Source organism: Tenacibaculum geojense, from assembly GCF_042676005.1.
Lineage (GTDB): Bacteria > Bacteroidota > Bacteroidia > Flavobacteriales > Flavobacteriaceae > Polaribacter > Polaribacter geojense.
This window is the reverse complement of the sequence record NZ_JBHTJR010000017.1, coordinates 1-57,671: the sequence shown is the minus strand read 5'-3', so window position 1 is coordinate 57,671 and position 57,671 is coordinate 1. Positions and strand designations below refer to the sequence as shown.

At 29.4% G+C, this 57,671-nt stretch carries 51 protein-coding genes and 4 tRNA genes (1 of these 55 running past the window's edge); 23 read left to right on the top strand and 32 right to left on the bottom strand.

All coding sequences use genetic code 11. From position 1 onward, the window contains the following. Together ACFQ1U_RS02540 and ACFQ1U_RS02535 are read right to left on the bottom strand one after the other, a co-directional pair. Positions 1 to 800 carry the 5' end (the start) of a peptidase domain-containing ABC transporter gene (locus ACFQ1U_RS02540; protein ID WP_386104987.1) on the bottom strand. The gene continues 877 nt to the left of window position 1, outside the view, so only the first 800 of its 1,677 coding nucleotides appear in the window; the start codon lies at positions 798 to 800; the stop codon falls past the left edge of the window. A 5-nt stretch (positions 801 to 805) separates the two neighbouring features. After that, complete coding sequence (locus ACFQ1U_RS02535) at positions 806 to 1,477, bottom strand: TetR/AcrR family transcriptional regulator (protein ID WP_386104985.1); 672 nt, start codon at positions 1,475 to 1,477, stop codon at positions 806 to 808. A 137-nt stretch (positions 1,478 to 1,614) separates the two neighbouring features. Here ACFQ1U_RS02535 and ACFQ1U_RS02530 point away from each other — a divergent pair, with 137 nt between their 5' ends. Continuing rightward, positions 1,615 to 2,526: a hypothetical protein gene (locus ACFQ1U_RS02530; RefSeq protein WP_386104982.1), complete on the top strand. Its 912-nt coding sequence runs from the start codon at positions 1,615 to 1,617 to the stop codon at positions 2,524 to 2,526. Here the strand turns inward: ACFQ1U_RS02530 and rlmF are convergent. The 3 genes from rlmF to ACFQ1U_RS02515 are packed head-to-tail and all read right to left on the bottom strand — an operon-like array spanning position 2,523 to position 5,625. Then, positions 2,523 to 3,371: a 23S rRNA (adenine(1618)-N(6))-methyltransferase RlmF gene (gene rlmF, locus ACFQ1U_RS02525; RefSeq protein WP_386104980.1), complete on the bottom strand. Its 849-nt coding sequence runs from the start codon at positions 3,369 to 3,371 to the stop codon at positions 2,523 to 2,525. The genes ACFQ1U_RS02530 and rlmF overlap by 4 nt on opposite strands. Further along, a complete protein-coding gene (gene bshC / locus ACFQ1U_RS02520; RefSeq protein ID WP_386104979.1) occupies positions 3,371 to 4,963 on the bottom strand; it encodes a bacillithiol biosynthesis cysteine-adding enzyme BshC in 1,593 nt (530 codons plus the stop codon). Before bshC ends, rlmF begins: the two co-directional genes overlap by 1 nt. Continuing rightward, positions 4,963 to 5,625, bottom strand: a complete 663-nt coding sequence (locus tag ACFQ1U_RS02515; protein ID WP_386104977.1) for a class I SAM-dependent methyltransferase — start codon at positions 5,623 to 5,625, stop codon at positions 4,963 to 4,965. Before ACFQ1U_RS02515 ends, bshC begins: the two co-directional genes overlap by 1 nt. 56 nt (positions 5,626 to 5,681) lie before the next feature. Between ACFQ1U_RS02515 and ACFQ1U_RS02510 the strand changes: the two genes are divergently transcribed. From ACFQ1U_RS02510 to ACFQ1U_RS02490, 5 genes are read left to right on the top strand one after another with little or no spacing between them, the layout of a single operon-like run. Beyond that, positions 5,682 to 7,631, top strand: a complete 1,950-nt coding sequence (locus ACFQ1U_RS02510) for a BatA domain-containing protein (protein ID WP_386104976.1) — start codon at positions 5,682 to 5,684, stop codon at positions 7,629 to 7,631. Continuing rightward, positions 7,628 to 8,884, top strand: coding sequence for a dihydroorotase (locus ACFQ1U_RS02505; RefSeq protein ID WP_386104974.1), 1,257 nt, complete (start codon positions 7,628 to 7,630; stop codon positions 8,882 to 8,884). Before ACFQ1U_RS02510 ends, ACFQ1U_RS02505 begins: the two co-directional genes overlap by 4 nt. 5 nt (positions 8,885 to 8,889) lie before the next feature. Beyond that, the gene (locus ACFQ1U_RS02500; protein WP_386104972.1) at positions 8,890 to 9,213 is read left to right on the top strand and encodes a hypothetical protein; all 324 of its coding nucleotides are present in this window, start codon (positions 8,890 to 8,892) and stop codon (positions 9,211 to 9,213) included. 10 nt (positions 9,214 to 9,223) lie between these two features. Continuing rightward, a complete protein-coding gene (locus ACFQ1U_RS02495; RefSeq protein WP_386104970.1) occupies positions 9,224 to 9,862 on the top strand; it encodes an alpha/beta hydrolase in 639 nt (212 codons plus the stop codon). A gap of 35 nt (positions 9,863 to 9,897) precedes the next feature. Then, positions 9,898 to 10,815 (top strand): sterol desaturase family protein, encoded by a 918-nt coding sequence (locus ACFQ1U_RS02490; RefSeq protein ID WP_386104968.1) that lies wholly within the window; start codon positions 9,898 to 9,900, stop codon positions 10,813 to 10,815. 12 nt (positions 10,816 to 10,827) lie between these two features. Here the strand turns inward: ACFQ1U_RS02490 and bcp are convergent, their stop codons facing one another. After that, on the bottom strand, positions 10,828 to 11,280 hold the full coding sequence (gene bcp / locus ACFQ1U_RS02485; RefSeq protein WP_386104966.1) for a thioredoxin-dependent thiol peroxidase: 453 nt from the start codon (positions 11,278 to 11,280) through the stop codon (positions 10,828 to 10,830). 35 nt (positions 11,281 to 11,315) lie between these two features. Between bcp and ACFQ1U_RS02480 the strand changes: the two genes are divergently transcribed. Next, on the top strand, positions 11,316 to 11,978 hold the full coding sequence (locus ACFQ1U_RS02480) for an endonuclease III domain-containing protein (RefSeq protein WP_386104964.1): 663 nt from the start codon (positions 11,316 to 11,318) through the stop codon (positions 11,976 to 11,978). A gap of 20 nt (positions 11,979 to 11,998) precedes the next feature. Here ACFQ1U_RS02480 and ACFQ1U_RS02475 read toward each other — a convergent pair whose 3' ends face one another. Then, positions 11,999 to 12,622 (bottom strand): SDR family oxidoreductase, encoded by a 624-nt coding sequence (locus tag ACFQ1U_RS02475; protein WP_386104962.1) that lies wholly within the window; start codon positions 12,620 to 12,622, stop codon positions 11,999 to 12,001. A gap of 309 nt (positions 12,623 to 12,931) precedes the next feature. Next, complete coding sequence (locus ACFQ1U_RS02470; RefSeq protein ID WP_386104960.1) at positions 12,932 to 13,516, bottom strand: RNA polymerase sigma factor; 585 nt, start codon at positions 13,514 to 13,516, stop codon at positions 12,932 to 12,934. Between the two features lie 244 nt (positions 13,517 to 13,760). Between ACFQ1U_RS02470 and uvrA the strand changes: the two genes are divergently transcribed. Both uvrA and ACFQ1U_RS02460 read left to right on the top strand, forming a co-directional pair. Next, positions 13,761 to 16,550 (top strand): excinuclease ABC subunit UvrA, encoded by a 2,790-nt coding sequence (gene uvrA, locus ACFQ1U_RS02465; protein ID WP_386104958.1) that lies wholly within the window; start codon positions 13,761 to 13,763, stop codon positions 16,548 to 16,550. Between the two features lie 40 nt (positions 16,551 to 16,590). Continuing rightward, positions 16,591 to 17,148: a YqgE/AlgH family protein gene (locus ACFQ1U_RS02460; RefSeq protein ID WP_386104956.1), complete on the top strand. Its 558-nt coding sequence runs from the start codon at positions 16,591 to 16,593 to the stop codon at positions 17,146 to 17,148. Here the strand turns inward: ACFQ1U_RS02460 and ACFQ1U_RS02455 are convergent. Both ACFQ1U_RS02455 and ACFQ1U_RS02450 read right to left on the bottom strand, forming a co-directional pair. Beyond that, positions 17,145 to 17,972: an aminotransferase class IV gene (locus ACFQ1U_RS02455; protein WP_386104954.1), complete on the bottom strand. Its 828-nt coding sequence runs from the start codon at positions 17,970 to 17,972 to the stop codon at positions 17,145 to 17,147. The genes ACFQ1U_RS02460 and ACFQ1U_RS02455 overlap by 4 nt on opposite strands. A 99-nt stretch (positions 17,973 to 18,071) precedes the next feature. Then, a complete protein-coding gene (locus ACFQ1U_RS02450; protein WP_386104952.1) occupies positions 18,072 to 18,455 on the bottom strand; it encodes an START-like domain-containing protein in 384 nt (127 codons plus the stop codon). Between the two features lie 105 nt (positions 18,456 to 18,560). Here ACFQ1U_RS02450 and ACFQ1U_RS02445 point away from each other — a divergent pair. After that, a tRNA-Met gene (locus ACFQ1U_RS02445) sits at positions 18,561 to 18,634 on the top strand. Between the two features lie 31 nt (positions 18,635 to 18,665). On the opposite strand, the gene ACFQ1U_RS02440 is transcribed toward ACFQ1U_RS02445, so the two are convergent. Together ACFQ1U_RS02440 and ACFQ1U_RS02435 are read right to left on the bottom strand one after the other, a co-directional pair. Next, positions 18,666 to 19,544 (bottom strand): MBL fold metallo-hydrolase, encoded by an 879-nt coding sequence (locus ACFQ1U_RS02440; protein ID WP_386104950.1) that lies wholly within the window; start codon positions 19,542 to 19,544, stop codon positions 18,666 to 18,668. Between the two features lies 1 nt (position 19,545). Further along, positions 19,546 to 19,926, bottom strand: a complete 381-nt coding sequence (locus ACFQ1U_RS02435; RefSeq protein ID WP_386104948.1) for a GNAT family N-acetyltransferase — start codon at positions 19,924 to 19,926, stop codon at positions 19,546 to 19,548. A gap of 79 nt (positions 19,927 to 20,005) precedes the next feature. Between ACFQ1U_RS02435 and ACFQ1U_RS02430 the strand changes: the two genes are divergently transcribed. From ACFQ1U_RS02430 to ACFQ1U_RS02420, 3 genes are all read left to right on the top strand, one after another. Further along, a complete protein-coding gene (locus ACFQ1U_RS02430; RefSeq protein ID WP_386104946.1) occupies positions 20,006 to 20,452 on the top strand; it encodes a GNAT family N-acetyltransferase in 447 nt (148 codons plus the stop codon). Between the two features lie 60 nt (positions 20,453 to 20,512). Continuing rightward, positions 20,513 to 20,585 (top strand) — tRNA-Gly (locus ACFQ1U_RS02425). 41 nt (positions 20,586 to 20,626) lie between these two features. Further along, positions 20,627 to 20,699, top strand: a tRNA-Gly gene (locus ACFQ1U_RS02420). A 42-nt stretch (positions 20,700 to 20,741) separates the two neighbouring features. Here ACFQ1U_RS02420 and ACFQ1U_RS02415 read toward each other — a convergent pair. After that, entirely contained in the window at positions 20,742 to 21,386 is a 645-nt protein-coding gene (locus ACFQ1U_RS02415) for a rhomboid family intramembrane serine protease (protein ID WP_386104944.1), read from the bottom strand. A gap of 92 nt (positions 21,387 to 21,478) precedes the next feature. Between ACFQ1U_RS02415 and ACFQ1U_RS02410 the strand changes: the two genes are divergently transcribed. Then, on the top strand, positions 21,479 to 22,387 hold the full coding sequence (locus tag ACFQ1U_RS02410) for a lysophospholipid acyltransferase family protein (RefSeq protein WP_386104942.1): 909 nt from the start codon (positions 21,479 to 21,481) through the stop codon (positions 22,385 to 22,387). Between the two features lie 28 nt (positions 22,388 to 22,415). Here ACFQ1U_RS02410 and ACFQ1U_RS02405 read toward each other — a convergent pair. The 3 genes from ACFQ1U_RS02405 to ACFQ1U_RS02395 all read right to left on the bottom strand — a co-directional run bounded on the left by ACFQ1U_RS02405 (position 22,416) and on the right by ACFQ1U_RS02395 (position 23,734). Next, positions 22,416 to 22,491, bottom strand: a tRNA-His gene (locus tag ACFQ1U_RS02405). A 55-nt stretch (positions 22,492 to 22,546) separates the two neighbouring features. Then, the gene (gene bshB1 / locus ACFQ1U_RS02400; RefSeq protein ID WP_386104940.1) at positions 22,547 to 23,263 is read right to left on the bottom strand and encodes a bacillithiol biosynthesis deacetylase BshB1; all 717 of its coding nucleotides are present in this window, start codon (positions 23,261 to 23,263) and stop codon (positions 22,547 to 22,549) included. Continuing rightward, the gene (locus tag ACFQ1U_RS02395; RefSeq protein WP_386104938.1) at positions 23,264 to 23,734 is read right to left on the bottom strand and encodes a nuclear transport factor 2 family protein; all 471 of its coding nucleotides are present in this window, start codon (positions 23,732 to 23,734) and stop codon (positions 23,264 to 23,266) included. 30 nt (positions 23,735 to 23,764) lie between these two features. Here ACFQ1U_RS02395 and ACFQ1U_RS02390 point away from each other — a divergent pair, with 30 nt between their 5' ends. From ACFQ1U_RS02390 to ACFQ1U_RS02380, 3 genes are read left to right on the top strand one after another with little or no spacing between them, the layout of a single operon-like run. After that, positions 23,765 to 24,511 carry a Rossmann-like and DUF2520 domain-containing protein gene (locus ACFQ1U_RS02390; protein ID WP_386104936.1) on the top strand — a complete coding sequence of 249 codons (747 nt, stop codon included), beginning with the start codon at positions 23,765 to 23,767 and terminating at the stop codon, positions 24,509 to 24,511. Then, positions 24,504 to 25,031: a KdsC family phosphatase gene (locus tag ACFQ1U_RS02385; RefSeq protein WP_386104934.1), complete on the top strand. Its 528-nt coding sequence runs from the start codon at positions 24,504 to 24,506 to the stop codon at positions 25,029 to 25,031. The genes ACFQ1U_RS02390 and ACFQ1U_RS02385 overlap by 8 nt, the downstream gene beginning before the upstream one ends. 18 nt (positions 25,032 to 25,049) lie before the next feature. Next, positions 25,050 to 25,475, top strand: coding sequence for a DUF2147 domain-containing protein (locus tag ACFQ1U_RS02380; protein WP_386104932.1), 426 nt, complete (start codon positions 25,050 to 25,052; stop codon positions 25,473 to 25,475). Between the two features lie 95 nt (positions 25,476 to 25,570). Here the strand turns inward: ACFQ1U_RS02380 and ACFQ1U_RS02375 are convergent, their stop codons facing one another. The 4 genes from ACFQ1U_RS02375 to ACFQ1U_RS02360 form a co-directional block, all read right to left on the bottom strand. Further along, positions 25,571 to 26,482, bottom strand: coding sequence for a PorP/SprF family type IX secretion system membrane protein (locus tag ACFQ1U_RS02375; protein ID WP_386104930.1), 912 nt, complete (start codon positions 26,480 to 26,482; stop codon positions 25,571 to 25,573). A 20-nt stretch (positions 26,483 to 26,502) separates the two neighbouring features. Next, entirely contained in the window at positions 26,503 to 26,928 is a 426-nt protein-coding gene (locus tag ACFQ1U_RS02370) for a gliding motility-associated C-terminal domain-containing protein (protein WP_386104928.1), read from the bottom strand. Between the two features lie 362 nt (positions 26,929 to 27,290). Further along, on the bottom strand, positions 27,291 to 27,785 hold the full coding sequence (locus tag ACFQ1U_RS02365) for a glycosyltransferase (RefSeq protein WP_386104926.1): 495 nt from the start codon (positions 27,783 to 27,785) through the stop codon (positions 27,291 to 27,293). 45 nt (positions 27,786 to 27,830) lie between these two features. Then, positions 27,831 to 29,048, bottom strand: coding sequence for a response regulator (locus ACFQ1U_RS02360; protein WP_386104924.1), 1,218 nt, complete (start codon positions 29,046 to 29,048; stop codon positions 27,831 to 27,833). Between the two features lie 191 nt (positions 29,049 to 29,239). Here ACFQ1U_RS02360 and ACFQ1U_RS02355 point away from each other — a divergent pair, with 191 nt between their 5' ends. From ACFQ1U_RS02355 to ACFQ1U_RS02345, 3 genes are read left to right on the top strand one after another with little or no spacing between them, the layout of a single operon-like run. Next, on the top strand, positions 29,240 to 32,329 hold the full coding sequence (locus tag ACFQ1U_RS02355; protein WP_386104922.1) for a hypothetical protein: 3,090 nt from the start codon (positions 29,240 to 29,242) through the stop codon (positions 32,327 to 32,329). After that, positions 32,329 to 33,549, top strand: a complete 1,221-nt coding sequence (locus ACFQ1U_RS02350; RefSeq protein ID WP_386104920.1) for a hypothetical protein — start codon at positions 32,329 to 32,331, stop codon at positions 33,547 to 33,549. The genes ACFQ1U_RS02355 and ACFQ1U_RS02350 overlap by 1 nt, the downstream gene beginning before the upstream one ends. Continuing rightward, a complete protein-coding gene (locus tag ACFQ1U_RS02345) occupies positions 33,542 to 35,098 on the top strand; it encodes a glycosyl hydrolase family 5 (protein WP_386104918.1) in 1,557 nt (518 codons plus the stop codon). Before ACFQ1U_RS02350 ends, ACFQ1U_RS02345 begins: the two co-directional genes overlap by 8 nt. Here the strand turns inward: ACFQ1U_RS02345 and ACFQ1U_RS02340 are convergent. Together ACFQ1U_RS02340 and ACFQ1U_RS02335 are read right to left on the bottom strand one after the other, a co-directional pair. Further along, positions 35,072 to 36,286: a glycosyltransferase gene (locus tag ACFQ1U_RS02340; protein ID WP_386104916.1), complete on the bottom strand. Its 1,215-nt coding sequence runs from the start codon at positions 36,284 to 36,286 to the stop codon at positions 35,072 to 35,074. The genes ACFQ1U_RS02345 and ACFQ1U_RS02340 overlap by 27 nt on opposite strands. A gap of 111 nt (positions 36,287 to 36,397) precedes the next feature. Further along, entirely contained in the window at positions 36,398 to 37,636 is a 1,239-nt protein-coding gene (locus tag ACFQ1U_RS02335; protein WP_386104914.1) for an oligosaccharide flippase family protein, read from the bottom strand. 146 nt (positions 37,637 to 37,782) lie between these two features. Between ACFQ1U_RS02335 and ACFQ1U_RS02330 the strand changes: the two genes are divergently transcribed. From ACFQ1U_RS02330 to ACFQ1U_RS02320, 3 genes are all read left to right on the top strand, one after another. Beyond that, a complete protein-coding gene (locus ACFQ1U_RS02330; RefSeq protein ID WP_386104912.1) occupies positions 37,783 to 39,876 on the top strand; it encodes a tetratricopeptide repeat protein in 2,094 nt (697 codons plus the stop codon). A gap of 2,203 nt (positions 39,877 to 42,079) precedes the next feature. Then, positions 42,080 to 42,577: a DUF2975 domain-containing protein gene (locus ACFQ1U_RS02325; RefSeq protein WP_386104911.1), complete on the top strand. Its 498-nt coding sequence runs from the start codon at positions 42,080 to 42,082 to the stop codon at positions 42,575 to 42,577. 3 nt (positions 42,578 to 42,580) lie between these two features. Continuing rightward, positions 42,581 to 42,790, top strand: a complete 210-nt coding sequence (locus tag ACFQ1U_RS02320) for a helix-turn-helix domain-containing protein (protein WP_386104909.1) — start codon at positions 42,581 to 42,583, stop codon at positions 42,788 to 42,790. A 1,444-nt stretch (positions 42,791 to 44,234) separates the two neighbouring features. On the opposite strand, the gene ACFQ1U_RS02315 is transcribed toward ACFQ1U_RS02320, so the two are convergent. The 10 genes from ACFQ1U_RS02315 to ACFQ1U_RS02270 all read right to left on the bottom strand — a co-directional run. After that, complete coding sequence (locus ACFQ1U_RS02315) at positions 44,235 to 44,963, bottom strand: LytR/AlgR family response regulator transcription factor (RefSeq protein ID WP_386104907.1); 729 nt, start codon at positions 44,961 to 44,963, stop codon at positions 44,235 to 44,237. A gap of 11 nt (positions 44,964 to 44,974) precedes the next feature. Continuing rightward, positions 44,975 to 45,292 carry an Hpt domain-containing protein gene (locus ACFQ1U_RS02310; protein ID WP_386104905.1) on the bottom strand — a complete coding sequence of 106 codons (318 nt, stop codon included), beginning with the start codon at positions 45,290 to 45,292 and terminating at the stop codon, positions 44,975 to 44,977. A 6-nt stretch (positions 45,293 to 45,298) separates the two neighbouring features. Further along, positions 45,299 to 46,348 carry a sensor histidine kinase gene (locus ACFQ1U_RS02305; protein WP_386104903.1) on the bottom strand — a complete coding sequence of 350 codons (1,050 nt, stop codon included), beginning with the start codon at positions 46,346 to 46,348 and terminating at the stop codon, positions 45,299 to 45,301. Further along, positions 46,348 to 47,481: an FIST signal transduction protein gene (locus tag ACFQ1U_RS02300; RefSeq protein WP_386104901.1), complete on the bottom strand. Its 1,134-nt coding sequence runs from the start codon at positions 47,479 to 47,481 to the stop codon at positions 46,348 to 46,350. Before ACFQ1U_RS02300 ends, ACFQ1U_RS02305 begins: the two co-directional genes overlap by 1 nt. Continuing rightward, entirely contained in the window at positions 47,478 to 49,841 is a 2,364-nt protein-coding gene (locus ACFQ1U_RS02295; RefSeq protein ID WP_386104899.1) for a PAS domain-containing sensor histidine kinase, read from the bottom strand. Before ACFQ1U_RS02295 ends, ACFQ1U_RS02300 begins: the two co-directional genes overlap by 4 nt. After that, a complete protein-coding gene (locus tag ACFQ1U_RS02290; RefSeq protein ID WP_386104898.1) occupies positions 49,838 to 50,380 on the bottom strand; it encodes a heme NO-binding domain-containing protein in 543 nt (180 codons plus the stop codon). Before ACFQ1U_RS02290 ends, ACFQ1U_RS02295 begins: the two co-directional genes overlap by 4 nt. 10 nt (positions 50,381 to 50,390) lie before the next feature. Next, entirely contained in the window at positions 50,391 to 50,804 is a 414-nt protein-coding gene (locus ACFQ1U_RS02285) for a response regulator (RefSeq protein WP_386104896.1), read from the bottom strand. A gap of 375 nt (positions 50,805 to 51,179) precedes the next feature. After that, positions 51,180 to 53,213, bottom strand: coding sequence for an OmpA family protein (locus tag ACFQ1U_RS02280; RefSeq protein ID WP_386104894.1), 2,034 nt, complete (start codon positions 53,211 to 53,213; stop codon positions 51,180 to 51,182). Positions 53,214 to 53,223: 10 nt separating this feature from the next. Continuing rightward, positions 53,224 to 54,132: a PorP/SprF family type IX secretion system membrane protein gene (locus tag ACFQ1U_RS02275; protein WP_386104892.1), complete on the bottom strand. Its 909-nt coding sequence runs from the start codon at positions 54,130 to 54,132 to the stop codon at positions 53,224 to 53,226. Positions 54,133 to 54,177: 45 nt separating this feature from the next. Continuing rightward, on the bottom strand, positions 54,178 to 57,671 hold a 3,494-nt coding region (locus ACFQ1U_RS02270; protein ID WP_386104889.1), incomplete at its 5' end, for a T9SS type B sorting domain-containing protein.

Genomic DNA, 57,671 nt, shown 5'->3' with positions numbered 1-57,671 from the left:
AACATTCCTCCTATTAATAATAAACCTGCTGTTACAATTACTTTAAAACTTATTAAATGAATAAATTGTAGTACTAATATTTTAAAGTGTCCTTCCCTAGATTGTAAATACTTACTAACCAAAGCATCATTCTTTTTTAAAGAAAGTTTAGTATTTCCAGATACTTTAAAACTTACTATTGTCCTGGCTACTTCCTGAATCCAGTGAGCTACTTTATATTTATTTTTAGATTCTTCTAAACTAGTTTCTAAACCTTTAACTGCAGTAAACTTGAATACAAAATAAATTAATAACAGTAATAAAAAACCAAAGAATATAAAAAACGGATGATAAAATGATAATAATAATAGTGCAAAAACAATCTGTAATAATGCAGATGGTACATCTATTAAAATTTTAGACAATCCTTTTTGAATAGTAAGCGTATCAAAAAATCGATTTGCTAATTCTGGAGGATAGTAATTTTGTAATTCTTTCATTTTAATTTTCGGAAATCGATAACTAAACTCGAAAGAAGCCTTCATAAATATTCGTTGCTGAAGCGTTTCTATAATTCTTAATTGCATTAATTGTAACGCTCCAGAAAATATAACTCCTAGTGTTACAAGTAATACTAAAATAATCCATGAAGTAGAAACTTGTGCTCCCTGAATTAAACCTATAATTGCCTGAATACCTAATGGTAAGGACAATCCTACTAGTCCCGAAAAAATTGCATAATAAAATATTTGCAAAATATCTTTTCTTTCTAGCTCTAGCAATCCCATAAATCGTTGCCAAGGCGTTAACTTTTCTTTCATCTTTTTTATGCTAAAATTTTTAAGGTTAAATCAGTAAAAAAACGCGTTGGTGTTTTTTCTTTATCACAATCTGTAATTGATATAAAATGATCTTTAATAAAATGTTGATGCAATGCTCCGTCTACTATAGTACTTGCTAAACTTGCTGGATATTGATAATTAGGTTTTACTTCTATAATAATTTCTTGCAATCGCCTAATAACCCTTTTATAGGTAACAAAATATCCTTCTTTATTTTCAGTATCTACTTCTTTTGTTAAAAATGATTTCGAATTTTCATTTATAATAATTTTATTCAAAATCACCTCGTTAATATGACTAAAATTAGAATCTTCTTTTATAGTTCTTGTTACAATTCTTACAGCTTTTTCTAACTTAAGTTTAGGGTCTTGAATATTATAAGTTTCAAAAACTAATTGATATTCTAACCATGCCCAATACCATGACGTTAAATACAATAAGAGCTTATGTTTATTTTCAAAGTATCGATAAATAGAACTTTCATTAGAACCTATTCTACTTCCTAACTTTTTAAATGTAAAAGCTTCAAAACCTACTTCATTAATCATTAATATACTGTGCTCTACTATACGTTTACCTAAACCTGATGATTCTGGGTCTTTTACATATATTTTTTCTGGCACAGAGATTTTTAAATTGGCTAACAAATCTTTCATACTAAAAAAATTACATGCAAATATAATAGTATTACTATCAAAAAAGAAACATTAACTATTATTTAAGAAAAATTTAATACTAGAATTATCTGTAAGCATGTAAAATTGAATGCGACCAAAATGTGAAATTTATTATCATGAAGTTAAAATTAGCAACCTTAGTAGCTTTCTTAGTATTAGCTAACAATCAAATCAATGCGCAAGGATGTAGTGATGCAGGTTTTTGCACCTTAGATATTGTAAAACCTATCGAATTAGAAGAAGCTGAAGTTAAACAACCTCACAAACATACTTTTAAAGCAGGTTTGAATATAGGAAGTGCCGATAATGACATTACTGTATTTGGACAATATTTAGAATATAATTATAAATTTTCAGAAAAGTTTAGTGCTACAACCAAACTAACCGCAATTTCACAAAGTGGTAATAATATATCTAATTTTGGTTTATCTGATTTACTGATTAATGCGAATTATAAATTTGCTAAAAACACCACCGGTGTATTAGGATTTAAAATACCGTTTACTAATGGTAATGATACAGATGAAAATAGATCTTTACCAATGGATTATCAATCTAGTTTAGGAACTTATGATATAATTTTAGGTGTAAGTCAAAAAATAAAGAACTTTCAAGTAGTAGTTGCTTACCAACAACCTTTAAATAAAAACGAAAATACATATTTCAGTTCCTCTTCTCTAAACAATTCTCCGTTTATATTTAGTACCAATGAATTTGATAGAGCTGCTGATGTTTTATTGAGAGTTTCTTACCCTGTAAAAGCATCAAAATCTTTAGTAATAACACCTAGTATATTACCAATTTATCATGTTACAAACGATAAATACACAGATTTGATGGGAAATTCAAGAGAAATTGAAGGATCTCAAGGACTCACACTAAACGCTAACATATATTTAGATTATCAACTTAAAAATAATGATAAGATACAATTTAGCCTAGCTGCTCCTTTAGCTGTTAGAGAAGCAAGACCAGACGGTTTAACTAGAGGATTTGTTGCTAATATAGAATACAGCATACGTTTTTAAACAAAACGCCAACAAACTATCCTAGTTACTTTATTGCCTTGATGCATTGGTATAACTTTAAACTCTTTTACCCCTAGTTTTTTTGCTGATGCATTTAGGCTTTTTACATTATCTTTATTTGCTACCAAACTTGTATACCATTTACTCATAGTAGGCAATAATGAACTTTCATATAAATACGTATGTAAAAAGGCCTTTTCTCCTCCTTTATACCATAATTCGTTTGAAGTTCCAGAGAAATTACGAGTATTTCCTAATTGTAAGTTTTTATTTTTACGTTGATTAACTTGTACTGCTTCTTCTCTACTCTTATAAAATGGTGGATTGCACATTGTAAAAATAAATCTATCACTATCTTTAGCAACATCTTGTAAAATATGCTCTTTTTTAGGCTGATGCCTTAATTGTATTTTTGAAGACAATTGATTTTTATCAATAATCTTTTGTGCATTTTGTAAAGAATCTTTTGAAATATCGGTTGCAACAAAACTCCAATTATAAGTTGAAGTTCCTAGTAACGGATAAATACATGTTGCTCCAGTACCAATATCTAAAACGGTAACTTCAATCTCTTCAGTTAATTCCGATAAATAATGAATATAATCTACCCTACCTGGAATTGGCGGACACAAATTATCATCAGGAAAATCCCAAAAATTAATTTTATAATACGTTTTTAATAATGCACTATTTAACTCTTTTACCGCCTTTGGGTCAGAAAAATTTATAGTTGTTTTTGAATGTTTTGTAACTAAAAACTGCTTTAAAGTCGGATGTTTTTCAACTAAAAGGTCAAAATCATAACCGTTCTTGTGAATATTGTTTTTATGAAATGATATAGCCATTATAGTGTTAAAACAGTAAATTCTAAATCTAAAGGATTTAATTCTTCTTTTAAAATATCCAAAAACTTACTTCCGTAAGCCAAATAGTATTCAGAAAAATTACGTTGGCGTTCTTCTAATCCTTGATTTGGAAGAATTTCATTTTGTAATTCTGTAATTCTAGTAACTAATTCTTTATGTTTTCTTTTTTCAGCTCTTTGCATACGTTTTTCTAGGTTTTCTAATCCTTTAATCTGTTTTCTTTCTTGAGCATTAACTGCACCAATAAATGAAGCATCCGTTTTTGCAGCTATTATTCTTAAATCATTAAACTGTTCTTGTAAAAACTCTTTTTGTTGATTAAAGTTCACAGAAACTTGAGAATACTCTGCTACTTTTTGATTAATTAATTTATGTTGATTTAAAAACAGTTCTTGCTTAGAAATAGAGAGCTTTGCTAACTTTTCTTCTTGCTTTTCAGAAATAACTTGTACTGAATTTCTCAATAATAATATTGGAAAAACAACATCAACGGCATCAAAATAGGCTTTTAACTGTAACCAGTAAGCCATTTCTCCACCACCACCTATATAACACAAGTTTGGTAAAATTACTTCTTGATACAAAGGTCGCATAATAACATTAGGCGAAAATCTTTCTGGATTCGATGAAAGCTCTGTTAAAATTTCATTTTCTGAAAAAGTGATATCTGTTCCAAAAATTGTATAAATCTCGTCCTCAAAAACAATACGTTCTCTTATGTTGTCTTTAACATAAAATAAGTTAATTTCTCTTGGGTTAACCTGAACTTTATAATCTTTTTCTAAAATAGAATTGCTATTTGACACCTGTTTAAAAGAAGTGTTTTCTAGTAATTCTTTTTTAGCGTAAGGAATAAAAAGGTTTTTTAGTAATGAATTATCTGCATCTACAACCACCAAACCGTAATCTTTAAATAACTCGTTAGCTATAAAAAGGGTTGCTTCTGCCAACGTTTTGTGCTCTAAATATGCTTTAGAAAACAATTGTTTTAGATAAACAGCGTTTTTAGAACCACCAATATGTTTAGAAAACTCATTAAAAACAGCAGCTAACCCTTCTGTAGAAAATCGTCCTACGGCGCCTGTTTGTTTAGAATTCCACTGTACCTTTTTACCTTTAAAATTGAAAAAATTTATCTCTTCAAAATCATGATCTTCAGTGGCCATCCAATAAACAGGAACGAAATTTTTATCAGAGAACTTTTCTGATAATTGCGCTGCTAAATTTATGGTAGAAAAAATCTTGTATAAGAAGTATAATGGTCCCGTAAATAAATTTAATTGGTGCCCAGTTGTAACAGTAAAGGTATTAGTTTTAGCTAATAATTCAATATTATTAGAAGTATTTACTGATACATCAACTGTTTTATATTGCTTTTGTAGAGCAGTTACTAAAACTTTTCTTGTTTCTAATGAAAAAGAAGTTTCTTTTTGAGTTATCTGAGCTGAGAATCCATCTAAATCTGGATAATTTTGATAAAAATCTCTCAATTTTGAGTCTTTATCTAAATAATCACACATTATTTTTGAAAAAAATCCTGTTTCCTGAAAAGGTATATTGGTTGTATTCATTAGGCTTTTCTTTGAAAAAGTGTATAAATATATGGTCTCTCTCCACCGTTTGGGTTTACAAAAACATGGTTAAATTTTTCAATCAATGTAAAATTATCTCCTAATTTTTGCTGTAACATTGTAGAATTGTATCGTTGTAATGGTAAACCACAGCATTTTTCAGCGCCATTCTCTGCAAAAACTGCAATAATTACATATCCGCTAGGCTTCACTAATTGATGTAATAATTTAAAATATAATTTTTGCTGTTGGGTGCTGGTAAAAAAATGCAACACTGCACGGTCAATCCATAAATCTATACTTGAGGTTAATTGAGATAGTTGCTTAGGATGTAATAAATCATCTTGTAAAAAAGTCACCTTACTTCTTTCATTATCATTTAAATCTTCTTCAAGTTTACGTAAAGCTTCCTTTGAAAGATCATTGGCTATAATATTTAAAAAACCAGCATCTAATAAGTCTTTTACAATAGTAGAGGCTCCAACTCCCACATTAAGTATTGAAGCGTTATTATTTATTGTTGTTTTTTGGACTAACGTTAAAATTTCTTCCGATTTTTTTTCATACCACCCTAATTTTTCTGTAGGTGTTTTTGAATAGGCGGTATCCCAATGTTGCTGATAATTAATAGTTGTGTTTTTACAATCAGATTCGTTTAGCATAATTCAAAAATACTAAAATTAATTCTCTATTTTTAACCTCGCTATTTAAATTAAAAATGCAGTTTAAAAATCCTGAAATTTTATACTTCTTATTGTTATTGATTATACCTATTTTGGTACATCTTTTTCAGTTAAGAAAATTTAAAAAAGTTCCTTTTACCAACGTTGCTTTTTTACAAAAACTAGTAATAGAAAACAGAAAAAGTTCTCAATTAAAAAAGTGGCTCATTTTGGCTACTCGAATGTTATTAATTGCAGCTACAGTAATTGCTTTTGCGCAACCATACTTTAGCAACGCAACAATTGATTCAAAACAACATTTTACTATTTACCTTGATAATTCATTAAGTAATACTGCTAAAGGTGAAAAAGGAAATTTACTACAAATTGCTGCGCAAGAAATTGCAGAAAATGCTTCAGAAAAAAACAGTTATCACTTAATTACCAATGATGAAGTTTATAAAAATTTAAGTAATACTGATTTAAAAAACACAGCACTTAAAATAAAAAGCAGTGCAAAACCATCAAAAATAAAAGATATTCTTTTACAAATAGAAACCATAAACACTCCCTTAAAAAATACAAGTGTAGAAAACATTATTATATCTGATTTTCAAAATACTCAATTCGATGTTTTTAGTAAATTAACATCTAAAACTACCTTAATTCAACTATTACCAGAACTTAAAAATAATATTAGTATTGACAGTCTTTTTATAACTGACAAAAACGCCAATAATTTTAACTTAACTGTTCGTATAACTAATAATAGTGACACACAAAAAGATTTACCTACCGCTATTTATAACAACAAAAAGCTAGTCACCAAAAAAACGGTGAATATCGATAAAAAAAGTACAAATAACATTTCATTTACTGTAGAAAATACTCCCGAATTTTTAGGTGAAATTTCTACCAGTGTTAATGATACATATTCTTTTGATAACAACCTGTACTTTACGGTTCAAAACAATGAAACCATTAATGTGATGGCCATTGGGAATAACAATAGTTTTTTATCAAAAATCTACACGAATAACGAATTTAAATTTTTAAACTCTACTGTTGAAAAGATTAATTATAATGCTATTGATGAACAACAGCTTATCATTTTAAATGAGCTTGAGAGCATTTCAGAAAGCTTACAAAAAGCTATCAACCAATTCGTTAATAAAGGAGGGAACGTTGTTATAATACCTAATAATTCTTTAAATTTAAGTTCTTACAATTCATTTTTTAATAAACTTTCTATTGGAAAAATAGATAAAATTAGAAATGATAGCTTGAAAATTACTCAAATTGTTTATGATCATCCTTTGTTTAAAAATGTATTTGATAAAAGAGTTAAGAATTTTCAATATCCTACTACTAAAAACCAAATAATTACAGCGTTAAACAATGCCAGTAAAGTAATTAAATTTGAAGATAACTCAGCTTTTATTCAACAAATAAATAATAAAAACGGTAAAATATATTGGTTTGCTAGTGCTTTAAATAAAAATAACAGCAACTTTACTAATTCTCCATTAGTTGTTCCTGTTTTTTATAATATTGGTCTACAAAGCTTACAGTTTACTAAGTCATATTATACACTTCATCAAGAGAACACTATTGAAATATCAACACAACTTCAAAAAGAAGAAATTGTAGCAATTGAAAACGAAAAATCATCATTTATTCCATTACAACAGTCGCTACAAAACAAAATTAAAATTACAACAACAGACCAACCAGCAACAAACGGATTTTATAAAATTGTCGCTAGAGACAATATAATATCTCAAGTTGCCTTTAATAATCCTATTTCAGAAAGCTCTTTAAACTTTTTAGATTTTAGTAAAATATCTGAAATACCACAAAATATTAATATTAAAAACAACGTTGCAGAAACGTTACAAGAAATTAATAAAAAAAATGAAGTTCAATGGCTTTGGAAATGGTTTTTAATATTAGCCATTGTATCTTTGCTATTAGAAATTTTGATTTTAAAATACTTCAAAGTATGATCACGCTTTTAAAATCGGCAACGATTATTGACACTCACAGTAAATATCATAACCAAACTAAAGATATTTTAATTGTTGATGGTATTATTAAAGAAATTAATGATATTATTTCGCAAAAAGAAAATTATCAAATTGTTGAACTTCCTGATTTAAAAGTTTCTACAGGTTGGTTTGACTCTAGTGTTTCTTTTGGTGAACCTGGTTATGAAGAACGAGAAACTTTAAATAATGGTTTAGATACAGCCGCTAAAAGTGGATTTACTTCTGTAGCTGTAAATGCAAATACACAACCAGTAATAGATAATAAATCTGCCGTAGAATATTTAATTAATAAAGCCACCTTTAAAGCAACGGATATTTACCCTATAGGAGCTTTAACTCAACAAAGTAAAGGAGTTGAAATGGCTGAACTATATGATATGCAACAATCTGGAGCAGTTGCTTTTGGTGATTATAAAAAACCTATTGAGAATGATAATTTGATGAAAATTGCATTATTATATGCTCAAAATTTCAATGGTTTGGTTATGAGTTTTCCAAAAAACAATGCTATTGCCGGTGAAGGTGTTGCTAATGAAGGCGTAAATGCTACTATTTTAGGATTAAAAGGAATCCCTGCTTTGGCTGAAGAAATTCAAGTAGCTAGAGATTTATTTTTATTAGAATATACTGATGGGAAACTTCATATTCCTACAATTTCTACAGCAAAATCTGTAAAACTCATAAAAGAAGCTAAAAAGAAAGGTTTACAAGTAACCTGTAGCGTGGCTATTCATAATTTACTTTTAAACGATGAAGAGCTTCATGGTTTTGATGCCAAGGTAAAAGTAAATCCTCCTTTAAGAACAAAAGAAGATGTAAAAGCTATACAAAAAGCAGTTAAAGAAGGTGTTATTGATATCATTACATCGGATCATAATCCTATTGATGTAGAAGAGAAAAAAGTAGAGTTTTCAATTGCTAAAGATGGAACCATTGGATTAGAATCAGCTTTTTCTGCTCTAAACACCATTTTTGATATTGATATTATTACAAAATGTATAAGTGAAAACCCAAGGAAAATATTTGGTTTGCCTTCTTTAAAAATTAATGAAGGAGAAACTGCTTCTTTAAGTTTATTTACTACCGAAGGCGATTATATTTTTTCTGAAAAAAATATTTTCTCAAATTCTAAAAACAGCATCTTTTTAAATAGAAAACTAAAAGGGAAAGCCTACGGAATATACAATAACAAACAATTAGTTTTAAATTAAAGATTATGGAAAACACAGCAAGTGACGGAAAAATGTTAGCAATTATTAGTCATTTTTGGGTAATTGGTACGTTAATTTCTTGGGTTCTTAACTTAAGCAAAAAGAATACATTTACTGCATTTTATAATCGACAAATGATTGGTTGGCATTTATTAACTTTTTTAAATGGTTGGTTAATTTATAATTATTTGGGTGGTTTTATAAAATGGATACTCGGAGTTATTTTATTTATTTTTTGGATCATCAGTTTATTTGGAGCTATTACCGGTAAGGAAAAACTAATTCCTGTTTTTGGTACCTATTTTCAAAACTTTTTTCGCAGTTTATAAAAAATAATACATGTTAGAATACGTAAAAAGAGACCCTAAAATTACTACTGATAATCCGCCGTTGCTAATATTACTTCATGGCTATGGTAGCAACGAATTAGATTTATTTTCATTTGCAGAAGAATTACCTGACGAATTTTTAATTATTAGTGCAAGAGCTCCTCATGATATGGGCTATGGAGGCTATGCTTGGTATGCTATTAATTTTGATGCAATGAATGGTAAGTTTTCAGACTTAAACCAAGCCAAAGATTCTATTGAAAAAATAGCTTCTTTTATTACAGAAATAAAGAAAAAATACAACACCAACCCTGATAAAACCTTTTTATTAGGATTTAGTCAAGGAGCTATATTAAGCTATGCTACAAGTTTTAAGTTTCCTAATATTGTTCAACATGTAATAGCTTTGAGTGGTTACATCAATGAAGATTTATTACCAGAAAACATAAGTAATACTATTGTTACAGATTATTATATATCTCACGGAACTGTAGACCAAGTACTTCCTGTAGATTGGGCTAGAAAAGCACCAGAAATATTAGCTAAGCATCAGTTAAAAAGTATATACTCTGAATACCCTGTAGGGCATGGAGTTGCTCCACAAAATTTTTATCATTTTAAAAGCTGGATTGAAGACCGATTAGCATAAATAAGCTATTTTTGCAGCCTAAATTTCACTAATAAATGGAACTATTTAATCAAGATATTTTATATGCATGGAGTGCTCCTTTCTTTTTGCTTGTAATCTTATCTGAGATGTATTTTAGTTATCGAGCTAAAGCTAAAAATTACGAGTTTAAAGACACTGCTACAAACGTTTACTTTGCTTTAATAAATTTTAGTTTAGACTTGGTTATGAAAGCATTCTCTTTTTTAGTAATGGGAGTATGTTATCATTACCGTCTTATTGATTGGGAAGGAAATCAAGCTTGGGGTTATTGGTTATTAGCTTTTATTGGTCAAGACTTTTTGTACTATATACATCATTATGTAGACCATCACTCAAGGTTTTTTTGGGCAGTTCATGTAACGCATCATAATTCTGAATTTTACAATATTTCAACAGGTTTTAGATCTCCCGTATTACAACCTTTATTTAGATATATGTTCTTTTTACCATTAGCATTTGTTGGCGTAGAACCTTTACACATAATGTTTGCTTATGCAATGAATCAAAATTATGGTACTTTATGTCATACAAACTTTATAAAAAGTAAATTAGGTTTATGGGGATACTTTTTTGTAACGCCATCACACCATAGAGTTCATCATGCATCTAATGTGAAATATTTAGATAAAAATATGGGAATGGTATTAATTATTTGGGATAGAATATTTGGTACTTTTCAAGCAGAGGAAGATGAAAATTCATACGAAAAACTTCGCTACGGATTAACAAAACCAATTGAGGATAAAGGACCTATCAATATAATTTTCCATGAGTGGAAAGAGATTTTCCGAGATTTTTTTGTTCATAAAAAAGAACTACCCTTTACTACTCGATTAAAATATGTATTCATGCCGCCAGGATGGAGTCATGACGGAAGTTCTAAAACTAGTAAAGAACTTCAAGAAGAGTTAAAAAATCAAAAAGCAGCTTAAGAGCTGCTTTTTTTATGCAATAATTTGCTCTGCATGAGCTTTTGTTTTTACTTTAGAAATTACCTCTTCAATAACACCATTTTCATCAATAACAAATGTTGTTCTGTGAATCCCATCATATTCTTTACCCATAAATTTCTTTGGCCCCCAAACTCCAAATGCGTTAATTACTTCTTTATCTTCATCTGCCAACAACGGATAAGGTAATTCATTTTTATTAATAAAGTTTTGCTGACGTTTAGCACTATCTGCACTTACCCCTAAAACATCATAACCTTTTGCTTTAAAAGCTTCGTAATTATCTCTTAAATTACATGCCTCAGCAGTACAACCAGGCGTACTAGCTTTTGGATAAAAAAACAAGACTAATTTTTTTCCTGAATAATCTGCTAGTTTTATACTATTTCCATTTTGATCTTTAGCTTCAAAATTTGGTGCCTTATCACCCGCTTTTAATGTAGTCATATTTCTTATTTTTGTTTACGTAAAAATACTGAAAAATGACCAAAGCCGAAAAAGTAACTTTCGTAATTGATACTTTAAATAAATTATATCCAGAAATACCAATTCCTTTAGATCATAAAGACCCATACACTTTATTGATAGCAGTTTTATTGTCTGCTCAATGTACAGATGTAAGAGTTAACCAAATCACTCCATTACTTTTTGCTAAAGCAGATAACCCCTTCGACATGGTGAAAATGACTGTTGAAGAAATTAAAGAGATTATAAAACCTTGTGGTTTATCCCCTATGAAATCAAAAGGAATATATGGTTTATCTAAAATACTAATAGAAAAATATAATGGTGAAGTTCCACAGAGCTTTGAAGCTTTAGAAAAGTTACCCGCAGTTGGTCATAAAACAGCTAGCGTAGTTATGAGCCAAGCTTTTGGCGTGCCTGCTTTTCCTGTTGATACTCATATTCATCGATTAATGTTTAGATGGAATCTTTCTAACGGAAAAAGTGTGACTCAAACAGAAAAAGATGCCAAACGACTATTTCCTAAAGAACACTGGAACGATTTACATTTACAAATTATTTGGTACGGTAGAGAGTATTCACCAGCAAGAGGCTGGAATTTAGATACTGATATTATCACTAAAACGATAGGTAGAAAATCTTTAATAAATGACTATAATAAACAACAAAAAAGCTCCTAATGGAGCTTTTTTGATGTTTTCTAGGCGGGAATAGCTTCGCCTATTAATGTGTTTCCTTCTAAAATTTCAAATATTTCATTAGGTGCAGCAGTATCATGCAACGCATGGACTAAACTTAAAGCTACGTCTTCTCTTGGTATACTGCCTCTTTCGTTCAACTTATGCGCTAGTTTAATTTTTCCTGATCCTGGTTCATTAGTTAAAGAACCAGGCCTAACTATTGCATAAGGTAACTTACTATTTACCAAATAAGCATCTGCATTTTGCTTTGCCTTTAAATACTCTTGGAGTTCATTAGACATTGATGGATTGTCTGCTCCCATAGAACTTAACATAACAAACTTTTTAGCTCCATGACTTATAGCTGCATCTATTAATTTTTTAGCACCATTCTCATCTACTTTCGTTACTTTTTTTCCTTTAGATCCTGCAGCAAAAATTACTTTATCAATATCTTTTAAAGCATGAGAAACATCTTCTTCTAAATCTGCTAAAACTGTTTTTATTCCACTATTTTCAAACTGAGCTTTTTGAGATTCTTTCCGAATCATGGCTACTGGTTTAAAATATTGAGAACCGCTTAAAATATTTACTATATGTTTTCCTGTGGTACCATTGGCACCTGCTATTAATACGTTTTCCATGGTTGCAAGTTACGCCAGTTAGCTAATACCATTTAACGCATATACTATAAATATTTACTCATATAAAAGTAAAAAAGCTCCAATTATACATTGAAGCTTTTCCACTCTTAATTCAAATTCAATTCTATGAGAACGTTTGGTTTAGACCTTAATATTGTAGTGGCTCTAGAAAAGTCTAGTAAAAATTGAACTGTTTCTTTTTTTGGTTGCATCTGAAAATCAGACTCATTTCTTGTGTAAAGTTGCATCATACAAATTGGTTTAGTATCTGTTATTCAATTAAATAACGCTTGCAACTTTAATTTATTGTTAGCTTACCAAAATTATATTATTTTTTTCTATAATTTTTCTCAAATTAATTAATGCATAACGCATTCTTCCTAATGCAGTATTAATACTAACACCCGTACATTCAGATATTTCATTAAAACTCATATCCATATATATGCGCATTTTTAACACTTCTCTTTGTTCATCTGGTAACTCATTAATTAACTCGCGAACATCAGATAAAACTTGATCTTTGATTAATTGACTTTCTGCATTTAACTTATCATCACTTAACACAGAAAAGATATCAAAATCATCAGTATTGTTAAAAGTAGGCATTCGATTAGATTTTCTAAAATGATCTATAACCAAATTATGAGCTATTCGCATAACCCAAGGTAAAAATTTACCTTCTTCGTTATAATTTCCTTTTTTTAAAGTTCTAATTACTTTAATAAAAGTATCTTGAAATATATCTTCTGTAATATCTCTGTCATGAACTTTACTGAAAATAAAACTAAAAATTTTTTGTTGATGTTTTTTGATTAAGAACTCTAATGCTAATTCATTTCCATTAACATAGTCTCTTACAAGTAGACTGTCTGGGGCCACATTTTTATGCATAATAATTACTTTAAAGAAAAGCGGGGAGCCTTTCGGTTAGGGATTTTTTTCTAAATTTTTAAAGTAATTATTTTACTATAGGCAAATGTTTATCTACTGATTTTGAGATACAAATATCATTTATAAAATTAAAAAATGCAAATTTTTGATCAAAAAAAATTATATCTAACCCTATTATTTTAAATGATGTAGCTTACGTTATCAACATAAAAAGTGGTAATTTTGATTTTTATTTTTAATGTAGATGAAAGACCTAGCAAGCGTAAATCCGAAAGAAAATATAATTATAAAAGGTGCAAAACTGCACAACTTACAAAATATAGATGTTGTTATTCCTAGAAATAAACTTGTGGTAATTACAGGTTTGTCTGGCTCAGGAAAATCTTCATTAGCTTTTGATACTTTATATGCAGAAGGACAAAGACGCTATGTTGAAAGCTTATCTTCTTATGCGCGTCAATTTTTAGGAAAATTAAACAAACCTAAAGTTGATTACATTAAAGGAATTGCGCCAGCAATTGCCATAGAGCAAAAAGTAAATTCTACCAACCCAAGATCTACCGTAGGTACTTCAACAGAAATTTATGACTATATAAAACTTTTGTTTGCTAGAATTGGAAAAACCTACTCTCCTATTTCTGGAAAAGAAGTAAAAAAACACAAAGTATCAGATGTTATTAATTTTGTTAAAACTTTTGATGAGCGTACTAAACTTTTATTACTAGCTCCAATTATTATTAATGAAAATAGAACCTTAGAAACTACATTAAAAGTTTTAGCTCAACAAGGATATGCACGTTTAAAATTCAACGAAAAAGTTTATAGAATTGAAGATTTTCCTATTGATGATTTTTCAGGAAACACCTTTGATTTAGTTGTGGATCGAATAGTTGTTAAACATGAAGAAGATTTTTACAACAGACTTGGTGATGCCGTAGAAACTGCATTTTTTGAAGGTAAAGGCGTATGTTTTATAGAAAACCTACAAAACCAAACCATTAGTGAATTTAGTAATAAATTTGAATTAGATGGTATGCTTTTCCTCGAACCTAACACGCACCTTTTTAGTTTTAACAATCCATATGGAGCATGCCCAACTTGTGAAGGTTATGGAAATGTAATAGGTATTGATGAAGATTTGGTAATCCCAAACACAGGTTTATCTATATATGAAGATGCTATTTTTCCTTTCAAAACAGAATCTTATAAAAAATATAAAAACAACCTAATTTTAAACGCTGAAAGCTATAACATTCCTATTCATAAACCTTGGTTTGAATTATCTGAAGAACAAAAAGAAATGGTTTGGAATGGTACGCAAGGTTTTGATGGCATCAATCATTTATTTAAAACTTTAGAAGAAAAAAGTTATAAAATTCAAAATAGAGTAATGCTTTCTAGATACAGAGGTAAAACTAAATGTACTACCTGTAATGGAAAACGATTACGAAAAGAAGCTAATTATGTGCAAGTTTACGGTAAAAATATTACCGACTTAGTTTCCATGCCATTAAACGAGCTAACAGAATTCTTTAAAAACATTAACTTAAATAAATATGAAGAAAAAATTGGTAAACGATTACTTACAGAAATAAACAATCGTTTACAATTTTTAACAGATGTTGGCTTAACTTACTTAACACTTAATAGGCAATCAAACACCTTATCTGGAGGTGAAAGTCAACGTATAAATTTAGCAACATCACTTGGAAGTTCATTGGTTGGCTCTATGTATATTTTAGATGAACCAAGTATAGGCTTACACCCAAAAGATACCGAAAAATTAATTGGTGTTTTAAAACATTTACGTGATTTAGGAAATACTGTAATTGTGGTAGAACATGATGAAGATATCATGAAAGAAGCAGATTATATTATTGATATTGGCCCAGAAGCTGGAACTTATGGTGGAAATGTTGTGGCAGAAGGTGTTTATAATGACATCTTATCAACCCATACTTTAACAGCTAAATACCTATCTGAAAGATTACAAATAGAAGTTCCTAAAAAAAGACGCGAGTTTAAAAACTTTATTAAAGTAGTTGGTGCACGTGAAAACAACTTAAAAAATATTGATGTTACTTTTCCTCTAAACAACCTAACTGTTATTACAGGAGTTTCTGGTAGCGGTAAAAGTACCTTAGTAAAAAAAATACTATATCCTGCTATGCAAAAGCATTTAGTAGGTTATGGAGAAAAGCTTGGCCAACATACGGCAATTGAAGGTAGTTTTGAAAGTTTAAAACATGTAGAGTTTATAGATCAAAACCCTATAGGAAGATCGTCTAGGTCTAATCCTGTAACCTATATTAAAGCCTATGATGATATCAGAAAGCTATTAGCTACTCAAAAATTAGCTAAAATTAGAAATTTTCAACCCAAACACTTTTCTTTTAATGTAGACGGAGGAAGATGTGAAGTTTGTAAAGGAGAAGGAGAAGTAACTATAGAAATGCAATTTATGGCAGATGTGCATCTTGAATGTGAAACTTGCCAAGGAAAAAGATTTAAAAAAGAAGTACTGGAAGTAACATTTGAAGGAAAATCAATAGATGATATTCTAAATTTAACTATAGATGATGCAGTAGCTTTTTTTAGTAAGCATGAACAAAAGAAAATTGCAAAAAGATTAAAACCATTACAAGATGTTGGCTTAGGCTACGTGCAACTTGGTCAATCATCTTCTACCCTATCTGGTGGAGAGGCTCAAAGAATTAAACTAGCATCCTTTTTAGTTAAAGGAAACACTAAAGACAAAGCATTATTTATTTTTGACGAACCTACTACAGGGTTACATTTTCATGATATCAAAAAACTTTTAGCCTCATTTAATGCTTTAATAGATAAAGGACATTCTATAGTAGTAATTGAGCATAATATAGACCTAATAAAATGTGCAGATTACATTATTGATTTAGGAAAAGAAGGCGGAAAAAATGGAGGAAATTTAATTTTTGAAGGCCTTCCAGAAGATTTAATACAGGAAAAACACTCTTTTACAGCGAAATATTTAAAAGAAAAGATAATTGGTTAACCTTTTTTAATTATCTTTAGTATAACTAAAACTAGGTAATATGGTTACATTAAAGCCAGCAAAAGGAAGATTGCTAATTGCGGAGCCTTCTATTTTAGATGACGAAGAATTCAAAAGAGCTATCATTTTAATTACCGAACATTCGTATAAAAGCTCAGTTGGCTTCATTTTAAACAAACCTTTAGAGTATTCTTTAAAGGATTTGATTCCTGAACTTGATTGTAACTTTACTGTATATCATGGGGGGCCCGTTGAACAAGACAATCTCTATTTTATACACAAAGTACCGCAATTAATACAGGATAGTATTGAAGTTGCCAATGGCATTTATTGGGGCGGTAATTTTAATGAGCTTAAAACTCTTATCAGTCAAAAGAAAATCAAATCTTCAGACATTCGTTTTTTCTTAGGCTACACAGGTTGGGGAGCAGATCAATTAGAAGGTGAATTGAACACAAACACATGGTTTGTTACCGAAAATTGTTACAAAAATATCTTTTCAGTTAAAGAAGACTCTTTCTGGAAAAATATTTTATTACAAAGAGGTGGCAAATACAAAATTTGGGCCAATGCACCTGCAGATGTTCAGCTTAACTAGGCCGTAGCTTGCAATAGCTTTAAATTATTTTGAAGCTTTGTTGAAACGTTTACTGAAAATTCTTTTTTCCTGTAATTAGTTACGGGCTGAATTCCTATTATTGCATTTGTAATAAAAACTTCATCTGCTTTTTGTATTTCAAAAGGAGAAATTGATACTTCTTCCAAAGTATAATCAGGATGTTTTTGAATTATTTCTATTAACTTTTTCCTAATAATTCCTTTAATACAACCATCTGAAACAGGTGGAGTTTTAATTACATTGTCTTTTATTATAAAAATGTTACCGTTTAAAACTTCAACAACATTTTTATGCTCATTTAATAATACACAATTGTCAAAATCATTTTCTTTAGCAAAAACTCCAGCTAAAGTATTTAGCATTCTATTGGTTGTTTTAACGGTAGATAGTAATCCTGAGTAATTGTAAAAATCTTTATATAAATCTACTTTATAAACCTGCTTAGGAACACTTGTTATTTCAGCTGCTTCAAGTAAATAGTCTACTTCATTAGTTAATGGTGTATATAAACCACCATCTTTTCTAAAAACATTTAACCTAACTCTTATAAAATTAGCATCTATATGTTTAGCTGTTTTTAATATTTCATTTTCAAGAAACTCTAACGTAAATTCCATTGGTATTTTCATACGTAACATCCTCATAGATGCCATTAATCTGAAATAATGATCTTCCCAAAATACTACTTTATTATGTTGTATTTTGATGGTTTCAAAAATTCCATCTCCGTATTTAAACGCTCTATTTGCATGAGATAATTGTAAATCTGACTCAGAATAAAGTGTTCCGTTGTAGTTTATCATTTAAAATAAATTTGAAGACAAAATTACTAAATTTAAAAAGGAAGACATAAAAAAACCCGACTTGTTTGTCGGGCTAATTATTATTTAAAAAGAAATGGATTAAGCACCAATTAAATGTCTTAATTCATCAATTTGATTTTCCCAAAGCATTTTGGCTTCTTCAGCTGCTTCTTCATCATCTGCAAAATCTGTAATAATCAAAGAAACATCTTTAGTTAATGAATCAACTTGAATTTTAAATTCAAAATAACTTTCATCTCCATCACTTTCTAGCCATTTGTAACGAATTCTTTCATCACTCTTTTTTGAAATAATTTCGGCTTCTTCTTCACTATCATCCCAGATGAATGTAATCTTTTTACCTCTTGAATTCACTCTATCTGCAAACCACTCCTCTAACCCTGAGGGTGTTGCGAAATATTGATATAACATCGCTGGTGAAGCGTGCATCGGTATTTCTAAGTCAAATTTAACTTTACTCATTTATATTCTGGTTTAAAAGGCAATATATATAAATATTCTTTTTAAAAAAAATTTGATTTATTTGTTGGTGAAATCCAAAAATACACTATATTTGCACCCGCAATCGGCGAGGTAGCTCAGTTGGTTAGAGCGCAGGATTCATAACCCTGAGGTCGGCAGTTCAAATCTGCTCCTCGCTACAAAGGCTTAAACATTACGTTTAAGCTTTTTTTAGTTATTTAACAAGCTATTATAAATAGTGATTCTTATTTTTTCTGCGTTTATAAAATTCCAATTATACTGTTTCTCATAATCTTTAGTTAATGAAGTGTCGTTTTTAACATCTTCCAAGCCTTTTCCTACTTCTATTTCATGACTAATTTTATCTCTTAGATCAACTAAAATATCTCTGAATTCAATTAATTCTTTTTTATTAGAAACATTCATATGACCCGGAATAATAACTGTATCATCATCAGCTAATCTTATAACCTTGTTTGCCGATTCTATGTAACCATCAATACTTCCTCCACTGTCTAAATCTATATAAGGGAATTTACCTTGAAAATATGTATCCCCCATATGAATAACATTACTATTAGTAAAGAAAATATGCGCGTCTCCATCTGTATGGGCATTATGAACATGATAGGCCAGTATATCTTCTCCATCTAAATGAAACATCATATCTTTTTCAAAAGTAATAACTGGTAAAGCTCCTTTTGGTGCTGGAGGTTTAACTTTACCTCTTACAGTATTTTCACTATTCATTCTTAGCCTAACATTTTCATGAGATATAATTACAGCTCCTTGCTTATGCATATTTTCATTTCCGCCAGTATGATCTCCGTGCCAGTGCGTGTTAATTAAATAAGAAACAGGTTTTGTGGTAATCTTTTTAACTGCTGCTAATATTTGTGGAGTAACATTGGCAAATTTATCATCAATCATAAACACCTCTTCACTTCCTACAAAAATTCCAACATTCCCTCCAATACCTTTTAACACATAAATTTTGTCGTTAATTTTAACTGTTTCAATTTCGGGTGTCGTTTTTTGTGCCAGTACATTTACAAAAAACAACATCAATAACACATTCAATACTTTCATTTTATACTTTTTTATACATTTTGTAATGCTCACCCACTTTTTCTACATTAAAAGATTTTCCTATCACTTTAAAACCTAATTTTTGATAAAAACCAACAGCTTCTACTCTAGCATTACACCATAAATAGTCTACATTTTTACTTTTTAAAATAGTTACAGACTCTTTAATTAATGCCAAACCAAAACCGTTACCTCTGCTATTCTCTGCAGTTGCCATTCCACGTAATTGATAATGTTTATTTCCTTGTAATTGATTTAAATTTGAGGACATAAAAGTTCCTATACAAACTATTTCTGAATTATTAAAAACACCTAAATGAAAGGTTTCTTTATTTAAATCTCCTTGAAATTTGTAGGGTAAATCTATGTTCTTTCTAAGCACATTTTTTCTTAAAAAATAAGTCTCTTCTGGGGTAATTTTTTTAACCAAATTGAATACTTTTATCCTAAAATTTTAACTAATGAATATCATCTTTAAAGTTATTGAAAAGGAAGATATTTTACAAATACTTCCTTTGTTAAAACAATTAAATACTACAACCCCTCCAGATATACTAAAAACACGTGTTTTAGAGATGGCAACATACCCTAATTACGAATGTATTGGTGTTTTTGATGAAGATAAACTAATTGGAATTTGTGGTTTATGGTACTGCACACGTCATTATATTGGAAGAAGTGTTGAACCTGATCATGTTATTGTGAATAATGAGTATAGAGGACAGAAAATTGGTAAAAAACTATTTGATTGGATTAAAGAGTACACAAAATCAAAAGGTTATGAAGCTATGGAGTTAAATACCTATACAGGAAACAGAAAATCACATAAATTTTATTACAATGAAAATTTTGAAATCTATGGCTTTCATTTTCTTAACATTATGAGAGAAGACAAAACTTTTTATTAATTTTTAGGTAATATTTTTTGCAGGTTTTACAAACTATTATATATTTGCAACCGCTTTACTGCGGGAGTAGCTCAGTTGGTAGAGCGTCAGCCTTCCAAGCTGAATGTCGCCGGTTCGAACCCGGTCTCCCGCTCAAATTATTACATAGCAAATTATTTTGCAAAAAGCTTTACCGCGGGAGTAGCTCAGTTGGTAGAGCGTCAGCCTTCCAAGCTGAATGTCGCCGGTTCGAACCCGGTCTCCCGCTCAAAAAAAAACCGAAACTAATAAGTTTCGGTTTTTTTTTATTTTATCTCTTTAGAATCTTATCACCAAAAAGCAACAAAGCTCCTATTATTCCTCCAATTACAAGTACTAAAATAGTATCTGTTCTTACTATTACAGGACTCAATAATAATGTTAAAGCGTATCCACCAATGGCCCCTCCAATATGAGCAGCATGCCCTATATTATCCGATTGATTTTTCATACCGTATATAGAATACAATAAATATCCAACAGCAAAAACATACCCTGGCAAAGGCAATGGAATTGGAAACATTATCAGCTCCATTTCTGGATATACTAAAATAGCCGAAAATACAATACCAGTTACAGCTCCGGAAGCTCCAACCGCACTATAATAACCTTCTCTTTTGTGCACAAATAATGAATACATACTTCCCGCTAACAAACTACCAAAATATATTAGTAAAAAGTAAACACTACCAAAACTTGCAGAAACAATTCTTCCAAACAAATAAAGTGCATACATATTAAAACCTAAATGAATCCAATCTGCATGTAAAAACCCAGAGGTAAACATCCTAACTTTATCTCCATTCAATATACTTGACACCTGAAACTTATATCGATTAAAAAAGGACACATCATTAAACCCTTTTAATGAAGCTAATACATTTGCTACAATTAATATTACAACAATTTGACTCATCTTATAAAATTTTAATAACAAACTTAATGAAAAGATTTTGTTTGTAGTTCTGTAACATATTAAATACGATATTTGTCAAAAATATTTTTTTAATGAAATTTATAGCATACATATTAATTTACCCATTGGTTTACCTTTTATCCATTTTACCAATGAGAATATTATACCTTATCTCAGATTTTTTCTTTTTTATAACTTATTATATTGTAGGATACAGAAAAGATGTTATTAAATCTAACCTCAGACTTGCATACCCGAATAAGTCTGAAGAAGAAATAAATACCTTAACAAAAAAAAATCTACGACATTTTACCGACTTTATTGTTGAAACTCTAAAAACTTTTACCATTTCTGAAAAAGAAGTAGACAAAAGATATACTTATAAAAACATTGAGTTAATTAGAGAATTAGAAGCTAACAATAAGAGTATTGTTTTAACCGGTGCACATTATGCAAACTGGGAATGGATGTTCGCTATTCCAAGATTAATAAACCATAAAGCTGTTGGATCTTATAAAAAAATTAGCAACCCATACTTTGACAAGGTAGTAAAATCATCAAGAAGCAAATTCGGTTTTGAAGGTGTACCTACAACAAACACCACAAAAAAAATAGCACAACAAAAAAAAGATGGTGTTTTAGCTTTTTATGTTCTACTTTGTGACCAAACCCCTGGACTAAATAGAGCTTATTACTGGACAAAATTTTTAAATGTATTTGTACCTGTTATTACAGGTCCAGAAACTATTGCTAAAAAGCACGATTTTAATGTTGTAAACTTTACATCTACAAGAGTTAAAAGAGGATATTATGAAGTAGAATTTCAGCTTATTACCACCACTCCTCAAGAAACTGAAAAATTTGAGATTACTAACAAATTCATTGAATTAACAGAAAAACACATAGAGAAGAATCCTGAATTTTATTTATGGACCCACAAACGCTTTAAACACAAAGACAAGTTTGATATATGGAACGAAAAATATAACAAACAGAAATAAAAAAACCTTCTCAAATGAGAAGGTTTTTGGGTGGAAGACCGGGTTCGAACCGGCGACCTCCGGAACCACAATCCGGCGCTCTAACCAACTGAGCTACAACCACCATGTAACTTGCGGGTGCAAATATAGATCTATTTTACATTTTGACAAAATATTTTTTTAAAATATTTTATCTAAATTTTCAATTGCAATATAACGTTCTGAAACAAAACCTTCTGCAAAATCAACACCAACTAATCTTCCTAAATCTTTTGCTCTGTAACTTATGCTTTCTATAAAATTTTTACTCGTTATTGGAGTTTCTGGCTCATCACTAGCCGGATCGTAAAATTGAGAGCTATAAGCCATTACAGATGCTATTTTTTTGTCCATATACCCTGTAATATCTAATACAAAATCAGGTTCAATATTTTTCCATTGAATGTAATGATATACTTTTGTTGGTCTCCAATGAGATTGAGCCTCTCCATTAAGTGAGGTTTTAATTTTTTGCAAACCACTTAAAAAACATGCATCTGAAACTAATTTGCTTCCTTTGGGGTGATCAATATGTCTATCATCAACAGCGTTACAAAGAACAGTTTCTGGTTGATATTTTCTAATCATTTTAATAATCTCAAGCTGATGCTTTTTATCATTTACAAAAAAACCATCAGCAAATCGTAAGTTTTCTCTTACGCTAACTCCTAATATCTCTTTAGCATCAGCCGCTTCTTTATCTCTTAATTCAGCAGAACCTCTAGTACCTAACTCACCTCTGGTTAAATCTACAATCCCTACTTTTTTTCCTCTTGCTATTTCTTTAGCTAAAGTTCCTGCGCACCCCAACTCAACATCATCAGGATGGGCTCCAAATGCCAAAATATCTAACTTCATTTATGCTAAATCTAAATTTCCGTTCATATATTTTAAATTGTATGTAAAAGTATTCACTTTCCATCCTTCCGTTTGTTTCACCACTTCAATATCATAAGAGCCTACAAATTCTCTTACTGATCCATTTTGAGCTTTTGAGTGATAATGACTAGCCGTAGCATAACAAAAAACTTTGGCATAATTTTCATTAACCATAGTTACAATATGGTTTCCTACCAAGTGATATACTGCATCAATATTATTTAAAACAGACTGAAATAATTCACATACTGCTTCTTTAGCTAAATCTTCAGCATTTCCACCTGCAGATTCCATGTTTATAAAAACCTCATCAGCAAAAATTTCATTTTTTAACAATTCCCATTTTTTTTCATCTGTATAAATAAAAAGCTTGTTAATCAGCTCTATAATCTCTTCTCTAACTGTCATTTGTTTGTTATTTAATGCTAAGGTAATAAATCTGTTTTTCATTTAACTTAAAATATCAATATCTTAGCCTTTATGATAACTGTTTCGATACTTGGTAATGGTAATGTAGCGCACCATTTAACAACTGCTTTTTTAAATTCTGAAAAAGTAGTAGTTAAACAGGTTTATGCTAGAGATATTGATAAAATAGATTATCTAAAAGATAGGGTTTCAATTACTAATACTATAGAACTTTTAGAAGAAGCTGATGTGTATATTATTGCTGTTAGTGATAATGCTATAGAAAAAGTTTCATCTAAGATTAAAACGAAAAATGGTTTAGTAGTTCATACATCTGGTAGTTTTCCTTTACACAAATTAAACACTACAAATACAAAAGGTGTTTTTTATTTGTTACAAAGTTTTTCTAAAACAAAACCGGTTAATTTTGATGAAATTCCGTTTTGTTTAGAGGCTGAAAATGAAAAAGATTTACAACTTCTAGAAAATTTAGCTAATACAATTGGTAAAAAGGTTTACAGAATTAATTCTAAACAACGTCAGCATTTACATGTTGCAGCAGTTTTTGTAAACAACTTTGTAAACCATTTATACGCTATTGGTAATGATATTTGTGAAGCTTACAATGTTCCTTTTGAAATATTACAACCATTAATTAAAGAAACGGCATTAAAATTGAAGGAGTTATCACCAAAAGAGGCTCAAACGGGTCCTGCAAAAAGAAATGATACTAATACTATTGAAAATCATTTACATTTGTTAAACCCAAAACAACAAGAAATATATCAACTTATAACAAAATCAATCCAGGATGGATAAAAGCTATAAAGAAATTTTTCCGCAAATAGATACCTTAATTTTTGATGTTGATGGTGTGTTAACCAACGGCATGGTTACTGTATACCCAAACGGAGAAATGTTACGCCATATGAATATAAAAGATGGATATGCGCTTAAAGCCGCTGTAAAAGCTGGTTTACGTGTATGTATAATATCTGGCGGAACTAATGAAGGTGTAAGAAAAAGACTAGAAAACTTAGGTTTAACTGATATTTATTTAGGAGCTCACAATAAAATAAATCAATACAATGAGTTATTAGAAAAATATAATTTAAAACCTGAAAACATTCTGTACATGGGTGATGATATACCTGACGTTCCTGTTATGAAAAAAGTAGGTATGCCTTGTTGTCCAAATGATGCAGTAAGAGAAGTACAACAAATATCAGCGTATATTTCTGATAAAAAAGGCGGAGAAGGCTGTGCCAGAGACGTTATTGAACAAGTAATGAGAGTTCAAGCAAAATGGGATGGCAACTTCGATGCAAAATATGATTAACAAATAAACATTAAAAACATGAAAAAATTAGCATTAGCAGCTTTATTTGTGGCAACTTCATTAACAATGAATGCCCAAACAATTTTTGGTAAATGGGAAAACCGTAACGAAGATACAGGTAAAGTAGATAGCGTTATTGAAGTTTATGAAAAAGACGGAAAAGCCTACGCTAAAATTGTAGAAATTACTAATCCAGACAGAAAAGATGCTGTTTGTGACCAATGCGAGGGACCTAACAAAAACAAACCTATTTTAGGTATGGATATTTTAACAGGACTAGAAAAAGATGGTGATGAATGGTCTGGTGGTGAAATTTTAGATCCTAAAAAGGGAACTATTTACAAATGTTTTATCCAATTAAAAGGTAAAAACAAATTAAAAGTACGTGGTTATGTAGGTGTTTCTGTATTTGGACGTACTGTTTACTGGCACAGAAAATCTTAATACTTTTAAGGTTATATAAATTAAAAAAGCTCCGACAATTAAGTCGGAGCTTTAGTTTAAAAAAACCAATGAAAAACTATATATAAAAACTACTACTAGTAAAATTTAACATATCTCTTTTTGTTTGAAGGAAAAAAGTCTGCCAGTACAATTATTTCATGCGAGCCAGAACTATATTCTCCAATATTAGAGATTGCATATTCATATGCGTAACCTATTCTTATATTTTCTGTGACTTTAAAATTAACTAAAGCACTTACTGCATCATCTAACCTGTAAGATGTACCAAATTCAATCTTTTGGTTCCATAAAAGATTTAGAGAGACATCTAAAGACATAGGAGTATCTATTGCATATTTAAGTAAAAAAGAGGGCTTTAATTTAACCATACTACTTACATCAAAAATGTAACCAGAACCTATAAAGGTGTGTATTTCTTCTGCTGCGTTGGCAATTCTTCCTTCATCTTGATCAAAATATAAAGTTCTTACAAAATTAGGTACAGAAATACTTAAGTAAAATCTTTCACTATAAGCCAACAACCCTATACCAACATTAGGATATGTTTTGTTTACGTTTTCATTAAACAATTGATCACTACCTTGCTCTTGCTGTAAATCAGTTAATCCTACGTTGTGAAAAATCACACCACCTTTCACTCCCAAACCTAGTCGGAAAGTTTCAGATATATCTACAGTGTATGACATGTCTGCATTTGCATAAATTTTATTTTCTGGTCCAACTCTATCACTAACTACGTTTAAACCAAAACCTAGTTTTTCACTCACTCTTCCATGGCCAAAAGCTGTATAAGTTTCCGGAGCTCCTGTTACTCCTACCCATTGTCTTTTTCCTAAGAAACCTATACTTAAAATGTCTTCATAACCTGCATATGCAGGGTTTACAATACTCATATTGTATCTATATTGAGTATATTGAGGTACTTGTTGTGCGAAAATGTTTAGGTTGATACATGTTAAGAAGGCGCACAATATTAGCTTTCTCATTACTATATGTTATTTAGTGTTTACTTGTTTAAATACAGCCACCCTTGATATGGTGGTGTTTGGTTATCATTAAAATCAATTACATACCAATATGTTCCAGCGGGTACTAATTTTTTAGAACTACCAAAACCTATTTTTTTGTTAGATGTACCGTCCCACCAAATAGGACTTGTACTTCCTCCATTAGCATATTTATGAACAACACTTCCGTATCTGTTGTATACTGTTAATATAAACTTTGGGTATGCTGTTGCCAGTCCATCTATTTTAAATTCATCATTTACTCCGTCATCATTTGGCGAAAATGAGTTTGGAAATTCTTTAACTTCTAATTTTATTTTATTAGCTCTTTTTACATGAAATCTATTTGAAAAGTCATTTGTGTTATTTTGTGAAATCATATATAAACTAAAGAATGGAATAAGTAGTAAGATTAATTTTTTCATGGTTTTAATTTTAGGGGGAAACATTATTATTCCGATATTATTGAGACAACAATCTCTCCTAATATCTATAGTAAAATTACTTCTTAGATGTCTACTTTTTTTTACAAAATCGTTAAATGGTATGGTTAATAAGGTCAAGTGACTTATTACTACGATTTCTGATTTTCAACAACTTAAAACCCTACTTTTATTTTTAAACAATTGGTAAATATCTCTAGTTGAAAAGTAATTTATAAAATATGTAAAAAAAAGAAGCCTTACTGATAGTAAGACTTCCGATAGTTAATAAAAGCTATAAACCCTCATTAACACTCAACCTAAATTATAAATAAGATTCGTAACATGAAATGTTACAACGTAGTTTAAATTTGAATAAAATCAAATTCTGATTTTTCATTAGGTTTTTTATAAAAAAGATTGATAAAAAATTGTGGTAGGTTTGAAAACAAACGTTTAAAAACTCCTTTTTTAATATTGTTTGATTTACCTATAGTTTTATATAACTCGGCAAAATTTTCGGATTGTTCATAAGCGAGTAACTTATCAACGTTGTTAATAATAGAAAAAGCATTGGCATTCATATAAGCTAATAGTTCAACATTTTGTTCATTGTACAAAAAGCGTGCTCCAGCTTTTATGGCTGCAAGCTTGCCTTTATTTTTTTTCATATCAATTACACTAACTAATTCAGGTGCTTTTGATTTAATTGCTCTTAAAACTTTAATGGTGTTATCTTTGCTCCCGTCATTTACAAAACATAAATAACTGTCTTTTTTTAAGTTAATAAACTTTACAAACGTATCAACATCTATTCTATTTTCTTCATTATAACATGGTATAATTATTCCAAGCTTCATAGTAAAGTAGTTTAGCTACACAAAAATAAATTTTGTTAGGGGTTATTAATTATCCAATTCGATGATTGGTGGTTGTACTGGGTTAAACTGAATCTTTTTTGGCTTTAAGCGTTTTTTCACCTTTCTGTAATGAGTAGCTATATGTGCTAATTGTCCAATTATTTTAAATGAATCTTTCATTGATAGTTTAGATCCATCTGCATGAATCCATCTTTTTAATGGTTGCTCACATATTAAACTTTTAACATCTTCTTTATAATATTTTTTCATTCTCATGAAAATTTCAACATCAAATAGCCAACGTGTAATAAACTTTTCTTGAAAAGTATTATCAACAACTTCTTTAACCATTATTTTAGCTCCACATTGTGTGTCTTTAAAATTCATTCCTAATATTTTCTGAATAATAAAATTGATGGTTAAACTTATTATTTGGCGGGCAGACTCTTTAGAAATATTTGCTCCCATCCTAGAAATTCTTGAACCACTTACAATTTTATAATTAGAATTTTCTATAGTTTTAACCAAGTCATCAAAATCTTTAAAATCAGTAGATAAATCTGCATCTAAAAAACCTATATAATCTAAATCTGGATTTTTAGCTAAATGAAGCATTCCTAATCTAACCGCTTCGGCTTTACCTCCATTTTTCTCGCAATTGTAAACACTTATATAATCTTCTTTGCCTTCGCTTAATTTATTTAGTACTTGTAAAGTATTATCTGTGCTTCCATCATTAACAAAACATAAATGATAGCCTAAATTACTGTGCACAAAGCTTTCAAACTCTTCACTTAACAAACGATCTTCTTCATTATAACAAGGAATTACTACTCCTACACAATTTTTTCGAATCATTCTGTTAGCTTCATCTAATTTTTGTACTCTTAACTTATCGTTTACTGGCAAACCAACAAGTTTTTTAATTCTAGCTGCTATTTCATTTAATGTTACTGGTTTTTTTATATAATCATCTATGCCTAATTCATATCCTTCTAAAATGATTTTCTCATCATTATTACCAGACATAATCATCACTTTTACAGATGGGTCTTTAATGTTGTTTAAATACCTAACCACATCAATACCTGACATGTATGGCATGTTTACATCTACAATAACTAAATTTGGTTGAAAAGATTTAAATAATTCAATACCCTTACTACCAGAGTTGGCAGTTTTAACATTATAACCTAGTTCAGCAAGTTTTTTTTGCAAGGGCAATAAAATAAGCTGCTGATCATCAATAGTAAGAATCTTCATAAGCGTTGGGAATTAAATTCGACTTTAATGTATTATCTGCAGCAATATTAGACGATTATGGCTTTCATACTGACTATAAAAAGGTTAGTGGTTGATATATATAGATGAACTGCAATAAAAATTCGATGACCTATTTTTTTAACAAGATTTGTTTGTTGTATCTTTAAGTTGTAAAAAAACGATTATAAAACTTGGCGCAAAGATCCAACAAATACCTAATTATCGCATTAATGGTAGGTGTACTCTATCATACTACCGCTATTTTTTTCACACTAGAAAAAACATACGATGCTTTAATTCACCTATTTTTTGCTAATCATTACGCTAATAGTTGGTTTGAACCATGGAGCTACAGCTGGTACACCGGTTTTACCGTACAAAGTTATCCTCCTTTAGTACATCAAAGCATCGGTTTACTCTCTTATATTGGAGGCTTAAAATTTGGAATGTTTACCGTAGCCATTATTGGTACTATTTTATACATAACTGGTGCCTACAGGTTTGGGTTACTAATTACTGCCAGTAGAAGAGCTGCTGGATATACAGCTATTTTAGCTGCATTTTCATCTTGTTTTGCGGAAACACTGCATCTTTTTGGGCAACTCCCCAGTATTGTAGGAATATCTGTATTAATGCATGCCTTGCCTGAAATTTATATGTGGTTAAAAACGGGCAAATACAAATATTACTTTACCTGTATATCATTAATATCTGTTACTGTAACATCTCACCATGTAACACCAATTTTTGGAATGGTATTTTTTATATTTCCTTTAATTGGTATGGTAGTAATGGACCATGCTAGAGATTCTGTTAGTAGTATGAAAGAGGTTACTTTTAAAGTATTTTTAGCTTCTTTCATCAAATTATTTAAACGAATTATTGGTTTTGGATTATCTTCATTATTAATTATTATTTTTTGCATACTTCCTTATTGGATTAACACTAAAAAAAACCCTATCACACAAGTACCTATTCCACATGGTTCTCGTGATAACTTTTTAGAAGTTACCTCATCTGGACTGGCTTTTTTTGTAATTCCATGGGGAATTATCTTATTCTTTTTGCCCTACATAATATATAGATACTACAGTAAACGATATATGTTCTTTGGTATATCATTTACCATGTTAACCATTTTAGGAACTGGAGGAACAACTCCAATCCCATTAATGCTATTAGGAGAAACTGCATTTAATATTTTAACACTTGATAGGTTTACACTTTGGGCCTCTATTATGGCATTACCTATGTTTGGTGAATTAATTTTCAGGTTTTCTGAAGGTGACTTAAAAAAACTAATACAACAAAAGTACGGTGCCGTTACTCACAGAATAATCGGTGGCTTATTTGCTTCATCATTAATTTTTATGATGGTTTTTACCATGAGTTTAGGGTACTTTAGACCCGCACAACCTCAGAAAATTAAAATGTTACCAATTTTAAATTTTTTAAATCAAGATCAACATGACCATTGGCGATATTTAACCTTAGGTTTTGGTGATCAAATTGCCTGGCTTGGTGCTAATACTAAAGCTATGAGTGTTGATGGTAATTATCATTCTGCTAGAAGACTTCCTGAACTCACTACAAGAGCTGTTGAGCGATTAGAAAATTCAAAGTTTAGAGGAATTGAAGGCCTCGGATCTTTACAGCAGTTTTTAACGGTACCAGAAAAATATAATTTAAAATATATATTCTCTAATGATAAGTTTTACGACCCACTACTCTACTTTTGTGGATGGCAACGCTTACGGCAATTAGAAAACGGAATTATGGTTTGGGAACGATTAGGGGTTCCTCCGCTTTCATCTATTTTACCCAAAAAAGATGTTCCTAAGTTTTTAAAAATAATGTGGGCCATCATACCTGTAACAACAGTTATAATTGCTTTTTTTATAAACATTCAGTTAATGTGGTATAGAACATTAAAGCTAAAACCAGTCATTAAACCCGTTTATCTAAAATTTACAACCCCATATAAAAAATTCTCTGGTAATGTTTTAAGAACACTTAAGTATTGGGTGTTAATTATATTTTTAGTTATATGCTACGGAATGTATCTGTTTTATGTTAAAAACACTACACAAATAAGCGCTAAAAATGTAGTTGAAGCTTATTTTGATGCTATTGACTTTAAAGAATTTGAAAGAGCCCATTCGTATGTAGATCCTAATAGCAATGTATCTTTAGCACAATATATGTTAGAAATATCTGTTACTGATGGATTGTTGAGTTCTTATGCTAAACTTGATGGCATAGAGGTTAATTTTAAATATTTAAATGAAAATAGAGCTAAAGCTATTATTCATACGCAATGGATTACCCCAATTGAAAAAGCAGAAAAAAAGTTTGTATATGAAGTCATAAAAAGAGGAAGCAAATGGTATATTCAATTACCTAATTATGATTTAGATATTCCACCAGATCAATTATTCTCCGACAATACTACATACTTTTTAAATCATGGTAGAAGAAGAATAACCACCCAACAAACTCATCATGAAGACGTATTAAAACAACCTGTTTTAGAAATTTTATCAGCTAAACTAGTCAAAAATGGTGAAAGCTATGCTGTTATTGGTGAAGTTCAGAATATTGATAATGTTCCTGCAGATATTATTTTAAAAGCTACGTTGTATAATGATGACGATAAAATTTTAGCTAATTACAACGCCAAGTATTTAGTAAAACATAAGTTAATGCCTAAAGAAACATCTAATTTTAGAATTAATTTTGAAGGAATTGCTTGGTCAACTACCAAAGATTCCATTCCTAAAGTATTTGATCCTGATCAGTTTACACCTAAAGAATTTACAGAGCAACCCACTAAATTTAATTTACACTGTGAGGGTAACGTTGCTAATACAGATTTATATAAATTGGTAAGTATCAATAACCTTCAACACACTGAAACACACATTAGCGGGAATTTATTTAATACCGGTATTCAAGAAGTTACCATACCACTTTTAATTATTTCTTACTACAATGAAAATAAAGAACTGATTTGGGTTGATAATCATTTTATAAAAGAAGGAATCAGACAACAACGCAGACAATTTTTTAATGTAAAACTTAAAGAGTTAGATAGCTTATCTGTAATTAATAATGATAAAACCTTTACTTTTATTAATGGTTTACCTAATGAAGATATTGCTAAAAAAGTAGTTCCAAATAGAATCATTGGGCATGAAAACAACAAATTAATTCCTAAAAAAGGAAAAGGATATAGTTTTATAAAAATTGAAACCTATAATTATATCGGAAACCCTAATTAATGTACAAAAATTTACAACATATTAGTATTTTATTGCTATTGGTATTTTTAATATCAGCAACTTCTTACACACCTAAAAAAGAAAGCATAGCCGTTACATTAATTCAAAAAATTGATTCAAGCAAAGCCACACAACCCATCAATCTTACGTTTAAAAATGCTGATAATTGTTTATTATACTGTAACAATTCATTTGGATCAACCTTGATAGCTCCCGATACTAAAAGTGACACCAGTTTTTTTAAAATTCCAGATCATTTTACTAAAAAAACAGGGGTATTACGCTGGAAACTTATAAAAAATAACAATGAACTACTTTCTGGTACTATTGAAATTTTACCATCTAATACCAAAACGCATTTAGAAACCTACTTTGGGCCAAGAAGTATTTTAGCAGGCGGCAATGATTTCTCTATGTTTGTTGCAGTTCCAACAGATAGTTATGACAATCCTGTAAAAACAGGAACTGACGTATTTATTAACCACCAGTTTTTATCTTCTATAAAAACAGACAAAGTACCTACTAAAAATTTTATTTCTTGGAAAAATATATTTTCAAACAAACCTGCTGGTAGAATTTTAGTGAGCTCTATATGTAACAACACCTCATCTAAAGAATTAACAACCATAGTATATGCCAATAATCCAACAGATTTTACTATATCTGCCAAAAGAAATCATGATTTTTCGGATGGAAATCAAATAACCTATTTTCAAACTTCCGTAATTAAAGATCAATATAATAACATTGTTAGTGATGGTACTTTGGTAGAATTTAATATTATTAATAAAGAAAAAATGCTTTTAAAAACATTTGGCACAACAATTAAAGGAATTGCTCAAGCTAAAATGTTACATCCTGATCATGAAGAAATCTGGACAGTTAACGCCTTGGTTCCAGGAATGGCAGATAGTAACAGCATAAAGCTTAGGTATAAACAAGTTTTAAAAGATTTTTATGTAGAATTTACCAATGGCAATAGAGAGATAAATATTGGTGTACTTACCAGCTTTATGGAGCAACCAGTAGCTGATGGTTTTATTGTAAAGTTGTATTTATTTAAGAAAGATTCATTAATAGAAACAAAAATTAAAACTTCTTTTAAAGGAAAAGTAAGCTTCAAGCTTTCTAAAGATTTTTATGCTAGTGATATTTATAATTTTAAATTAGAGTCTGGCGGGATTATAAAAGAGTTTTCAAATATAAAATTAGATGAGTAAAAAAGTTACTAAAAATATATATAGAGGCTTATTAATTATGTCTTTTGTAGGTTTAAACCTATTAATTTTGTTTGGCGTAACCTCAGTTTTAGCGTTTTTAAACACAGGAGCAGATAGAGCTTCAATTTTAAACACTCCACCAGAAAGTGTAGATGTTTACTTACCAAAAACTACATGGACTTCCCTACAAAATCCTGGCAGACCAATAGAAAAACAAACATTAGCAAAAGTTCAGAAAGATTATTTAAATGCTTGGCATATTAAAAACACAGCATACAAATCAAATAAAACTTACGGAATTAGTGATTATTATACAGACAGCGCACGTGTTAACTTATATAATACTATAGATTATAATTTAGCAAATAATATAACTGTTGAATCTACAACAATTTCGCACCAACCCAAATTAGAATTTTACAGTGCAGATGGTCAATTAATTGTTTTTACGGATGAAAATGTTGAAGAATACCAGCGTTTATATAAAAACGACACCCTTACTTTTGAAAATACACATAAAGCAACCTACAAAGTTTTAATGCTTTTAGAAGATGGTTTTTGGAGAATTAGACATATGGTTAAACAACCTCCTACGTTATTTGAAAAGCCAATACAAGCATCACCTTTTGCTTTTGTAAGAGGAAAAACTATTTATGTTGATAACAAACCTTTTACTATTAAGGGAATAAATTATTATCCTCAAGCTTCACCTTGGGATATGTTTGGTGATAACTTTTCATCAACAATTATTAACAACGATTTTGCTTTAATTAAGAATGCAGGATTAAATACCATAAGAATTTTTATTCAGTATGAAGATTTTGGTAAAGCTGATGTAAAACCAGAAAAACTTGAAAAGCTTAAGCAAACACTTGAACTTGCAGAAAAAAACAAACTAAAAGTAATTGTTACTTTATTTGATTTTTATGGTGATTACAGTGTGCAAGACTGGACTCTAACACACAGGCATGCTGAAAAAATTGTGAGTAGTTTTAAAGACTACAGTGCTATTTTAGCTTGGGATATTAAAAACGAACCCGATTTAGACTTTAAAAACAGAGGTAAAAACAATGTGTTAAAATGGTTAGAATACACGACAAAGCAGATTAAAAAATTTGATCCAAATCATTTAATAACTATTGGTTGGTCTAACACTAAAGCTGCAGAAAATTTAACCAGCTTGGTTGATTTTGTATCGTATCACTATTACTTATCTAATTTTGAAAAAGATGTAGCTACTTTATCAGTAAACGTCCCTAACAAACCGTTAGTTTTACAAGAGTTTGGCTTATCATCATACAGTGGGTTTTGGAATTTATTTGGGGCTAATGAAGAAGACCAAGCACAATACCACAAAAAAATGCAAGCAATTTTTGCAGAGAAAAATATTGCTTACATTTCTTGGACTTTGTATGATTTTGATAAAATTCCAACAAGTGTAGTTGGTAGTTTACCATGGAGAAAAAACAAACAAAAACAATTTGGGTTTATAGATAAAAACGGAAATAAAAAACCATCTTTTCTATACATCAGTAGTCATCAACCCTGATTTTGACATTTGTTTTTTCGCTATAATATTTTCAAAATGATTTATATACATATCGGCAATTTCTTCCATTGGTAATGAGGAAGCTGCTGCATAATTTGTTTTTGCCAACTCTAACCTGTAAGCGTCATTAGTAACAATTTTTTCAATAGCATTTGCTAAAGAATCAGCATCATCAGCTTCAAAAAACTCACCAACATATCCTTCATCTCTCACCAAATCCGTTAAATCACCTAAATTAGGCATTGTTACAGCCTTCCCGTAACTTCCTGCTTGATGTAAAACTCCTGAACTTCCTGTTGTTGTTGTATAAGGAAAAACTACCACAGCACTGTTACCAAAAATTACGGGTACATCTTTTTCTTCAACATAACCAGTAAACGTTAAATTAGATACATGAGCATATTTTTTCTGAACACTATCTAAATATCCAGGAGTATTAGGACTGTCTGTTCCTGCTACAACAATGGCTAAATCTTCTTTAGTTCTTTGTCTTATTTTTTCAACTGCCTCAATCATTACTTCCACTTTTTTATAAGTACCAAATTTACCAAAAGCCATAATTTGCTTTGGTCCTTGAGGTAAGTTATAATTTGGTTCTGGTGGTGTTTCAAAAGTACCGTGTGGAACTAAAACTACATTGTTAACTTTGTATTTATTTTGAAGTGTTAACACGTATTTATGAATAGTTACCGCAACTAAATCCGAAGCTAATAATAGTTTAGTTAAACTAGTACCTATAAAATTATACACTGCTTGTAATACTTTATTTTTGGTAAAACCAGCGTTTCCTAAATCTACTTGTTCTAAAATATTATGTAATAATGAAATGGTTGGAATACCTTTCATTTTAAAAAGCATTGGTAATAATAAACCTAAAGCTGCTGGAATTTTTTTATCACCAAATTTTAAAAATTGAAGGTTAAATAATATAGCATCAGGTTTTTCTTGCTTAACAGCTTTATAAATTCCTATTATATTTTTATAGCTATTAAACTCCCAACAATCTTTAACGGTAATTTTACAACCTTCCTCCTCAAAGTCTAAATGCTTTTTTTCAATAGTTTTATCAGTAATTAAAACTATTTCGTCTATTTTTTCTTTCAGCCTAAAATGTTTTACTAAATGATATCCATATTCATTTAACGTAACTTTACTTGGTGGGAATGCAGTAACAATGGCTAACTTCATAATTTTACATTTTATTTAATACAAATATCTATGAACATGTAAGCTAACTAAGTAATTCTTCGATAGAGCTTTAAAAAATATAGACAAATGGTATTTTTATAGGGATTAATGTTATTTTTTTATGTACTGATAACTTAAAAAGAAAATCAGTTGTACTAATAGTAATAGTGACATGGCAATAATTTGCATGATAACCACTTGCAACAAACTATTATGAAAAAAGATAATCAGTACTACTTGGGCAATTCCCATAACTGCTGATAAGATTACTGGCACGTATTTATCTATTGATAAAAAATAGTAAGCAAAAACGTTAGATATTGCAAAAATCGAAGTTGCTAAAGCGTATTTCCAGAGTAATGGTACTATAGAAATATACTCTTTCCCAAACATAATGTTTACTACAAATTCAGGAAATAAGTAACTTCCTGCCACTATTGCAAATGCTAATAATGAAATGTAAATAACATATTTTAATAATACATTTCCGTGTGGTAATCCTTCTTTTTCTTTATTTACTACATTTGGTAATAATAACATTACAAACATCCAAGCTACAAAGTAAACCACCCTTCCTATTAAAGCTAAAGAAGCATATAAACCAGCCTCATAACTAGGGAAATAATGTTTTACCAATAAGATATCGCTATTATTAATTATTATTTGAGTGCATTCATAAAAGGCTGTCAATACAAAAAATTTAAAAACTACTTTTTTGTGAGAACTTGTAAATACTGATGGATTTTCTGAATTTGTTTTTAGTTTATAAGGTAATAATCCAAAGAAAAAAGAAATTAAAATACCTATAGAAACAATTACAGACGAGGGAATATTTAAAATGTATAAAAACAATAAGGTTAATGCTAATCTACTTAACATTTCTCCTTGATAAGTGATTGCTAACTTATCAAATAGTTTTTGACCTTGAAAAACACCACGGTTTATACTCATTATAAAATAAATAGGTACACCCACTCCAAAAATCATAAACATACTACTGGTAGATGTATTAAAAACAGCTTGTAGTTGATTGGCAAAAATTATAATTAAAACTCCTATTACTAAACCAATTATAAAAGTATTTTTAACTAATATCTGTAAAAAACGTTGAAAAACAGATTTCTCAAACAATACTACATATTTAGCTGCAACAAGCTGAAAAGTCATGGCTAAAAAAGACAAAACCAATAAAAAAGTAATTAATATAGCGGCGTCGGCAAATTCTTTAGGACCTAAAATTCTTCCTAATAATAAATTGTACACATAATTTCCTGCATTTACCAATAAGGCACTTAACATAAAAATTCTTTCTGGATTTAAATGTTTACTGATTGTGGTAACAACTTTCATAGAATTACTAACTTACATTTGACACAAATATCTATCTATAATCAACAGACGACTATCTTCTTTCGTTTAAATGCAAAAAAGTATAGACCAAATATTTAATATGGGTATGTAACTTGCATGTAGTAATTTTATAGAAACTTATTATTATGACAAACAAGGTATTAGCCATTACTTTTTTATTCCTTTTTACTGTTACCAACTCATTAGCTCAAATTAATATGCAAAAGGGGTTTAAAATGTTAGAAACAGGAAAAAATAAAGAAGCTTCTATTTTTTTTGAAAATGTTTTAGAACAAGAACCTAATAATAAAACGGCAAAAGTATGTTATGGAAGAGCGGTTGGACTTAGCGGAAATCCAGATAAAGCCATCAATATTTTCACCAACTTACTATCAAAATACCCTAATGATTTGGAAGTTAAACTTAACTACGCAGAATCATTACTTTGGAGTAAACAGTTTACAAAAGCAAAAAGTTATTACAAGAAATTAGTTGATGAAAATCCTACAAGCTTTTCTGCTTTATTAGGATATGCCAATACCTTATCTAATTTGAAAGAATACACAGATGCTATGAGCTATATTAATAAGGCTTTAGAAGTCTCTCCTGGTAACCCAAATGCTATGGTTTCAAAAAAATACATAAGATTAGGTCATGCTTATAAATATCAACAAGAAAAAAAATACGATGAAGCCATAAAATTATTAGATGATAATTTACAAGATTTTAAACTTGATAAACAAACCTTACTTAATAAAACAAATGTTTATTTGATAAAAAATGAACCAGCTAAAGCCAAAGAAGCTTATAAACTAATAGCAACCAATCCAAAAGATTCAATTATTGCGTTAAACGGATTAGCCTTAGTCTCTCATTTACAATTTAAAGACAAAAAAGCTTTAGAACTTGCTCAAAATGCTCATTTTAAAGTTAAAAAATTTGAAAATGATACACTTTTAACAAAACAAACTAAAGAGCGTTATATACAAGCTTTAATTTGGAATCAGAAATATAAAGTTGCTGGAAAGGAAATTGACACCTTATTAGCTAAAAAGCCAAATACAAATTGGATACTTTCATTACATGCATCTTTAGCTACTTACAAAAGTGATTTTAAAGAAAGCATTGCTGATTATAATCAAATTTTAAAAAATGATCCTAAATCTTTTGATGGTAATTTAGGAGGTGCTAATGCCCAACTAGCTAATGGAAATGAGAAAAAAGCATATGAAGCCGCTTACCAAACATTAACTATTTTTAAAGAACAAAAAGATGCATTAAATTTTATCAAAAATCTAGATTTAAACTTTACCCCTTTTGTTGAAGAAAAAATAGCCTTTACTTTTGATAACGGAAATAATAATGCTTTTTCATCTACAACTACCATCGATTTTCCTATTTCTTTTAAATTAAAAGCAACGGCATCCTACCAATTTAGAACTACAGAAAATACCATTACTAATAGTAAAGCCACTACTAATGATTTTACCGTTGGTTTATCTTATAAAATAAGACCTAAAATAAGCTTAAATGCAAATATTGGAATTAATAGCGCTAATTCTTTCTCTAATGATTTCACACAACTATTATTACAAGCTTTTGTGAAATTAAAACCACTCAAATTACAAGATTTAGAGATCGGATACAAAAGAGAAATTCAGAGTTTTAATGCAGATTTATTAGATAAAGAGATTGTTGCTGATAATTTTTACATTAACAACAATTTTAGCACTAATTTTAACTTAGGATGGTTTACTCAGTTTTTTTATACTCCTCAAAATGATGGAAACACAAGAAATCTTTTATTCACATCCTTATACTATAACTTTTTGAAAAGACCTGTTTTAAAAGGAGGAATTAATTATCAATTTTTAACCTTTCAAAATCAAGTTCCAACTATATATTTTAGTCCATCTAAGTTTAATGCAGTTGAATTATTTGCAGATTTATTAAAAGATGAAAAAACTACCAAGCCTAAAAATTGGTTTTATACTGTTAGTGGTGCTGTAGGTTATCAATTTATTGAAGAAGACCCTAAACAACTCACCTACAGAGGTCAGGTTAAACTAGGTTATAAGTTTTCGGATAGGTTTTTAGCTAATATTTACGCACAACATACCAATATTGCTTCTGCAACAGCCGCTGGTTTTAAATTTACTGAAATAGGCTTTAGATTAAAATGGTACTTTTTATCCAAACCAATTTTTAAAACACATAATTTTAAAAAAGAGGATTTGTAAAACAAATTCTCTTTTTTTTGTAAAAAAATAATCCTCTTGAACAATCAAGAGGATTATTAAACTAACCAATTAAATCTAAAAACTTATTACTTAATTGATAAAAACAAGGGGGAAAACTAATGTGTTGTGTTGGGGATTATTCAACTATGTATTTACATTAATAATATATCTTGTTTGGGATATCAACTAACTACACTACAAATATAATTCAGCTTTTAACTTCTAAATTTAACTTTTCGATTAACAACACCACTTAACCGATTAAAAACCATTATTTTAAGATTAATTAAATAATAATAGTTTTAATATATATTAAAAAAAACAATCCTTTTAAACTTAACGTTTAAAAGGATTGTTCAACTAACCAATTAAATCTAAAAAAACGTTTAAAAATTATTGTAAGCGTTACTTGTTAATGCTATTAAATAAATGGGTGTTAACAATATAATCCGCATTAAATGATTGTGTGCTTATCAATAATAATCAACTATTATCAATTACATTGCTAATTTACAATGAGCTATAAACTTGTGATTAGATATTCGATAAACAAATAAACTTACCCGATAAACGGTTAAAAAACAGCGATAAGTAAACTTAAAACATAATTAAATACAGTATTTTTTTAAAAAAAATAATCCTTTCAAACTTCTGCTTGAAAGGATTATTTAACTAACCAATTAAATCTAAAAAAACTTTAACTTTTTATGATAAACTTATTGTGCTTTTAAAACTGAGGGGTGAATTCATTTTAAGCTTTTCTGCTTATCATTAAATTATCAACTATTATCAATTACACTGCTAAAATACTACAGGTAAATACTTCTTATTATTGATTTTCGATAACTAAACTCAACTACTCGATGAATGACATTTTATAAACGATAAGGATTCTAAAACATAAAAAAACCTCTTACAAAGGGGTATGCAAGAGGTTAAGGGGCTTCATTTAAAATGAATTTGGGGATTACTTTATAATAATTGGGGATTATTACTTTGTACTATATTTTGGTTTAAAATAGCCCTCTGGTGTATTGATAAAAGCTACACTAGAGGACTATTAAACTAACTACAATCAATTAAATTCTTATCTTTTAATTGATAAAATACAAGGATATATTATTGAAAAAATGGTTGGGGATTATTCAATATATCTATTATTTGAAAGAACTTGTTATAATATCAATTAATTACACTACAAAGATACTAGAGCTTTTAGCTTTGAATATATGTTATTCGTTTAATGAACAATAAGTAAAGACTAACTGTTACAAAGAATCGATTTGATAATATTAGATAAAAAAACAATCCTTTCAAACTTCTGCCTGAAAGGATTATTTAACTAACCAATTAAATCTAAAAAAACTTTAACTTTTTGTAACTATTGTAAGTCTAACTTTTAATACTATTAAAAATGGGTGTTAACAATATAATCCGTATTAAATGATTATCTACTTATCAATAATTATCAACTATTATCAATTACACTGCTAAATTACTACAGGTAAATACTTCTACTTTTTGATTTTCGATAACTAAACTCAACTAACCGATGAATGACTTTAAATGACCGATTAGACATATGAAACATAAATAACTTATGACTTTATTTACACATCATAAAAAAACAATCCTTTCAAACTATTGCTTGAAAGGATTATTTAACTAACCAATTAAATCTAAAAAAACTTTAACTTTTTATGATAAACTTATTGTGCTTTTAAAACTGAGGGGTGAATTCATTTTTAAGCTTTTTTGCTTATCATTAAATTATCAACTATTATCAATTACACTGCTAAAATACAACAGGTAAATACTTCTTCTTTTCGATTTTCGATAACTAAACTTAACTACCCGATGAATGACTTTAAATGACCGATTAGGTATATGATACATAAATAACTCATGACTTCATTTACCTATCAAAAAAACAATCCTTTCAAACTATTGCTTGAAAGGATTGTTCAACTAACCAATTAAATCTAAAAAAACTTTAACTTTTCATGATAAACTTATTGTGCTTTTAAAACTGAGGGGGTGAATTCATTTTTAAGCTTTTCTGCTTATCATTAAATAATCAACTATTATCAATTACACTGCTAAAATACTTAAGTTAGCCCTAAATATAAAAAATATTGTTAATCATAACTATTTTATTGTTTTTCAATAATTATTGTATATTTGAATAATTAAATTATCAAATATGAAAAAAGCAGTATTATTTAAAACACTTGTTGACATTCTTTACATTTTACATTTTATTGGACTAGTTGGAATAATATTTATAATACCTTTTGGAACCATCAATATTAACCAGGTAAATATGGATGTTGAAAATTGGAGTTTATTTTACTGGTCTATATTTATAGTAAGTTTATTTGCTTACATAATATTTTTAAGAGGTTTATATTTTTTGAGAAAAATGGCAAGGTTCTTATTGAATAACAAATATTTTTCCGAAAACACTATTGAGAATTTAAAAAAATCTGGGAATAATTTTCTATGCACAGGAATTATTTCATTCGTTCTTATTATTGTGTTATGGTTAATTAAACTTATTGGAGGAAAGTTTGAATTGATATATAACAACAATCTATTAATACCTTTATTTTTATCCATAATTGGAATGTTTTTTATCATTCAAAGCAATGCTCTGAATTTAGCAAAAGTAATTAAAGAAGAAAATGAACTAACAGTTTAATTAATGGCTATTATAATAAATCTTGGTGTTATGTTAGCCAAAAGAAAAATGAAAAGTAAAGAACTTGCCGAAATAATTGGAATTACAACAGCTAATCTTTCGATATTAAAATCTGGAAAAGCAAAAGCTATTCGTTTTTCAACTTTAGACTCTATCTGTAAAGCACTAGACTGTCAACCAGCTGACATAATAGAATATTCTGAAAATGAATAAAAAAAAGAGAGGCTAACAATGTATAAAATTTGTTACTTAAATCACGTAACTAATTTTATGTAAAAGCATTAAATACTTCTACTTTTTAATTTTCGATAACTAAACTCAACAACTCGATGAATCATTTTAAATAACCGATTAGACATATGAAACATAAATAGCTTATGACTTTATTTACCTATCAAAAAAAACAATCCTTTCAAACTATTGCTTGAAAGGATTGTTTAACTAACCAATTAAATCTAAAAAAACTTTAACTTTTTATGATAAACATACTGTGCTTTTAAAACTGAGGGGGTGAATTCATTTTTAAGCTTTTTTGCTTATCATTAAATTATCAACTATTATCAATTACACTGCTAAAATACAACAGGTAAATACTTCTTATTATTGATTTTCGATAACTAAACTCAACTACCCGATGAATGACATTTTTTAAACGATAAAAATTATAAAAAGTAAAAAACCTCTTACAAAGGGGGATGCAAGAGGTTAAAGGGATTTATTTAAAATGAATTTGGGGATTACTTTATAATAATTGGGGATTTATTACTATGCCTTATATTTAGGTTTAAAATAGCCCTCTGGTGTATTGATTAGAGCTACACTAGAGGGCTATTAAACTAATTACTAATCAATTAAATCTATATCTTTAAAACTGATAAAAACATATGGATATGTTATTGAAAATGATTGGGGGTTGTTCAATATTTCATCTATTTAAAAGAGCTACTTGTAACGTGAATTAATTACACTACAAAGATAGTAGAGCTCTTAACTTTTAATGTTCATTTTTCGATTAATGAACAGTACATTAAGACTAACTGTAACTAAGAGTCGATTTGTTAACAGTACATAAAAAAACAATCCTTTTAAACTATTTATTTAAAAGGATTGCTTAACTAATCAATTAAATCTAAAAAACTTTAACTATTGTAGACAAAATAAAAATAGATGTTGTAAACTTATAGGGTGATATAGGTTTAAAAACTTAACTTAATTGTCTAGAATTTAGATTATCAATTATTATCAATTACGCTGCAAATTTAACTTGAAATTTTTAGTTACATCCTTTTTTTCGATAAACAAACCTTTATGATCGTTTAAAAGCATTTTTATGTGGACGAATGAAAAACCCTCATGCGTAACGAACTCGCAAGAGGGTCATAATTCAAACTATAATAAAGACTTTTAATTCAAATAATTGACAAAATGAAATAACATTAATAAATTAGGGTTTATAAAATTTATTTTTATTGTTACATGAGAACGTATTTTAATCAATTACACTTCAAAGATATGACACGTTAAGCTCTAATTACTTAAAATTTCGACGTAACCTACTGATTGTTAAGGTAAATGGTAGTAAAAAAACGATAAATGTAAAAACAAAAAAAACTCATTTAACTAAAAATGAGTTTATTAAAATATTATACATAACTAGTTATAGTAAGTTTAATCGTTTCATGAGTTCTGGTCTATTAGACCTACTAACAGGAATCACATCTTTTGCTATAAGTACACTATTGTCCTCAATATCTATAATTCTTTGAAGATTAATTATATAACTTCTATGTACTTTTAAGAATAATTCTTCTGGTAATTTTTCTTCAATCTTTTTTAATGTTGAATGTACAGTGTAATTTTTACCATCTGTTTTAATTAAAATATAGTCTCCTTTTGCTTCTACTAAATAAATACTTGTCATATCTATTTTAATCAATCGTCTATCTATATTAACATATAGCTGGTTTTCTGCGTTATCTTTAGCTTTAACCATGTTTTTACTAGCCTCACTATTTTGTTCTGTATCTGCTTTAAATCTAAATTTTTCAGCTTTAGAAATAGCTTTATCAAAACGTTCTTGCGTTACAGGTTTTACTAGATAATCTACAATACACTCATACTCAAAAGCCTCTATAGCAAAGTCTTTATCAGATGTTGTTAAAATTACTTTTGGTGGTTTTTTAAGTGTTTGTATTAAATCGAACCCTGTAAATTCCGGCATATGAATATCTAAAAAAATAAGATCTATATCGTTACTATTCAAATATTTAATTGCTTGAATTGCATTTGAAAATTGCTCTACAATAGTAATTTTTTTTGTGCCATTACATAAGTGTTCTACAACAGCTCTCGCTGTAGCTTCGTCATCAATAATAATACAATTCATTAGGTTAAGTTTTAGTTAATGGCCAAAAAATCACGCATGGTAACTAATACATTTTTAAACTGATCGTGTTGTTTGGCAGATCCCGTTTTTAATTCTTTTTCATAATCTTGAGCAAAACTATACGCTTTGTACATGCCTAAAATACTAATTTTATGTTTAAGTTTATGAACAATTTGTGCACTTTCTTCAAAATTAGAGTCTTTTATGGTATTTTCATAGTATTCTACCTCAGTTGGTAACTCTTCTTTTAAAATAGAAAGCATCTTTTGTTCAAACTCAACATCTCCTCCAGAAATTTCTTTCAAATAATTTAAATTGGGTGTTTCCATAAGTTTTTATTTTGGTAGTTTAAAATAAAAGGTTGTTCCTTCTTTATCTTTAGATTGTAATGTTATTTCTCCTCCGTAATATTCAATTATCTTATGTACTATTGATAAGCCAATACCTGTACTATTGGTAGTGGCATCTAACTTTTGAAATACGCCAAATATTTTTTTATGGTACTTTTGAGGTATTCCAATGCCATTGTCTTTTATATAAAATTGCCAATTGGTATCTAAATCTTCAAAGCCTACTTCTATTATCCCCTTTGGTTTATCACTAAAGTGAATAGCGTTGGTTATTAGGTTTTGAAATAATTGTTGTAATCTATATTTATCTCCTTTTATAGTTGGTAATTCATTTGGTATTGTAATGGTTATATTATTGGGTACATAAATTATTTTTACTAACTCATCTACTAATAACTGTGTATCAACATCATAAACAAGACTCTCTTTTTTATTAATAGTAGAATACTTGTAAATACCATTAATTAATGAATCCATTTTTTGCACATTATTTAAAATCATGTTAATATGCTCATAACATTCATTACTCATTTCCTCTTTCCAGTCTTCTAACATCCAATTGGCAATAGTATCAATACTTCTTAATGGTGATTTTAAATCATGAGATACAATGTGTGCATATTGGTTTAACTCCTCATTTTGCTTTTCTAGATTTTTAAGTAATTCTTCATTTTCGTTATTAGACGTTACTATTTCTTTTGCCTGTACATTAATCAACTCCGTTAAATTTTCTAAATCAACTTCAGCTCCAGAATCTCTTTTTGTGAGTTTTATTCCAGATTTTTTTAATGTTTTTATAGCTGATTGTAGATTATCTATAACCTTTCGCTGTCTATCAGATTCATCTCTCAATTTTTCATTGGCTTCAAATAATTCATCAGAGCTTATTTTCATAGCCAAACGTATCATTTCTATTTGCTCTTCGTAATTTTCATAAGATTTAGCAACTGCTTTAATAAATTCGTTTAAACTTACGTCAGATTGAATTTTCTCATCTAAATACTTTCTTTTTTGTCTAATTAATAATGAGTTCATTATTCACTTATTAGTGTTAATGTCATAGTTTGGTTATGAAGCTTACACCTCTTATCTATTGTGTACGGAGCCATTTCTCCGTATGAATAAAATCCACAAATAGTTGTTTCATTACCAATGATATACTGAACCTCTTCAACTTCTTCTTCCACGCGTTGGTCTAACACTAACTTTCTTCCTAAGCTACTAACCAAAATGGCTAATTCTGGTTTATGCATTCTACCTCTCATCGCTAAACGGGCTGCCTTATTTGCTCCTGTAACTATATCATCTGCTGATGATAATAACAACTGTACTTTAGAACCTTGAGGCACATCGCCAGCTAAAATCATACAATCCTGCTTGTCATCAATATTTATAATGGCCCGTATAATTGACCATTTAGATCCTGTTTCTGTTACTTTTAATGGGTAATACAACGCTGATTGGGGAAGTTGCTTTGCTTTTTTACCCAAATATTTTTTATAGATACTTAGTGCTGAAGTATCATCTATTTCATATAAAATATTTCCTTTAGAGTGCGTTACAATTCTTTCGGGGCCAAAAGGTTGCCAACCACCATAGTTAGCATAACTTATCTCCAAAGTTTTTCCATAAAACCCAATGGCAACTATTTCTCCTTCTAAGGGTGTTTCGTTGTATGAGGTAACTGTTTTTAAAAACCGATTTCCGTCACTACACAAACCACCTGTCATGGCTATTGGGGTTTTTCCTATAACTGTTTCAATACCTGCTATTAAACGACTTCCATTAACAAAACTTCCTTCTGATATCACAAACAAATGTTTAAGATTACTTTTGTTGAACTTTTTAGCCAATTTTAAACCTGCGTCTATACAGTTTTTATTATGATTGAAAATATTTACCGTTTCAATTTTAAAAGAACTTTTTTCTAATTCAATAGCTGTAAATACTACAGAATTATCTTCTACGGTATTTTCTATAATTTCTCCTGATGATGAACCAAATACAATTTGACCATCTGGAAAAAATGATCTTAACTCATCATATATTACCGTATTTTCTATTAGCAACCTATTACCAAAAACTAGTACTAAAGGCGACTTTAATTTTATGTATTTGGTTAACTGCCAATCATTTCCTTTACTTTTTATTCCTTGTACAATTTTCATTTTTTAAGCTTAATGAAAAAGGTAGTTCCTACTCCCTTTTCACTTTCTAGCCAAACTTTACCGTCGTACATGTCTACAATTTTTTTGACTATAGAAAGTCCAATTCCTGTTGAATCTTTATGCTTAGTAAAAGATTCAAAAACATTAAATATTTTCTTGTGATATTCCTCTGGTATACCAATACCATTATCTTTAACTATAAATGTATGGTACTCTTTATCTGATATAGCACTTACAGATACCATTCCTTTTTCTTTATCTATATAATTTACAGCGTTGCTTAATAAATTTTGAAATAATTGCTGAATTCTAGTTCTATCTGCTTTTATTATTGGCAATGAATCATCTACCTTTAGTGTTACATGATCTGGTATAAATATTAATTTTTTAATACTTTCTATCACTTCATTAACATTTACGCTTTCTATAACAAATTGCTCTTCACTAATACTTGAATAACTTAAAATATCATTAATTAAGTTTTCCATTTTTTGAACTGTATCTTGTATTAGATTAATATTATTCACGCCATTTTCATCCAGCTTGTCTTCATAATCTTCTCGTAACCAACTTGTGAGTGCTGAAATACTTCGTAATGGTGATTTTAAATCATGTGAAACAATATGTGCATATTCTTCTAGTTCTTCATTACTCTGTTTTAACTTTCTAAGTAATTTTTCTTTTTGTATTTCTAATGTTTTTATATGGGTAATATCTAGCGCAATACTTATAGTACCTTTAACATTTCCTTGTATATCATAATTTGGAGCTCCGCTTACTAACCAGTATTTAGTTTCATCATTTTTATCGATATATCTGAACTCATATGATTCTGATTTTCCATTCATTCTATCGATATACTTTCTTCTTACATATTCTCTTTCTACTCTGTCTTTTATAATATGCTCTATTCCTTTTCCTAGTAGCTCTCTCTCAGAAAAACCGCTCATTTCAACAAATCGTTGATTAGCTAACAATATTTTGCCACTTAAATCAGATTCTACTAAACCTAAATCCATATTAGCAATAATATTACTATACTTCTGTTTGTAGGCTTCTAGGCTTTTTCTATATTTTCTATTTAGTGTTACATCTCTGTAAGTCCATAAATGTCCTTTGTACTCTTTAAATTGAATGATGGGTATATAATCTCTCTCTAAAATTCTACCATCTTTCATTTTAAGTTCATCTCCAATTACAGGTTCTTTATCAATTACTATTTTGCTAATTCTTTCTGAAAAAAACTCTGGATCTTCAAATAAATCTTCAGACAATTTTGCATAATGAGAGCAGTCTTGACCCTTTAATATTTCAGGAGGTATAGGAATTGAAAATAAATCACAAAACTTTTGATTAGTAATTACAATATTTCTGTTTTCATCTTCTAATAAAACGCCACTATCTAAATTGACTATTAAAGAAGCTAATCTATTTTGAGATTCTATTAAATCATCTTTAGCTTTTCTTTCCTTACTTATATCTTCAACAGTAACAACTCTAAACTTTAAAGTACCTTTTGAGTTTCTAACAGCAGTAACAGTAGTTTTACCCCATAAAATTCTACCATTTTTTTTAATGTATCTTTTTTCTACATTAAAAATATCTATTTCTCCCCTGTCTAGTTTATCAACATTTAATTTAGATATTAACCTATCTTCCGGATGAGTAAATTCTAAAAAAGGAATATTTTGAGCCTCTTTAAGTGAATACCCTAGCATATTGGCAAAAGTTTTATTAATATATGCCAAAGCAACATCACCTTTTTTTGCTAGTGCAATACCAATGGGAGAGTTTTCTAAAACAATATTCAATCTATTTTTTTCTTGTTCAAGAAAATCTTTAAGCTTTATATCACTACTTATATCTCGAGCTATGCCGTGAGCTGCAATAGGTTTATTATTTTTGTCGTAAACCACTCTTGCATTAACCTCTAAAGTTTTTAATAAATTATTTTTGGTATATAACCTAGCTGTATATTTATTAATATACCCCAAGTTATATAAATTTTTAAAAGACTCCAGGGTATATTCTTTATCATCTGGATGAACAATATCATTTAAATTAATAGGTTCTTGCATACAATCGTAACCTATTAAATCTACAGCAACGTCATTCATTTTAAGTACGTTTCCTTGTAAATCCATTAAAAAGAAGGCATCATTTATATTTTCGAAAACTCCTTTTAATTCAGATTGTTTCTGATATAAGGAATCTTCTAAATCATCATTGGCTTCTTTTAATTGCTCTGAAACAAAAAATAATTCTAGTGACTTTACTTCTAAAATTTTTTCTGCTTGTTTGCGGGCTTTACGTTCGCGTTCTAGAGCTCTTTTAAGAACATCTATTTGCTTTTGACTCATACCACTTTTTCTATGACAAATTTTACCTCTGTTCCGTTTTCATTAAGTTTTTTATAGGATATATTGGCTTTACCTCTATAATGTTCAAATGTTTTTTCTATTAATCCGTGTGCTAATCTGTATAATGCTCTTTCAGATCTGTAAATCATTACCATACCATTATCATCTTCAGAAACTACATCAAAGGAAGGCAATTCTGCATTAGGATAAATTTTACGCACATGTACATGAATATGATTTTCTACGGAGTTTAATAACTCTAAAGGTGAATCATATTGTTTAAATATTTCTGGGTGTGCTTTTGTAAGCACTGTAAAAAAGTATTTACCATATTCATAAACCAACGTATCAACAGGTATGTTTACTTTTTCACTTAAATGAGTTAATAAGCTCACCATTTCTTCAAAATCATATGTACCTACAGATGTGTATGCTCCTTCAGATTTTAAATCGGATTTTTCTATAATATGATCAACTGTTTCAAGTCCAAAGTTGGATTCTACCATTTCTAAGAACTCTGTAAAAATGATTCCTTTCATTAATTTTAAATTATACAGATATTAGTTCATTAAGAGACCAATATGACAGCATTTTTTTAATTTTCTCCTTGTAATCTTCATATTTTAATGGCTTTACAATATAACCTGCAATACCAATTTTATAACACTCTAATATGTCTTTGTGGTTGTTAGATGTGGTTAAAACTACTGTAGGGATATACTTTAAAACATCATCATTTTTTAAAATTTTAAGAAACTCAATTCCATTAATTTTAGGCATGTTTAAGTCTAACAAGATAATATGGGGTAATTTATCTTTATTTGCTAATATTTCTAAAGCTTCTTCTCCATTGTTGGCTTCAACAACTGAATGTTTTTCTTCTAATTTTGATAAAATCCTATTGAATTTCATTACTTCAATTTGATCATCTTCAATTAGTAAAATTGATAATGAGTTTTGCATGTGTGTGTATTTTTATATTCTCCCCTTATTGCAATTTTAAGGGAAATTGTTTAATTGTATAAAATGTATTAGTTCATACATAGATTTTCTTCGGTGAACGAACATAATATTTCGATGAAAGGTAATTATATTTCTTTTTCCTGCAAAATATGCTATTCATCGGAACTTATATTACTTCCAACGTTAGATAAGTTAATTAAATAAAAATTATACAATTAAACCATTTAGTCTAAAACTAAAAACAACTGATAAACAAAAAAATATTAAATAAATTATATATGTATTTTTTTGTTTGATAAAAAAAGTTATTTAGTGAAACAAAAAACCATCTTTGTAATAAAGATGGTTTTTTGATTTGTTTAAAAGTTTTAAAAATTACATTTTAATAATTATAAATTCAGATCTTCTATTTAACTGATGCTCTTCTTTAGTACAAGGAACATCATTTTTACATTTATTAATTAATTGAGTTTCTCCATAACCAATTGCACTCTCTATGCGATTAGCCTTTATGTCTTGGCTTATAATGTAATCTCTGGTAGCCTTAGCTCTTCTGTCTGATAATTTTAAATTATACTCGTCAGTATTTCTTGAATCTGTATGAGATTCTATTTTAATAACCATTTCTGGGTATTGCATCATCAAAACTACAATTTTATTCAGTTCTAAAGCTGCATCGCTTCTTATAAATGATTTATTTAGATCGAAATAAATAATACCTATTTTAATTTTTAATTGACCATTTTCTTCAACAATTAATTCATTTAAAGTATCTAATCCAAGCGGCACAATTGTTTCCCCTGAAGAATTTGCTGTTTTAAAGTCTTTCTCTTTACTATTGTAACCTGTCTTAACTGCTTTTACTTTATAAATCGTGTTACAATTTATTGCTTTAGTAAACTGATATACACCATTAATATCTGTAATAGTTGTTTCTAATGTTTTACCCGAAGCATCTAACAACTCTAACGTTACCTGAGAGATTCTTTCCCCTGTTTTGGTGTTAGAAACATATCCGTTAACAAGCTGCTCACAAACTGGTTCATCTAAGGGAATTCTTACAAAAGAATAAATATCATCATCCCCTTTTCCTAATTCTCTGTTTGAAGCTACAAAACCAGTGTTTTTATCTTCTTTAATTATAAATGAAAAATCATCTAATTTACTATTTAACGGCGCCCCTAAATTTACTGGTTGCTTAAACTCAGCATTATCTATTTTACTTTGAAAAATATCAAGGCCACCTAAGCCTAAATGACCATCAGACGAAAAATACAATGCTTTATCGGTAATAAAAGGAAACATTTCTCTTCCAGATGTATTAACCGTTTCTCCAAGATTTCTTGGTTTAGAGTAGTTAACATTGGTGTGATTATTACTTTGCTGTTGTATTACATCTACAACAAAAATATCTGTAGCACCAATGCTTCCAGGCATGTCTGATACAAAATAAAGTAACTTTCCGTCTTTACTCAAAGCTGGATGCCCTACAGAATAATTATCACTATTAAATGGTAATTCTTGAATATTAGTCCATTCTTCCTTTCCATTTTTTTCATTCTTAATTAAATCTGCACTATAAAGTTTTAAATGGTTCGTTCCTTTATCATCTCTTTTTAACTCACCGTTAAAATTATTTCTAGTAAAATAAACACGTTTATAATCTGGTGAAAAAGTCAAAGTTGCTTCGTGATACCTTGTATTAATACTTTTTGAAAACTCTCCCAACTTTTTTATATCAGACTCTATGGTGTTTAGTTTTCCTACAAACATGTTTAAAAATGGCTGTTCATTCCAATGATAAACCCTGGTATGAAAATTAGACGGATTTATAGCGGATGAATACACTAAGTTTTCTTTGTAATACATAGGACCAAAATCTGAGTTTTCTGTATTAACAGATAAATTATGCAATACAAACTGAGGACTGATATTTAATACATCTTCAACTGATACATCTTTTTGATTCAAGTTCATAGATCTATCATCTTTTCCTACTGTTCTTTTTGCAAATTCTTTCATCCAAAGTTTAGCTTCATCATACTTACCAATTCCTTCTAAGCTATGTGCATATCTAAAAATATATTCTGCGGGTACTTTATTGTAGTAATTTGAAATTAATTCTGAATAATAGTTGTGTGCATTTTCCATATCTGTATTAAAGAAAAAACAATCTCCAGTTTTTTTCAATAATCTTAAATACTCACTATTATCAATATCATTTACAATTACTTCATCTTCATATTTGCTTAATGCTCTTTTGTAATATTCTGATGCTTCAACATACCACATTCTTTTAAAAAGCTTGTCTGCTTTAGGAGTATTACTTTTAGTTTTTAGTTCCGTATTTTGAGCTGATAAAATCTGTACAACTAAAGATATTAGTATAAGTGTAATTATTTTTTTCATAACTATGTTTTTAGAAGAATCTAGGTGATTTTAATTGCTTTTCTTTAGTTTTTAATTCAAAACGTAACATAATCTCGTGAGTTCCTGAATTAAATTCTCCTAATCGTGTAGTGGTTAAATCATAAGCATAGCCTAACAATAGTTTCGGACTCACCTGCAACCCAAATAAACCACTTACAGAATCATCCCACCTGTAAGCTAACCCTAATCTTAGGTTATCATAAAACATAAAGTTTGCCGATAAATCAAAAATTACAGGTGCTCCCGATACAAACTTTGCTAAAAATGCTGGTTTAAATTTTACTGATGAACTTAAGTTAAACACCTTTCCTCCTATTAAAAAGTAATGTAACCTTTCTACTCCTACTGTTTCTGCATTTCTATCATAATGCTCATCAGTTAAAAAATTTGGCACTGATAAACCTAAATAACTAGTTTCATTTCTCCAATAAACTCCTGCCCCAACAGTTGGCAGGAATTTATTGTTTATTGAAGGAACATCAGAATTACCTTGAAAACCATCTGATAAATCTACATTCAACAATCGTCCACCACCTTTCATTCCAAAAGAAAGAGAACTTTTATCGTTTAACTTTAAGGTATATGAAAGATTTGCATCTAGATAATACTCCTGAGATGGTCCTAATTTATCATGCACAAATGCTACACCTAAGCCCAAATTTTTCCCTATCGGTGATTCAACTGTTAAAGATTGTGTTTGCGGTGCACCATCAACGCCAACCCATTGAGTTCTATGCAAAGCTATTACAGATAAATGCCCTCTAGAACCTGCATAAGCTGAATTAACTGATAAGGTATTAAACATATAATTAGTGTACTGCGGATCTTGCTGTGCGTTACTACTTGTTAACGTCAACACTAACATTAAGATGAATATTATTTTAAATTTTATGTTCATTTTTAACTTCTTTCTTTAATTTTTTAAGCGAATTATGTTTAAATCTTATCTAGCTAAATATACCCAACCTACTCTTGGTTTAGATCCATCACCTAAATCTAATATATAATAATATGTACCAGTTGGTAACTCTTGATCTTTATTTAATACAGCTCTTCCGTTAGATATTCCATTAAAGGTATTATCATATCCTTTTTTCTCATATACTATATTACCCCACCTATTATAAATTTCTAATCTATTATTAGGATAATTTGTAATACAATCAATATAAAACACTTCATTATCTCCGTTTCCGTTAGGAGAGAATTTCTCATGAATTGTTAAACATATAGGATCTATAGTTACCGAGCTAGAATCATTATCTGAGTTAATATCTATTTGATCTAAAGCTAATAATGATGCTGTATTTAAATAATCATTTACATCTAATACCTGAACTAAAACTTCTAATGTATGAGTTTCTCCAGTTCCTACTGATGGTATTTGCCATACACCCGATATTTCATCGTAAATACCACTTGTTGCTGTATAAGAAACAAATTGATATCCAGAAGGAAGTGCTTCTTCTATTTCAACATTTGTAGCATCTAAAGTCCCCGTGTTTGTAACATTAATTGTAAAGACAACTTCGTCTAAAATTGCAGGTTCAGCTTCATTCACTGTTTTTACAACTGCAATATCTGCAACTGGTGTAGCAATTTCATAACTATCTTCATCATCTTCACTTTGATCACCGTCATCATTATTTGGTGTACTATTTGGATCATACATATCACTTGCTGTAATTTGAGCAATATTTAGGTACTCTCCTGCCTCTAAAGTTGGCATATTTACTGTTGCATCATAAGTAACTGTTAATCCAGTTGTTGGTATAATTAAATTTGTCCAATCAATAGTATTACCTGTAACAACTCCTCCATTACTAACATTAGTAATATTACTAAACCCTATTGGTAAATTATCTTGTACAGATACACCTGTTGCTTGATTTGGCCCATCATTATCAATTTGTAATGTAAATGTCACCACTTCTCCTACATTTGGCATATCATTATTTACTGATTTGGTTAATGATAAGTCAGCAATTAATACTATGACTTCAAAACTTGTTTCATCATCATCTGCTATACCATCATTTAAATCATCTACAGTTGCATCAGAGTTTACATCACTATCAGGATCTATTTGATCACTCGCTATAATTTCTGCAAAATTTACATATTCATCAACTGCATTAGTTGGTTCATTAACAGTTACATTAATAAAAATAGATTGTGATCCGTTTGCAGGAACTGTTCCTATGAACCAAACTCCTGTTACTGAGTTATAAACTCCTGAAGTTGCACTAAATTGGTTATAAGAAAAACCTGTTGGTAATAAATCTAACACCTCTACATTTGTAGCATCCTGAGGTCCGTTATTAGTTACTTCTATTTCAAAACGGATTTGATCTCCTGGTTGTGCATTAGTAATATTTCCTACGGTAGTTTTTGTTATGGACAAATCTGCAATTAGCTGTACTGGTGTAGTTAAAGCTTCTGCATAATCATCTTCAGATGTATCTCCGTTATTGGGCGTTGAATCTATATCAAAAACATTTGACGCGGTAATTTCTGTGGTATTTAAATAGTTCCCATTAGGGTTAACCGTTACATCAATTAACAAAGTTTCAACATCTCCATTTGCTAAATTACCAACCACCCATATTCCTGTTAATTCGTCATAAGTCCCTGTTGAAGAACTGAATGTTTGATAATCATAACCTGAAGGAATTACATCTGTAATTTCAACACCTGTAGCTTCTTGAGGACCATCATTTCTGACAGTGATTTCAAATGTAATCTCTTGACCAACCAGAGGTGTAGTATCTCCGTCAACCACTTCTTTTGTTACAGATAAATCTGCCACATGAATTACTGGGTTTGTTACAGCACTGTCTTCATCATCTTCACTTTGATCTCCATCATCATTATTTGGTGTGGAATCTATATCAACTATATCAGAAGTTATTACTTGAGCTACATTTCTGTATTCCCCTGTTTCATTTACTAAAACATCAATTAATAAAGTTTCCGATGTTCCTGATGCTATATTTCCAATATTCCATAATCCAGTACTCTCATTATAAGTACCTTCTGTGGAACTATACAATACAAAATCATATCCTGTTGGTAATAAATCTAATACCGAAACTCCTGTTGCATTTTGAGGTCCATCATTAGTTACAGTTATCTGAAAAGTAATTTCTGATCCAATTAATGGAGTAGTATCTCCATCAACTACAGTTTTAACAAGTGATAAATCTGCCATTGGAACTACTGGTGTTACCACAGCACTATCCTCATCATCTTCACTTTGATCTCCATCATCATTATTTGGTGTAGAATCTATATCAAATACATCTGAAGTAGTTACTTCAGCAATATTCAAATAATCACCTGTAGAGTTAACTAATACATCTATCAATAAGGTTTCAGATTCGCCTGATGAAATATTACCAACTTGCCATAACCCTGTATTTTCATCATAAGTTCCAGCTGTTGAACTATATAAAACAAAATCATACCCTGATGGTAATAAATCTATAACTGATACTCCAGTAGCATTACTTGGTCCATTATTTGTTACTCTAATTTCAAAAGTAATTTCTGTACCTATTAACGGAGTAGTATCTCCATCAACAACTATTTTTGTTAATGATAAATCTGCTTGTTCTACTATTGGTGTAATACTAGTCTCATCATCATCTGCAATACCATCTCCATTATCATCTACCGTAGCATCTGAACTTGGATCACTATCTGGATCAAATTGATCACTACCTATAATTGATGCATTGTTTGTATAACTTACACCAACTCCAGGTGCCAAAACCGTAGCTTCATAACTAACACTTACAACTCCATTGGTACTTCCAATACTTAATCCATTCCAGCTAATGGTATTACCTACTAATACTCCTCCATCGTTGATAGCACCTACTGTGTATCCGTTTGGAACTACATCCGATACCGAAACTCCTGTAGCTACATCTGGACCTGAATTAGTGATGCTTAACGTAAACATAACTACATCACCTACATTAGGAGTGCTGTCATTGATCGTTTTTACAATTGATAAATCTGCCGATTGTGGTACAACCATAGCCGTATCTTCATCATCATCTGCTATACCATCTCCATTATCATCTACCGTAGCATCTGAACTTGGATCACTGTCTGGATCAAACTGATCACTGCCAGTTATCCATGCGCTATTTACATACTCATCTGCCACACCTGTTGGGGCTAATACCGTAGCTTCAAAACTAACCACTAAACTTCCTGAAGATGCCACACTTAAACCACTCCATGTAATAGTGTTTCCTGCCTGTACTCCTCCATTATCTATATTACTTATAGAACCATATCCTACTGGTAATACATCTGATATCGAAACTCCTGTAGCATTACTTGGACCTGAATTACTTACTGTAATACTAAATAAAACTACATCCCCTACATTAGGCGTAGCATTACTTACTTCTTTTAATAAAC

Bases quoted from the DNA above. Each gene is read 5' to 3' on its own strand.
- ACFQ1U_RS02350 (WP_386104920.1), top strand. From the start codon at position 32,329: ATGTACAAAAATTTACAACATATTAGTATTTTATTGCTATTGGTATTT.
- ACFQ1U_RS02345 (WP_386104918.1), top strand. From the start codon at position 33,542: ATGAGTAAAAAAGTTACTAAAAATATATATAGAGGCTTATTAATTATG.
- ACFQ1U_RS02505 (WP_386104974.1), top strand. From the start codon at position 7,628: ATGATCACGCTTTTAAAATCGGCAACGATTATTGACACTCACAGTAAA.
- bshB1 (WP_386104940.1), bottom strand. From the start codon at position 23,263: ATGAAGTTAGATATTTTGGCATTTGGAGCCCATCCTGATGATGTTGAG.
- ACFQ1U_RS02370 (WP_386104928.1), bottom strand. From the start codon at position 26,928: ATGAAAAAATTAATCTTACTACTTATTCCATTCTTTAGTTTATATATG.
- ACFQ1U_RS02410 (WP_386104942.1), top strand. From the start codon at position 21,479: ATGAAATTTATAGCATACATATTAATTTACCCATTGGTTTACCTTTTA.
- ACFQ1U_RS02470 (WP_386104960.1), bottom strand. From the start codon at position 13,516: ATGCATAAAAATGTGGCCCCAGACAGTCTACTTGTAAGAGACTATGTT.
- ACFQ1U_RS02535 (WP_386104985.1), bottom strand. From the start codon at position 1,477: ATGAAAGATTTGTTAGCCAATTTAAAAATCTCTGTGCCAGAAAAAATA.
- bshC (WP_386104979.1), bottom strand. From the start codon at position 4,963: ATGAATACAACCAATATACCTTTTCAGGAAACAGGATTTTTTTCAAAA.
- ACFQ1U_RS02480 (WP_386104964.1), top strand. From the start codon at position 11,316: ATGACCAAAGCCGAAAAAGTAACTTTCGTAATTGATACTTTAAATAAA.
- ACFQ1U_RS02515 (WP_386104977.1), bottom strand. From the start codon at position 5,625: ATGCTAAACGAATCTGATTGTAAAAACACAACTATTAATTATCAGCAA.
- uvrA (WP_386104958.1), top strand. From the start codon at position 13,761: ATGAAAGACCTAGCAAGCGTAAATCCGAAAGAAAATATAATTATAAAA.
- ACFQ1U_RS02320 (WP_386104909.1), top strand. From the start codon at position 42,581: ATGGCTATTATAATAAATCTTGGTGTTATGTTAGCCAAAAGAAAAATG.
- ACFQ1U_RS02315 (WP_386104907.1), bottom strand. From the start codon at position 44,963: ATGAATTGTATTATTATTGATGACGAAGCTACAGCGAGAGCTGTTGTA.
- ACFQ1U_RS02285 (WP_386104896.1), bottom strand. From the start codon at position 50,804: ATGCAAAACTCATTATCAATTTTACTAATTGAAGATGATCAAATTGAA.
- bcp (WP_386104966.1), bottom strand. From the start codon at position 11,280: ATGACTACATTAAAAGCGGGTGATAAGGCACCAAATTTTGAAGCTAAA.
- ACFQ1U_RS02455 (WP_386104954.1), bottom strand. From the start codon at position 17,972: ATGATAAACTACAACGGAACACTTTATTCTGAGTCAGATTTACAATTA.
- ACFQ1U_RS02475 (WP_386104962.1), bottom strand. From the start codon at position 12,622: ATGGAAAACGTATTAATAGCAGGTGCCAATGGTACCACAGGAAAACAT.
- ACFQ1U_RS02300 (WP_386104901.1), bottom strand. From the start codon at position 47,481: ATGAAAATTGTACAAGGAATAAAAAGTAAAGGAAATGATTGGCAGTTA.
- ACFQ1U_RS02510 (WP_386104976.1), top strand. From the start codon at position 5,682: ATGCAGTTTAAAAATCCTGAAATTTTATACTTCTTATTGTTATTGATT.
- ACFQ1U_RS02430 (WP_386104946.1), top strand. From the start codon at position 20,006: ATGAATATCATCTTTAAAGTTATTGAAAAGGAAGATATTTTACAAATA.
- ACFQ1U_RS02495 (WP_386104970.1), top strand. From the start codon at position 9,224: ATGTTAGAATACGTAAAAAGAGACCCTAAAATTACTACTGATAATCCG.
- rlmF (WP_386104980.1), bottom strand. From the start codon at position 3,371: ATGGCTATATCATTTCATAAAAACAATATTCACAAGAACGGTTATGAT.
- ACFQ1U_RS02290 (WP_386104898.1), bottom strand. From the start codon at position 50,380: ATGAAAGGAATCATTTTTACAGAGTTCTTAGAAATGGTAGAATCCAAC.
- ACFQ1U_RS02340 (WP_386104916.1), bottom strand. From the start codon at position 36,286: ATGAAGTTAGCCATTGTTACTGCATTCCCACCAAGTAAAGTTACGTTA.
- ACFQ1U_RS02450 (WP_386104952.1), bottom strand. From the start codon at position 18,455: ATGAGTAAAGTTAAATTTGACTTAGAAATACCGATGCACGCTTCACCA.
- ACFQ1U_RS02295 (WP_386104899.1), bottom strand. From the start codon at position 49,841: ATGAGTCAAAAGCAAATAGATGTTCTTAAAAGAGCTCTAGAACGCGAA.
- ACFQ1U_RS02440 (WP_386104950.1), bottom strand. From the start codon at position 19,544: ATGAAAGTATTGAATGTGTTATTGATGTTGTTTTTTGTAAATGTACTG.
- ACFQ1U_RS02360 (WP_386104924.1), bottom strand. From the start codon at position 29,048: ATGAAGATTCTTACTATTGATGATCAGCAGCTTATTTTATTGCCCTTG.
- ACFQ1U_RS02385 (WP_386104934.1), top strand. From the start codon at position 24,504: ATGGATAAAAGCTATAAAGAAATTTTTCCGCAAATAGATACCTTAATT.
- ACFQ1U_RS02305 (WP_386104903.1), bottom strand. From the start codon at position 46,348: ATGAACTCATTATTAATTAGACAAAAAAGAAAGTATTTAGATGAGAAA.
- ACFQ1U_RS02460 (WP_386104956.1), top strand. From the start codon at position 16,591: ATGGTTACATTAAAGCCAGCAAAAGGAAGATTGCTAATTGCGGAGCCT.
- ACFQ1U_RS02395 (WP_386104938.1), bottom strand. From the start codon at position 23,734: ATGAAAAACAGATTTATTACCTTAGCATTAAATAACAAACAAATGACA.
- ACFQ1U_RS02335 (WP_386104914.1), bottom strand. From the start codon at position 37,636: ATGAAAGTTGTTACCACAATCAGTAAACATTTAAATCCAGAAAGAATT.
- ACFQ1U_RS02310 (WP_386104905.1), bottom strand. From the start codon at position 45,292: ATGGAAACACCCAATTTAAATTATTTGAAAGAAATTTCTGGAGGAGAT.
- ACFQ1U_RS02325 (WP_386104911.1), top strand. From the start codon at position 42,080: ATGAAAAAAGCAGTATTATTTAAAACACTTGTTGACATTCTTTACATT.
- ACFQ1U_RS02390 (WP_386104936.1), top strand. From the start codon at position 23,765: ATGATAACTGTTTCGATACTTGGTAATGGTAATGTAGCGCACCATTTA.
- ACFQ1U_RS02275 (WP_386104892.1), bottom strand. From the start codon at position 54,132: ATGAACATAAAATTTAAAATAATATTCATCTTAATGTTAGTGTTGACG.
- ACFQ1U_RS02365 (WP_386104926.1), bottom strand. From the start codon at position 27,785: ATGAAGCTTGGAATAATTATACCATGTTATAATGAAGAAAATAGAATA.
- ACFQ1U_RS02380 (WP_386104932.1), top strand. From the start codon at position 25,050: ATGAAAAAATTAGCATTAGCAGCTTTATTTGTGGCAACTTCATTAACA.
- ACFQ1U_RS02490 (WP_386104968.1), top strand. From the start codon at position 9,898: ATGGAACTATTTAATCAAGATATTTTATATGCATGGAGTGCTCCTTTC.
- ACFQ1U_RS02415 (WP_386104944.1), bottom strand. From the start codon at position 21,386: ATGAGTCAAATTGTTGTAATATTAATTGTAGCAAATGTATTAGCTTCA.
- ACFQ1U_RS02330 (WP_386104912.1), top strand. From the start codon at position 37,783: ATGACAAACAAGGTATTAGCCATTACTTTTTTATTCCTTTTTACTGTT.
- ACFQ1U_RS02375 (WP_386104930.1), bottom strand. From the start codon at position 26,482: ATGAGAAAGCTAATATTGTGCGCCTTCTTAACATGTATCAACCTAAAC.
- ACFQ1U_RS02530 (WP_386104982.1), top strand. From the start codon at position 1,615: ATGAAGTTAAAATTAGCAACCTTAGTAGCTTTCTTAGTATTAGCTAAC.
- ACFQ1U_RS02500 (WP_386104972.1), top strand. From the start codon at position 8,890: ATGGAAAACACAGCAAGTGACGGAAAAATGTTAGCAATTATTAGTCAT.
- ACFQ1U_RS02280 (WP_386104894.1), bottom strand. From the start codon at position 53,213: ATGAAAAAAATAATTACACTTATACTAATATCTTTAGTTGTACAGATT.